This is a genomic window from Enterobacter cloacae complex sp. P43RS (assembly GCF_014930585.1).
GTDB classification, from domain to species: Bacteria; Pseudomonadota; Gammaproteobacteria; order Enterobacterales; family Enterobacteriaceae; genus Enterobacter; species Enterobacter bugandensis.
In genome coordinates this window covers 1-57671 of sequence record NZ_JADBRJ010000008.1, presented here as the reverse complement: position 1 = coordinate 57671, position 57671 = coordinate 1, and the positions used below count along the sequence as shown (strand labels likewise).

Here is a 57671-nt window from a genome sequence, read left to right as displayed (position 1 = left end):
AGAACGCGCAGATCGGGGCTCATCATCTCTACCGGACGGGCCGTTACGCCAAGACCCGCTTTCACGGCGGCACGCACCGCGGGCAGCGTGGACGCTACATAGGCCAGACGCCACGGAATGTTGGCTTCATTTAACGCCGTAAGCACCATATCCCGGAAAGGACTCGGATCGTCCAGTAAAACCAGCGGTACGGGTTCCCCTTTTTGCAACACGTATTCCGCTGCGCAATACCAGTGCGTTGGCGATGTGCGCAAGGTCAGACAATCAAACTGTCCGGGACGATGCGTCGTGACCACCAGGTCGACCTTGTTCTCATTTAACATCTCAACCATAAAGGCATTACGCTTTACGCTCACATCCAGCGCAAGCTTCGGATAAACCGAGCTAATTCGGTTGAGAAGAAACGGCAATATTGTATCCGCTGACTCATCAGATGCCCCTAAGGTTAACACCCCTTGAAGGTTGCTAAACATTAATGACATACATGCTTCATCATTAAAGCGAAGAATTTTCCTGGCATAACCCAGTAGCTGAATACCGTGTTCCGTTAAAAGCTTATTACGCCCGTGACGGGCAAAAAGCTCTTTCCCAACCAGTTGCTCCAGCCGCTGCATTTGCTGGCTAACGGCGGACTGAGTTCGGCAGACGGCGGCAGCAGCTGCTGCAAAAGTGTTGAGATCGGCGACCGCAACAAACGTTCTCAGCAGATCGAGGTCGAGATTCATTATCGGACGATTTGCATTTATCATATCTATTCACTTTCAGGTTGCTCGTGCGGAGCTGCCCGGGTTGAAGCTGTGTGTAACAGTTAAGCAATTCCTTCTGAAGGTTTTCCCTCGCATCCCGGCCCGGCAGACTGCCTGACAGATAGTTATTGTGCTGCTTTATATCAACAGTCAGAAAGCACGTTTCATGACGTTATTTTTATTCTCTTAAACGTTCAGGATATTTAGATGTTCGCAGGGTTATGTAAATTACATTAAAGGCGTAACACTTTTTCTGCCATCTTTTTCGCAGCGCTGTCAACGTAGCAGGAGATGTTTGACACATTCCAGCCAGAGATAACTCCAACAATAACAATCAATTAAATCGGAAAATCAGTTTCAAAAATGCAAAACCACTGCATCTTTCTACTGCTTTCCGTATAGACATCTTAACCCAAATCCACTTTATTTATAAGTCTTATTGCAATATTCAGGATTAAAGAGGTTTGTTAAGCTTCTAAACTAATTTTATTAGAATTAACTAAAGTTGCATTTTGTTGGTTAATAATAAATAAATTTTAATTTAGATTATGGTCATTCATTAATAACACTTAACATTAATTTCACATGATTAACTTTTAGCCGCTCCGGGCTATTACTGCAAGGTCCCTTCAACACTCAGGTTTTACGAAATGTCACCCAGCGTAACTTCTGCTTGTTGTCTGCGCGTTTTTTATTTTCCATCAGAACAATATACATAATTCACATAAATTCTTAGCACAATCAACCTTTATTTATGGTTTGTACATGATGTTAAGGCGGTGAAAGCGACAGTCAATAGTTAAAAAGATTCATCAAAATTTCGCTATGGGCACAAAATCTTCTTCTGCACACCCTTCAAAACGAAGCGTGGGGGGAGTACATTATTCCGTGCTGACTTCCACGGCAGGGAGTGGCAATAATAGCGAAAAGGTTAAAGGTTCATGTCCCCTATCGAAAAATCCAGCAAGCTAGATAACGTCTGTTATGACATCCGTGGCCCGGTTCTGAAAGAGGCAAAACGCCTTGAAGAAGAAGGCAACAAGGTTCTGAAGCTCAACATCGGCAACCCCGCGCCATTTGGTTTTGAAGCGCCGGATGAAATTCTGGTTGATGTGATCCGCAACCTGCCTACGGCACAAGGCTATTGTGACTCAAAGGGACTTTACTCCGCCCGTAAAGCCATTATGCAGCACTACCAGGCGCGCGGTATGCGTGACGTTACCGTCGAAGATATCTATATCGGCAACGGCGTCTCCGAACTTATCGTTCAGGCCATGCAGGCGCTGCTGAACAGCGGTGACGAAATGCTGGTTCCCGCGCCGGACTATCCGCTGTGGACCGCTGCCGTATCGCTCTCCAGCGGTAAAGCGGTACATTATCTTTGCGACGAATCCTCTGACTGGTTCCCGGATCTGGATGACATTCGCGCGAAAATCACGCCTCGCACGCGTGGGATTGTGATCATCAACCCGAACAACCCGACGGGCGCGGTCTATTCAAAAGAGCTGCTGATGGAGATCGTGGAGATCGCCCGCCAGCACAACCTGATCATCTTCGCTGACGAAATCTACGACAAGATCCTGTACGACGCGGCGCAGCACCACTCTATCGCCGCGCTGGCGCCCGACCTGCTGACCGTCACCTTTAACGGACTGTCTAAAACCTACCGCGTGGCCGGTTTCCGTCAGGGCTGGATGGTGCTGAACGGCCCGAAAAAGCACGCAAAAGGCTATATTGAAGGGCTTGAGATGCTGGCGTCGATGCGTCTTTGCGCCAACGTGCCTGCGCAGCACGCGATCCAGACGGCGCTGGGCGGCTACCAGAGCATCAGCGAGTTTATCGTCCCTGGCGGTCGCCTGTACGAACAGCGTAACCGCGCATGGGAACTGATCAACGATATCCCGGGCGTCTCCTGCGTGAAGCCGAACGGGGCGCTGTATATGTTCCCGAAAATTGACGCGAAGCGCTTCAATATCCACGACGATCAGAAAATGGTGCTCGATTTCCTGTTGCAGGAAAAAGTGCTGCTGGTTCAGGGGACGGCGTTTAACTGGCCGTGGCCGGACCACGTGCGTATCGTGACCCTCCCACGTGAAGACGATCTCGAAATGGCTATCAGCCGCTTCGGGCGATTCCTCTCTGGATACCATCAGTAATCTTAAAATCAGGCTACTTCGGTAGCCTGATTTGCATCTTCCCTCCCCTCCCCGCACAATGAAGTCCTGTCGCAGTGAAGACAAAAGGTAACCTATGAGTCAGAGCCATTTCTTTGCCCACCTCTCCCGCCTGAAACTGATCAACCGCTGGCCGCTGATGCGCAACGTGCGTACAGAGAACGTGTCTGAGCACAGCCTGCAGGTTGCTATGGTTGCTCATGCGCTGGCTGCCATTAAGAATCGCAAATTTAACGGGCAGGTGAATGCCGAGCGCATCGCTTTGCTGGCGATGTACCACGACGCATCAGAGGTGCTGACCGGCGACCTGCCTACCCCAGTGAAATATTTCAATTCTCAGATTGCTCAGGAATATAAGGCTATCGAGAAGATTGCCCAGCAAAAGCTTATCGAGATGGTACCCGAAGAGCTACGCGATATCTTTGAACCGCTCATCGACGAGCATCAGTATACGGAAGATGAAAAGTCGCTGGTCAAACAGGCCGACGCGCTGTGCGCCTATCTGAAGTGTCTGGAAGAGCTGTCTGCGGGCAATAATGAGTTTTTACTGGCGAAAACGCGTCTGGAAAAAACGCTGGAATCCCGCCGCAGCGAAGAGATGGACTACTTCATGCAGGTATTTGTGCCGAGTTTCCATCTATCGCTGGACGAGATTAGCCAGGATTCACCGTTGTAATTTTAGCCGGGTGGCGGCTTCGCCTTACCCGGCCTACGTTTCTGCGCTCACGCTAAAACGGGAATAAAACCGGAATTAACACCACGCACACCACCATCACCAGCACGGTGAACGGCACGCCCAGCTTCACGAAATCGCTGAACTTATAATTCCCCGGCCCCAGCACCAGCGTGTTCACCGGCGATGAAACCGGCGTCATAAACGCCGCGGATGCCGCCATCGCGACCATCATCGCAAACGGGTACGGCGACACGCCCATGGATTTCGCCATCGCCAGCGCAATGGGCGCCATCAGCACCGCCGTCGCGGTATTCGAGATAAATAACCCTATCGTGGCGCACATGACAAACAGACAGACCATCATCATGTACGGTCCATACCCGCCGCCCACGTCCATCAAGCCTTTTACGATCAGATCCACCCCGCCGGTTTTTTGCAGTGCCAGGGCAAAGGGCATCATCCCGACGATAAGAATAATGCTCGGCCAGTGAATGGCTTTATACGCGCTTTCGGCGTCAATGCAGCGGAATTTCCCCATCAGCAGGCAGGCGATAATGGCCGCGACCGGATTAGGAATTTCATCGGTCAGCATCAGCGCCACCATCAGCACCAGACAGAAAATCGCATGGGGCGCCTGGCTGTGCGCCGGGGAGGCATCGCTCTCCTCGACCGGCATGTTGAGCACCACAAAATCACGCCCTTTTTGCCCGAGCTGGCTTATCAGCTTCCAGTTGCCGACCACGAGGAAGATATCTCCCAGCAGGATAGGCTCATCGACGACGGCCCCTTCCATCGCCACGCCATCACGCTTCAGCCCCACTACGTTCAGGCCATAGCGGGTACGGAAACCCATTTCACGCACGGTTTTACCCAGCAGTTCCGATTCCGGTATCAGCGACACTTCGGCCATCCCCACATCCAGCGCCTGGTCGGAGAAATACTCGCCGCGTAGCACCATCGGCTCCAGCAGCTGCTCGCTACAGAACTCTCGCAGATCCACGTCCGCCGTTGACATATCAATCAGCAGGACATCACGCGCGCGGAACTCTGATACCCCGTTCACGTTAACGATCACCCGACGAAAACGACGCCAGCGCTCAACCCCGATCACGTTCGCGCCATAACGCTCGCGCAGCTTAAGGTCGTCGAGCCGCTGGCCGACCATCGGCGAGCCGGGGCGAATGGCCAGACGGCGCGCCCGCCCGGTGAGGCGGTACTCTTTGATCAGATCGCGGAAGGTACGTCGCTTCCACCCCTCTTTGTTCTTATCCTGTTTGTCGCCTTTGAGGGCAAAACGGGTCAGCAGCATGTAGACCACGCCCATCGCCAGAATCACCAGCCCAAGCGGGGTGACGCTGAAAAAGCTGAAGCCCTGAAACCCTTCACGAATCAGCTCGCTGTTGACAACCAGGTTCGGCGGCGTCGCCACCAGCGTCATCATTCCGCTGATCAAACCGGCAAAGCTCAGAGGCATCATCAGGCGCGACGGCGAGCTCTGCATCCGCATTGAAACGCTCAGCACCACCGGGATAAAAATAGCGACCACGCCCGTTGAGCTCATAAACGCCCCCAGCCCGGCGACCGTCAGCATCAGGTAGATCAGCATTTTGGTTTCACTGCTGCCGGCCACCTTAACCAGCCACGCGCCCATGATGGTCGCCACGCCGGTGCGAACAAGGCCGTCGCCGATGATAAACAGGGCAGCTATAAGGATAACGTTGGGGTCGCTGAACCCGGAGAAGGCTTCCGGTAGCGTGAGCGTGCCGCTCAGCACAAACGCGACGATGACAAACAGGGCGACGGCATCCATGCGCACCTTGCCTGTGGCGAAGAGAATAATGGCGATTAAAAGCAGGCTCAGAACCCAGATCAGTTCACCGTTCACAACCTATCCTTGTCAGTGGAAGATGAGAAATTTTGCCATAAAAAAGCCCCAGCAGCGTGGGGCTATATCATGGGATTACATTTTTAGCGAGACGGTTACAACTCCGTCGGGCGCTTTTGACACCGCCAGCGCCGTCAGAGAATGAATCACAAAGTCCGCCTCGTCCAGGCGTGGAGATCCCGCCGGAACGTTAACGGCAATGACGTGGCTCCCGGCGTTCAGCCCGGCCAGCACGCCAGCGGCCGCATCTTCCACCACCACACACTCTGCAGGCGCGAAGCCCAGCATTTCTGCACCAAGCAGAAACGCATCCGGCTCCGGCTTGCCGCGTTTAACGCGCTCAGCCGTAATGAACACCTCTGGCTTCGGTAAACCGGCCGCCTTATGGCGGGCATGTGCGACCGGAACAGAGCCGGAGGTGACGATAGCCCACGGGATCTGCGCTTCATTCAGATGCTCAAGCAGTTCGCGCGCCCCGGGCAGCGCGGTAATGCCCTCGGTGTCGGTGGCCTCAATCTGCTCCAGGTATTTGAACTCCGCCTGGATCTCTTCCTCAGAACGCCCCGCTAAAAAGTGCCGCAATGAGGTAATGGCCTGTTTGCCATGGATAAAATTCAGCACGTCCTGATGGTCGATGCCGTGCCGGTCGGCCCAGTGGCACCACGAGCGTTCCACCACCGGCAGCGAATCCACCAGCGTACCGTCCAGATCAAACAGAAAACCTTTACACTGCACACGCACCTCCGTCAGGCATTAATGATTTGTTGAATTTCGTTGCTGCTTAAATGGTACTGACGCGGGCAGGCGTGCCACGCGCTCAGCATACGTTGATATTTATCCCACATGGGGGTTTGGGCGTTGAAGCCGTGCGTTCCCGCATCAAAATGGGTATAGCGCCCTTCGGTGTTCACCATAAAGCGAACATAGCTCAGATATCGCGCTTCCGTCGCGGCATCAAAGCCTAAGAAGGTCACGCGACGTTCGTCAATGGTCTGCTGGTCTTTGAGGTTCGTCCAGGAGACGTGCAGAGCGTGATACATCTCCATAATGTCGATCACGATGCGGCAGGTTTCTTCTTTCAGCTCGCCAAACTCGCGGTCCAGTTCGCGCATTTGCAAACCAAAACCGCGTTCGACGATGGTTTGCAGGCGGCTGTAGCGCGCAGCGTTATCGGGATCAAGCATAGTCATCATCTTGTACTGGTTAGACAAAATCAGACGTTGAGCATGGGTCATTTCCATCTTTCGACTCCTGTAGCGCATTGCACTGTAAAAAAAAGACACGGTAACGGTGTGTTACTGTGCCTTCTTTTGTTAGTCGTTTCGATGATCAATCACAAGTCATCGAGGAATGTTTTATCCAGCTGCTTAAAAGCACGCTTTAACGTGTCCGCCAGCGCCTGGTAATCCGGCTTGCCTTCAACCGGGGCCAGCGCCTGCCCGGCCTCCTCCAGTTTTCCACGCACTTCATAAAACCAGTGTAAAATAGAAGGCGGAAGCGGCGTAATAGAGCGTTTGCCTAACCACCACAGCCCCTGCATCGGCAGGCTTAACGCGAAGAGCGCCGTTGCGACGGCAGGACCTAGCTGTCCACCGAGGGCGATTTGCCAGCACAGAGTAAAGATAGCGACCGGAGGCATAAAGCGAATCGCATAGCGCGTGGCGCGGATCGTGCGATTCTCAATAAACATTGGCGCAAGGCGCTTTTCCATTGGCCACGTCTTTGCGTAATGCTGTCCCCGACGAAACAGACTAAAAAAGCTCACGGACGGGATTTCGGGTGTCGACATGGCTGTACCTCAACTTCACATATAAAAATTAAAATTTTTGTGCAAAACCACAACAGGCTATGACAACGTTCAAAATATTTTGTCATCGCTACCCCGTATCGGGTATTCTGTGCCAGCCTGATAGGGCCGTAGACGAGAAGCGTTAACTCGTCAAATTATCGCATATTATGCCATTGTCTGAAAAATGTTCAAAATGGCTTAAAATCATAGGTATTTCTTCCATCCTGCCAGAATGTTCGTTTGGCATGATGTTAATCATAAACGTCTGGGTCAGCTTGCGTTACGCTTTTAGGCTCATTGACGTTTTTTTAGCCACGTATCAATTATAGGTACTTCCATGTCGAGTAAGTTAGTACTGGTTCTGAACTGCGGTAGCTCTTCACTGAAATTCGCCATCATCGATGCGCTCAACGGTGACGAGTACCTCTCTGGTTTGGCCGAATGTTTCCATCTGCCTGAAGCACGTATCAAGTGGAAGATGGACGGCAGCAAACAAGAAGCGGCTTTAGGTGCAGGCGCCGCTCACAGTGAAGCGCTGAACTTTATCGTTAACACTATTCTGGCACAAAAACCAGAACTGTCTGCTCAGCTGACTGCGATTGGTCACCGTATCGTCCACGGTGGCGAAAAATACACCAGCTCCGTTGTCATCGACGACTCTGTTATCCAGGGCATCAAAGACTCTGCCTCTTTTGCTCCGCTGCATAACCCGGCGCACCTGATCGGTATCGCTGAAGCGCTGAAGTCCTTCCCGAATCTGAAAGACAAAAACGTGGCCGTGTTTGACACCGCGTTCCATCAGACCATGCCGGAAGAGTCTTACCTCTATGCCCTGCCGTACAGCCTGTACAAAGAGCACGGCGTACGTCGCTACGGCGCGCACGGCACCAGCCACTTCTATGTGACTCAGGAAGCCGCAAAAGTCCTGAACAAGCCGGTTGAAGAAGTCAACATCATCACCTGCCACCTGGGTAACGGTGGTTCTGTTTCTGCTATCCGCAACGGTAAATGTGTTGATACCTCTATGGGTCTGACCCCGCTGGAAGGTCTGGTAATGGGTACCCGTTCCGGTGACATCGACCCGGCGATCATCTTCCACCTGCACGACACTCTGGGCATGAGCGTTGACGACATCAACAAAATGTTGACCAAAGAGTCTGGCCTACTGGGTCTGACCGAAGTCACCAGCGACTGCCGTTACGTTGAAGACAACTACGACAGCAAAGAAGACGCTAAGCGTGCAATGGACGTTTACTGCCACCGTCTGGCGAAGTACATCGGTTCTTACACCGCGCTGATGGACGGTCGTCTGGACGCGGTTATCTTCACCGGTGGCATCGGTGAGAACGCGGCAATGGTACGTGAACTGTCCCTGGGCAAACTGGGCGTTCTGGGCTTCGAAGTCGATCACGAGCGTAACCTGGCTGCCCGCTTCGGCAAGTCTGGCTTCATCAACAAAGAAGGCACCCGCCCGGCTATCGTTATCCCAACTAACGAAGAGCTGGTCATCGCGCAAGACGCGTGCCGCCTGACTGCCTGATTCCACACCGCCAGCAATGCTGGCGGTGCTGTTTTGTAACCCGCCCAACGCGGCGGTAACGAAAGAGGATAAACCGTGTCCCGTACTATTATGCTGATCCCTACCGGAACCAGCGTCGGCCTGACCAGCGTCAGCCTCGGCGTGATCCGCGCTATGGAACGCAAAGGCGTTCGTCTGAGCGTCTTTAAGCCTATTGCCCAGCCTCGTGCCGGTGGCGATGCGCCAGACCAGACCACCACCATCGTGCGTAAGAATTCCAATCTTCCTGCGGCTGAACCGCTGAAGATGAGCCACGTTGAGTCTCTGCTCTCCAGCAACCAGAAAGACGTGCTGATGGAAGAGATCATCGCCAACTACCACGCTAACGCGCAGGACGCGGAAGTGGTGCTGGTTGAAGGCCTGGTCCCGACCCGCAAACACCAGTTTGCCCAGTCCCTGAACTTTGAAATCGCGAAAACCCTGAACGCAGAGATCGTTTTCGTGATGTCTCAGGGGACTGATACCCCAGAGCAGCTGAAAGAGCGTATCGAACTGACGCGCAGCAGCTTCGGCGGCGCGAAAAACACCAGCATCACCGGCGTGATCGTTAACAAACTGAACGCACCGGTTGATGAACAGGGCCGTACGCGTCCTGACCTGTCCGAAATCTTCGACGACTCTTCCAAAGCGAAAGTCATCAAGGTTGATCCGGCAAAGCTGCAGGAATCCAGCCCGCTGCCTGTACTCGGCGCAGTGCCATGGAGCTTCGATCTGATTGCCACCCGTGCAATCGATATGGCGCGTCACCTGAACGCGACCATCGTTAACGAAGGCGATATCAACACCCGCCGCGTGAAGTCCGTGACCTTCTGTGCGCGCAGCATTCCGCACATGCTGGAGCACTTCCGCGCAGGTTCCCTGCTGGTGACCTCCGCAGACCGTCCGGACGTGCTGGTTGCTGCCTGCCTGGCGGCGATGAACGGCGTGGAAATCGGTGCAATTCTGCTGACCGGCGGCTACGAAATGGACGCGCGCATCAGCAAGCTGTGCGAACGTGCGTTCGCGACAGGCCTGCCAGTCTTCATGGTGAACACCAACACCTGGCAGACCTCTCTGAGCCTGCAAAGCTTCAACCTGGAAGTGCCGGTTGATGACCACGAGCGTATCGAGAAAGTGCAGGAATACGTTGCCGGCTACATCAATGCAGACTGGATCGAATCCCTGACGGCGACCTCCGAGCGCAGCCGTCGCCTGTCTCCTCCAGCCTTCCGCTACCAGCTGACCGAGCTGGCGCGCAAAGCGGGCAAACGCGTTGTTCTGCCAGAAGGCGACGAACCGCGTACCGTTAAAGCGGCGGCTATCTGTGCAGAGCGCGGCATCGCGACCTGTGTGCTGCTGGGTAACCCGGATGAGATCAACCGCGTGGCGGCCTCTCAGGGCGTTGAGCTGGGCGCTGGCATCGAAATCGTTGACCCTGAAGTGGTCCGCGAAAGCTACGTTGCCCGTCTGGTTGAGCTGCGTAAGAACAAGGGCATGACCGAAGCCGTTGCGCGTGAGCAGCTGGAAGACAACGTGGTGCTGGGCACGCTGATGCTGGAGCAGGACGAAGTTGACGGCCTGGTTTCCGGTGCGGTTCACACCACGGCGAACACCATCCGTCCACCGCTGCAGCTGATCAAAACTGCACCAGGCAGCTCTCTGGTTTCTTCCGTATTCTTCATGCTGCTGCCTGAACAGGTTTACGTTTACGGCGACTGCGCGATCAACCCGGATCCAACCGCAGAACAGCTGGCTGAGATCGCTATCCAGTCCGCAGACTCCGCCACCGCTTTCGGTATCGAGCCGCGCGTAGCGATGCTCTCCTACTCCACCGGCACCTCGGGTGCAGGTAGCGACGTAGAGAAAGTGCGTGAAGCGACCCGTATTGCGCAGGAAAAACGTCCTGATCTGATGATCGACGGCCCGCTGCAGTACGACGCCGCGGTCATGGCTGACGTTGCGAAATCCAAAGCGCCGAACTCACCGGTTGCCGGTCGCGCTACCGTGTTCATCTTCCCGGATCTGAACACCGGTAACACCACCTACAAAGCGGTACAGCGTTCTGCCGACCTGATCTCCATCGGGCCAATGCTGCAGGGCATGCGCAAACCTGTGAACGACCTGTCTCGTGGCGCACTGGTAGACGATATCGTTTACACCATCGCGCTGACGGCGATTCAGTCTTCGCAGCAACAGCAGTAATGTATTGCCGGATGGCGCTTCGCTTATCCGGCCTACAAAACCGTAGGCCCGGTAAGCGCTAGCGCCGCCGGGCAACAAAAAGGCGACCACCCGGTCGCCTTTTTTATTTACAGCAGCTCGCGCGCCGCCGATACAATGTCATGTGCCGTCAGGCCATACTCTTTCTGCAGGAAATCCTGCGTTCCCACCTGGCCGTAACGCTCCCTGACCCCGACCCGCCGCATCGGCACCGGGCAGGTTTCCACCAGCACTTCCGCCACCGCCGAGCCCAGCCCGTTGTGAATGCTGTGGTTTTCACAGGTCACGATGTGCCCGGTTTTCTCGGCGTAGTTTTTCACCAGCATCCGGTCGATGGGCTTCAGGGTAAACATGTCGATGACCGCCGCGCTTACCCCCTGCTGCTCAAGCTGGCGCGCCGCTTCCAGCGCTTCCGCTACCATAATGCCGTTGGCAATTAGGGTAATATCGGTTCCTTCACGCAGCACGTTGCCTTTGCCGATGGTGAAGGTTGAGCCCGGTGCATACACGCTCGGCGCCTGCTTGCGGATGGTCCGCACCCAGTAGAAGCCGTCGAGATCGATAAGCTGGCGCAGCACATCCTCGAACATCACCGCATCGGTGACTTCGAGCACCACCGAGTGCGCCAGACCGCGCACGATGCCCATATCCTCAAACGACATATGCGTTCCGCCGTTGTGGCAGGCCGTCACGCCCGCGTCTGAGGCAATTACCTTCACGTTGTTGCGCTGATAGTCCAGGGACATAAAGAGCTGGTCAAAACAGCGGCGGCTGGCAAAGGCGGTGAAGGTGTGAACGAACGGCTTGCGTCCGGTAAGGGAGAGCCCGGCGGCCGTGCCGATGACGTTAGCTTCCATAATGCCGCAGTTAATCACGTGCTGCGGATAATCGCGCGCTACGCCATCCATCGCCATTGAACTCATCAGGTCCGCTTCCAGGGCGATAATCTCGCTGCCGGCCTCAATCTGCTTTGCCACAAAGCCCGCGTAGACCTTGCGCATCTCAACGGCGTCTTTCTGTCCTGCCGGTGCAACCTTAATCATGTGAAGCCTCCAGTTGGCGAATCGTCTCATTGAGGGCCGCTTTGCTCTCCGCGGTTAATCGCAGGTGGTGCGAGTTGCTGAGCTGTTCCAGATACGGCACCCCCTGCCCTTTGATGCTGTCGAGGATCACCACCCGCGGACGCGCATCGGCCTCCGGTACCCTTGAAGTCACCTTCAGCAGTGCCGGAATGTCATCCCCTTTGACCGTCACCACATCAAAGCCAAAGGCGCGGAATTTGCCCTCAAGGTCGAAGGCACAGATGATTTCGTCCAGTTCGCCGTCGAGCTGCTGTTTGTTCCAGTCCACGAACACGGTCAGGTTGTTCAGACGATGGTGAGCGATAAACTGGAACGCTTCCCAGCACTGGCCTTCGTTCAGCTCGCCGTCGCCAACGATGCAGAAGACCCGATTCGGTCGCCCGGCCAGCCTGTGCGAGAGTGCCATACCGCCCGCAATGGAGATCCCCTGCCCCAGCGAGCCGGTGGTGGCATCCACGCCGCGCGTTTTCAGGCGGTCCGGGTGGCTGGGCAGACGCGTGCCGTTCTGGTTCAGCGTGCTCAGCTCTTCAACCGGGAAGTAGCCCTTAATCGCCAGGGTGCTGTAGAGCGCCGGGCCTGCATGACCTTTCGACAGCACAAAGTAATCGCGCTCAGGCCAGTCCGGATCCGCCGGGTCGATCTTCATCACGGCGCCGTACAGCACCGCCAGGGTTTCCACCACCGACATGCTGCCGCCGTAGTGCCCAAAGCCCAGCTGCGTCAGGGATTTGAGGGTTTCAAGACGGATCTGACGCGCCAGTTCGGTTATCTCGTTCTCATTCATGATTTGGCTCCGGTATTTTCCTGCGCGTTACTACCCGCAGGTTTGTTTTTCGCGAAGATGTTGTAGGCCACCAGCAGCGCGAACAGCGCCACAACCAGCCCGGTGATGGCAAGCGGTGACAGGAAGCGCGCCAGGTTGCCCAGCACAATCCCGACCGCGCCGAAGTCGGCGTCCGAGAAGGTGGTGTTAGCAAAGCCAATCGCACCCAGTACCGGCAGCAGCAGGACCGGGAGGAAAGTAATCAGCAGGCCGTTAGCAAAGGCGCCTATCATTGCCCCGCGGCGTCCACCGGTGGCGTTACCGAACACGCCTGCCGTTGCGCCGGTGAAGAAGTGCGGCACTACGCCCGGCAGGATCAGCACCCAGCTAAACTGACCGCAGATCAACAACCCCACAATTCCCCCGAGGAAGCTGAACAGGAAGCCAATCAGCACCGCGTTTGGCGCATACGGGTAGACCACCGGGCAGTCCAGCGCCGGACGCGCGTTCGGCACCAGTTTTTCTGAGAAGCCGGTAAAGGCCGGGACGATTTCCGCCAGAATCAGGCGCACGCCCTGCAGGATGATGAACACGCCCGCCGCGAAGGTGATCGCCATGATGATGGCGTAGACCAGGTAGTTTTGCCCGCCGCTGAAGGTGGCCTCGACGTACTCGCGTCCGGCGCTCACCGCCATGATCAGGTAGATAATCATCATGGTCAGGGAGATGGAGATCGAACTGTCGCGCAGGAAGCTGAGGTTTTTCGGCAGGTTCATCTCTTCGGTGGAGCGCGAGCCTTTACCGACCCTGCTGCCAATCCAGCCGGACAGCACGTAGCCCAGCGTACCGAAATGACCGAAGGCGATCTCATCGTTGCCGGTAATACGCTTCATATAGCGCTGCGCAATCGCCGGGAAGAAGGCCATAATCAGGCCGAGGATCAGCGAGCCGGTAAAGACCAGCCCCACCCCTTCAAAGCCTGCGACCGTCAGGATCACGCCAATCATGCACGCCATGTAGAAGGTGTGGTGCCCGGTCAGGAAGATGTACTTCAGGCGGGTAAAGCGCGCGACGACAATGTTCGCCACCATGCCGAAGGCCATGATCAGCGCGGTCGAGGCGCCGTATTTTTCCAGCGCGATCGACACAATCGCTTCATTGTTTGGAATAATGCCCTGGATATTAAAAGCGTGCTCAAACATGCCGCCTAACGGGTTTAACGACCCCACCAGCACCGTGGCGCCACCGCCCAGTACAATAAAGCCGAGAATCGTTTTAATTGTGCCTTTTACGACATCAGAAAACGCTTTTTTCTGCGCGACCAGACCAATTAACGCAATTAAACCCACCAGCACCGAAGGGACTTTTAAAATATCGACAACGAAATTCAGCGTTTCAAGGATAAACATATCCACCTCGCCTTATCAGGGTTATTGTCTGTCGAACCAGGCGCGCAGCTGCGCTTCGAGTTCGTTGATATCAATGATGTTGTTGATCACCACCAGCTGGCTTTCCGGCACGCTGGCGCTGGCCGCAATGTCTTTCGCCATCACGAACAGGTCCGCCGCGCCCGGCGTGGCGGAGGAGAGATCGGAGTGTTCAACCTCAGCCTCAATGTCCAGCTTTTTAAGCACTTTTTTAATGTTCATTTCGACCATAAAACTGCTGCCCAGGCCAGAACCGCAAATAGCCATGATTTTCATTGTTGTCCCCTTATTTTGAGTAGAGCACGCCCCATCACGCTGGCGCGTAATGTTGTGAATAATCGGATTAAAAAATTAAATCAGAAGCGGTTAATAATGGTTTTAATGTCCTCCAGGGTATTCGCCTGATGTAATTTCTCCATATCTTCGTCGCTGGAAAATAATTCAGCGAGCGCGGATATCATTTCGATATGGCTATGTTTATCCGGTGCCGCAAGCATAATAATCAGATCGACAGGGTCAAACTCTCCGGCACCAAAAGAGACGCCCTGTTTTAGTTTTAGTAATGACAAGCCCAGTCCTTTGGCGCCTTCCTCCGGCCGCGCATGCGGCATGGCTAGCCCTGGTGCCAGCACATAATAGGGTCCTAACGTATGGTGCTGCTGAATGATTGCCGTCACGTATTCCGGTGCAATCACCTGCAGATCCAGCAGCGGTTTCGCGCATATCTCCAGCGCCTGTGGCCAGCTTTCCACGCTATCCTGCAGCGTGATGGTTGTATCATATATCCAATTTTTGAGCATTTTCCCTCTCGCCAAACGCTAAAGATGGGCAAACTTTATTCAACCCATCAATCATTGACTGCGATCGCGATCACAAAGATAGCGCTACCAATTACCAACATGCAGAAATGTGATAGCGCTATCAAAATGTAATCATGGTGTGAAATCACAGCAAAAAAAGGGATTTAAGGCGTATACTGCCTGTCACCTGAAATGAAGGAAAAAAGAACGCGTCTGGTCAGCAGGAAGGTGTATGTCTTTAACCCGAAAACGGCGCAGTACCGGAAAAGTCACGCTCGCTGATGTCGCGCAGCTTGCCGGAGTCGGCACGATGACCGTCTCCCGTGCGCTCCGCACGCCCGAACAGGTTTCCGATAAACTGCGTGAAAAAATTGAAGCTGCGGTGCAGGAGCTGGGTTATATGCCCAATCTCGCCGCCAGCGCACTGGCATCCGCGTCCTCATGGACGATTGCGATGGTTGTTCCCAACCTTTCCGAAGCCGGTTGCTCTGAAATGTTTGCGGGCCTACAGCAGGTGCTGCAGCCCGCCGGATACCAGATCATGCTGGCAGAGTCCCAGCATCGGCTTGAGCAGGAAGAGAAGCTGCTTGAGACCCTGCTGGCGTCAAATATCGCCGCCGCGATTTTGCTCAGCGTCGAGCACACCGACACTGTTCGCCACTGGCTGAAAAACGCCTCGATTCCGGTAATGGAGATGGGTGCGATGCGCGCCGATCCGATCGATATGAATATCGGGATCGATAACGTGGCGGCCATGTACGAGCTGACGGAAATGGTGATTAGGCGCGGCTACCAGAATATCGGCCTGCTGTGCGCCAACCAGGAGCAGTGGATTTTCCAGCAGCATTTGCAGGGCTGGTACAAGGCGATGCTGCGCCATCATCTGTCGCCAAACCGGGTGATTAACGCGGCGATGCCGCCGAGCTTCTCGACCGGCGCGGCACAACTGCCAGAGTTCTTGCTGGCGTGGCCGGAGCTGGATGCGCTGGTGTGCGTATCAGACGAGCTGGCCTGCGGCGCGCTGTATGAGTGTCAGCGTCGACGCATTAAAGTGCCGGACGATCTGGCTGTCGTGGGCTTTGGCGATAGCGATGTGAGCCGCGTCTGCCAGCCGCCGCTGACGACGATGGCGGTACCGCATCGAAAGATTGGGATTGAGGCAGGTAAAGCGCTACTGGAACGTCTGAATGACGGAGACTGGCGCGACCAAAAAACCATCGCGTCCAGCCTGTGCCTGCGGGAAAGCTGTTAAGCTTACTCAGCCTCTTCCTCTTTTTCCGCTTTGTTTTCCGGCTTAGCGGATTCGTTTTTGGCGTTGCGGGTCATCCACAGCGCCAGCGCTTTTAACGAATCCGGCGTGAACTCATCGCAGCGGGCGGTAATCTCTTCCGGCGTCATCCAGCAGACTTCGCTCACTTCCTCTTCCTGCAGGGCGAAAGGCCCATGGGAAACGCAGCTAAACAGTCCACCCCAGACGCGGCAATGTTCGTCTTCGAAATAGAACTGCCCGTGCTCGGCAAACGGCACCCCGGCGATACCTAACTCTTCTTCCGCTTCACGACGTGCGGAATCCAGCAGCACTTCATCGGCCTGCACGACGCCGCCTGCGGTGGCATCAAGCATGCCCGGAAGAAAATCTTTGGTGTCCGTGCGGCGCTGGACCAGAATCTTGCCCATGCCGTCATGCACAACGATGTACGTTGCACGGTGACGCAGGCGCTCTGCACGCATTTGTTCGCGGCTCGCCTGCGCGATCACTTCATTTTCTTCGCTGACAATGTCAACCCATTCAGTACTTGCCAAATGATTCTGCTCCACCATCGGGAAACCTTCTCGTCTAAGCGCTCTTTCGGCGCGTTTGCAGTTGTGGTGTAACTTACGGATTAATCGCTACCTGCGCAATAACTTGCTGATCATTAAGTGCGATAACGCTCAGGGTATTTCCATCCAGCAGGCCATAGCTCGCAGGATATCCGCCTTTCGGAATGCTGACCGACCCCGGGTTAAAGTGATAAATCTCACCGCGTTTTTCAGCCACCGGAATATGAGTATGGCCGTAAACCAGGACATCGCCAGCCGCGAGCGCCGGGAGATTATCCGGGCCGAAAAGGTGTCCGTGGGTCAGAAACAGGCGGCTGTTTTCCAGCAGAACCTGTTGCCATGGCGCGGTAAGGGGAAAATGCAGCAGCATCTGGTCGACTTCGCTGTCGCAATTACCGCGAACGGCGATAATGCGCGAGGCAAACGGGTTAAGCTTTTCCGCCACCTGCGCCGGGGCATAGCCTTCCGGCAGCGCATTACGCGGACCATGATTTAAAACATCCCCCAGAATCACCAGCCATTGGGCCCCGCTTTGCGAAAACAGAGAAAGCACTCGCTCGGTCGCGGGCAGCGATCCATGGATATCTGACGCAAACATCAGTTTCATCCGTCACTCCCTGGTAAAAAAACTCCCCTTATCATACCTGAAGCGTCAGGGCTTATCAGCCCGCGCGCTTAGCGGAGAGTGCCACATAGCGCTGTACGGAGGCTCGCTGCCACTGGAACGCCGCATAGTCCACCAGCAGTTGAGGGACCTCATCGCCGTTGAGGATCAAACGGTTCAGCATCAGCGCCAGATCGGTATCGGCAATACACCATTCACCGAACAGGTTCGGGTTGCCGTGAGCGAGCAGCGAGGCTGCAGTTTCAATCAGCTTTTGCGCGCTGTCGACGCCTTCTGCGCTGAGCGCTGGCTTTTTCACACCGGCAAACACGACATCCGTGGAGCGCTCGACGCGAATCGGCACCAGGTCGCTACGCAGCCACGCCTGGATCTGCCTGGCGCGGGCGCGCTTTTGCAGATCGTGAGGATAGATGCGCTCCCATTCCGGCGGCGCAAAACGATCTTCCAGATATTCATCGATCGCCGAGGATTCGCTCAGTGCAAAACCATCCAGTTCCAGCACCGGCACGCGTCGCGTCAGGTCGTAACCCTGCCACTGGGGTTTGAGGTGTTCACCACCGTCGAGATCGACGGTCTTCAGCGTAAAAGAGAGCCCCTTTTCGGCCAGCGCGACGTAAACGCTCATAACATAGGGAGAAAAGAAATTTGCATCGGACCACAACGTAATTACGGGCTGGTTCATAACATCCTCATCGGCTGATCGGTTTTTACTCAACATATAATCTCTTTGCTTCGCTGTCACTTGATGAAAACTCACGATTTACAACAAGCACCTATACTCATTTGTCATGGCACCACTATTCGCATGGACAGGAGTTGAGAATGATTGACCTTTATTACGCCCCTACCCCAAACGGCCACAAGATCACCCTCTTTCTCGAAGAAGCCGAACTGGATTACAGAATCATCCGCGTGGATATCAGCAAAGGCGAACAGTTCAACCCTGTGTTTCTGGCTATCTCGCCCAACAATAAAATTCCGGCCATTATCGATAGTCAGCCGGCGGACGGAGGCAGGCCGTTAAGCCTGTTTGAATCCGGTGAAATTTTGCTTTATCTGGCAGAGAAAACCGGCAAGCTGCTGAGCGGTGAACTACGCGAGCGTCACCACACTCTGCAGTGGCTTTTCTGGCAGTCAAGCGGCTTTGGGCCGATGCTGGGGCAGAACCACCACTTCACCGCCTTCGCGCCACAGACCATTCCTTACGCCATTGAGCGATATCAGGTTGAAACCCAGCGTCTTTACGGCGTTCTGAACCAGCGGCTGGAGAAAACGCCGTGGCTTGGGGGCGACCATTACAGCATTGCCGATATCGCCTGCTGGCCGTGGGTAAATACGCATGATAAACACCGGATTGACTTAGCGTCTTACCCGGCGGTGAACAACTGGTTTGAGCGTATCCGGACCCGCCCGGCCACCGAACGCGCAATGCAAAAAATCCAGCAGGTTTAATCACCTATGAGGCTGGGTGGCTGAGAGGCTCTCATGTATTATGGGCGGGAAATACTGACACGGAGAAGACCTGCAATGTCACAGCCAGACGCTATTATTCGTATAAAAAATTTACGCTTGCGCACGTTCATTGGTATCAAAGAGGAAGAGATTGCCAACCGTCAGGATATTGTCATTAATGTGGTGATTCACTACCCGGCAGACAAAGCGCGGGCCAGCGAAGACATCAATGACGCGCTGAACTATCGCACGATCACTAAAAACATCATCCAGTACGTGGAAAACAACCGCTTCTCGCTGCTGGAGAAATTAACCCAGGATGTGCTCGATATCGCACGCGATCATCACTGGGTCACTTATGCTGAAGTAGAGATCGATAAACTTCACGCCCTGCGCTATGCCGACTCCGTCTCCATGACGTTAAGCTGGCGACGCCAGGCGTAAACCTGGAGGTTGTATGAAGATTCTGCTGACCGGCGGTACAGGCCTGATTGGGCGCCATCTCATTGCGCGTTTGCAGGCGCTGCATCACGACATTACCGTAGTGACCCGCAGCCCGGAGAAAGCGCGCCAGGTGCTGGGCGCGGGAGTCGATATCTGGAAAGGGCTGGTCGATCGGCAGAATCTGGACGGCTTCGACGCCGTCATCAACCTTGCGGGCGAACCCATCGCCGATAAGCGCTGGACCGAAGAGCAGAAACAGCGGTTGTGCAGCAGCCGCTGGAACATCACCGAGAAGCTGGTTGAGCTGATTCGCAACAGCCAGACCCCGCCGTCGGTGCTGATTTCAGGCTCTGCGACGGGCTATTACGGCGATCTCGGCGAAGTGGTGGTGACCGAGGAAGAGCCGCCCCACAACGAGTTCACCCATAAACTCTGCGCCCAGTGGGAGCGTATCGCCTGCGCGGCGCAAAGCGATAATACCCGCGTCTGCCTGCTGCGTACCGGCGTGGTGCTTGCGCCGAAAGGCGGCATTCTGGGTAAAATGCTTCCGCCCTTCAGGCTGGGGCTCGGCGGGCCGATCGGCAACGGGCGACAGTACCTGGCCTGGATCCATATCGACGATATGGTGAACGGCATTATCTGGCTGCTGGATAACGATCTGCGCGGGCCGTTTAACATGGTTGCGCCGTATCCGGTGCGAAATGAACAGTTTGCCCACGCGCTGGGGCATGCCCTGCATCGCCCGGCGATATTACGCGTGCCTGCGACGGCAATTCGCCTGTTGATGGGCGAAGCGTCCGTGCTGGTGCTGGGCGGTCAGCGCGCGCTGCCAAAACGGCTGGAAGCGGCCGGGTTTGCGTTTCGCTGGTATGACTTAGAAGAGGCGCTGGGGGATGTGGTACGCTGAATATGTTACAGTGATACGCCATGTTCCGATGAAATGGCGTAACAATGGCAACCATCACCACTCCCCGGCTTCATCTCACCCCTTTCGAACCCTCTGACTGGGCGTTCTTCCGCTCGCTGCGCGAAAACCGCGACATTATGCGCTATATGGCCGCGATTGCGCCTGAGAAAGAGACCCGACGCGTGTTTGCCGCACGCCTGATGGCGGAGCATGTCTTCGTGATCCGCTTTCTGAATGAAGATACGCCGCTGGGCGATATCGGCCTGCAAATCAGCCCTGAGAATCGTGAAGAGGCGGACATCGGCTACACGGTTGTGCCTGCCGCGCAGGGAAAAGGCATCGCCAGCGAGGCGCTGCGCGCGGTATGTGACTACGCGTTTAACCAGACCGGCGTGAAGGCGATTAACGCGTACGTGCTGGCGGACAACGGCGGGTCTGTGCGGGTGCTTGAGAAAGCCGGGTTTGTGCGCACGCAGGTGCTGGAAAAAGCGTATGAGATTGACGGCGTGCGGTATGACGACTGGGTGTATCGCCTGGAGTGTGGTGCGGCCTGAATGCCGTGCGGCACTGCGTTTGCCCGGCCTGGGGTTTTGTAGGCCCGGTAAGCGAAGCGTCACCGGGCGATTGGGCTGCACTGCGGGCTGATGCCCTCTTTATTTCAGAGATCCTTTAAGGAACTGCTGCAAACGCGGGCTCTGCGGGTTTGCCAGCACCTCGTCAGGGTGCCCCTGCTCTTCAATTTTCCCCTGATGCAGGAAAATCACGTGGTTCGAAACGTTACGGGCGAAGCCCATCTCGTGCGTCACCACCACCATCGTTTTGCCCTCTTCGGCCAGCTTCTGCATGATGCGCAGCACTTCGCCCACGAGTTCCGGGTCCAGCGCGGAGGTCGGTTCGTCGAACAGCAGCACTTCCGGCTCCATCGCCAGCGCGCGGGCGATAGAGACACGCTGCTGCTGGCCGCCGGAAAGGTGTACCGGATACTTCATCTGCTGGCGCTCGTCGATACCCACTTTCGCCAGGTATTTCACCGCGCGTTCCCGGGCTTCCTGCTTGCTTAAGCCGAGCACCTGAACCGGCGCTTCCATCACGTTCTCCAGCACCGTCATGTGGCTCCAGAGGTTGAAATGCTGGAACACCATCGTCAGGCGCGTACGCAGCAGGCGCAGCTGATGCTTATCCGCCACCTTCAGCTGGCCGTCTTTGTCACGCACCAGGTTGATGTTCTGCCCGCTCACCACAATCGAGCCTTCGCTCGGCTTTTCGAGGAAGTTAATGCAGCGCAGGAAGGTACTTTTACCCGAGCCGGATGAACCGATGATACTGATCACGTCGCCCGCGTTAGCCTGCAGCGACACCCCTTTCAGCACTTCATGTTCGCCGTAGCGTTTGTGCAAATCAATAACGTTTAATTTGTTCTCAGCCATCATCTTTCTCAGTGCGTCGAAGAAGGTTTTATATGCTGCAACCAGCGTTTTTCAGCCTTACGGAACAGGCTAATCAGAACATAAGAGATAATTAAATAGAGCACCGCCGCAATGCCAAACGCGGTAAACGGCTGATAGGTCGCGGAGTTGATATCGCGCGCGATTTTGAGCAGGTCCGGCACCGTGGCGGTAAAGGCGAGCGCGGTGGAGTGCAGCATCAAAATCACTTCGTTGCTGTAGGCCGGTAGCGCAATGCGCAGCGCCGACGGCAGAATAATGCAGCGGTAAAGCTTCACCGAGGAGAAGCCGTACGCGCGCGCCGCCTCGATCTCACCGTGCGGCACGGAACGAATGGCCCCGGCGAAAATCTCGGTGGTATAGGCGCAGGTGTTGAGCGTTAGCGCCAGCACCGTACAATTCAGGCCACTGCGGAAGAACGCATTCAGCATTTCCGTGCCTTTTACGATCTCCAGCGTATACATCCCCGAATAGAACACCAGCAGCTGCACGTACAGCGGCGTGCCGCGAAACACATAGGTAAACAGCCAAATCGGGAACTGAATAAATTTATTGTTCGACACGCGACCGATGGCGAGAAACACCGCCAGAATGCCGCCCATCACCACGGAAGAAATCAGCAGCCAGAGTGTGATCGCCACGCCGGTAAAGCGGTAGCCATCCGTCCACAGCAGGGATTTCCAGTATTCCTGAATAATCTCAATCACAGGTCAGCCCTCTTCACACCCACGGAGTAGCGACGCTCGAGCAGAAGCAGCACACCATTGGAGACGGTCGTAAAGACCAGATAGATCGCTCCGCAGACCACCGCAAAGTAGAACGGCTCCCAGGTGCTCTTGCCCGCCAGCTGAGTCGCTTTCACGACGTCTTCCAGACCGAGCAGCGAGACCAGCGCCGTCGCTTTGAGGATAACCTGCCAGTTGTTACCGATGCCCGGCAGCGCATAGCGCATCATGGCCGGGAACATAATCCGGCGAAACGTTTGTGAAGAGGTAAAACCAAATGCGGTTGCTGCTTCAATGTGTCCTCTGGGAACCGCCATGTAAGCGCCACGGAAGGTTTCCGTGAAGTAGGCACCGTAGATAAAACCGAGGGTGATAATACCGGCCACCATCGGGTCGATATCAATTTGTCCCATGCCCATCGCATCCGTCACGCTGTTCAGAGCAATCTGCAGGCCGTAAAAAATAAGCAGCATCAGCACCAGATCGGGTACGCCGCGAATGAGCGTGGTATAGCCTTCGAAAATGAGCGCCAGCGGTTTGTTAGCCGAAAGCTTCGCCCCTGCGCCCGCCAGACCTATCAGCACCGCCAGCACCACGGAGCTGATAGCCAGCTCAAGGGTGACAAGCGCGCCCTGTAAAATAACGCCAGAAAATCCGTACAGCATACCGCGAGCCCTGTCGTATCGTGAGTGGTAAACCGTGTCTTATCCCCTCCCCCAGCGGGAGGGGCCGCACGTTATTTGACGGAGCGATTAGCCGCCGTACACATTGAAATCGAAGTACTTTTTCGCCAGTTTGTCGTAGGTACCGTCAGCGCGCATTTCAGCAAACGCTTTGTTCAGCGCCTCACGCAGTTCGTTGTCTTCCTTACGCAGGCCCATACCGGTACCCACGCCAAAGAGCTTCTCGTCCTTAATGGACGGACCGCCGAACTTGTAATCTTTACCTACCGGCTGCTTCAGGAAACCTTCGCTTGCCGCGACTTCATCCTGGAATGCCGCATCAATACGGCCTGCCGTCAGGTCTGCGTAAATATTTTCCTGGCCCTGATAGGAGACGATTTCGATCCCCTTCGGCGCCCAGTGTTCGTTACCGTAGGTTTCCTGCGTGGTGCCCTGCAGCACGCCTACGCGTTTCCCCTTCAGCGACTCGAGGGTCGGTTGAATGTCAGAAGACTTAGCCACTACCAGACGTGAATCGGCCGCATAGAGCTTGTCGGTGAAGGCAATCTCCTGCTGACGTTTCTCGGTGATGGAAAGCGAGGACATAATCACGTCTATTTTTTTAGCTTTCAGTGAAGGGATCAGCGCATCCAGCGGGTTCTCTACATAAGTACACTGTGCTTTGATGCGTTTGCACAGCTCATTGGCCAGATCGATGTCAAAACCCACCAGTTCACCCTTTGAATTCTTCGATTCAAACGGCGCGTAGGTGGGATCGGTGCCAATACGAATTTTCTGCGGAATGGCTGCGAAGGCCGCGGTGGCGCTGGAAAAGGCCAGTACCAGAGATAATGACAACACGAGTTTTTTCATATTTGTCCTCAACAAACTGTCTTCATACGGTTTTTTTACGACGACGGGGTGGGGTTAATGTGCCATTAATCCACGCTGTCAGGCAAAGAATAATGCCTTTCAGACGGGAATTTTTGCATTATAAATGCTTAAGTATGCACGTAGCGACCCAATATGGTGCACAAATTGCACCATATTGAATCATCCACACTCGCGACGCACCACGCTGGTGCGTTAGTCACCGTAGACGTTGAAGTCGAAGTATTTCTTCGCCAGTTTGTCGTAGGTACCGTCTTTGCGCAGCTCCGTGAATGCTTTGTCAAAGGCGGCTTTCAGCTCTTTATCGTCCTTACGCAGGCCGATGCCGGTGCCGTCACCAAAGTATTTTTTGTCTTTCACGGACGGGCCCGCAAAGGCGTAATCTTTACCAGCCGGCTGCTTCAGGAAGCCTTCGCTCGCCGCGACTTCATCCTGGAACGCGGCATCCAGACGGCCTGCCGCCAGGTCAGAGTAGATCAGATCCTGGTTCTGGTAAGCCACCACGTCGACGCCCTTCTCGCGCCAGTTGGCATTCGCGTAACCTTCCTGGGTCGAGCCCTGGAGCACGCCCACATGCTTGCCTTTCAGCGAGTCGATGGTCGGCTGGATCGGGGAACCTTTCGCGGCAATCAGACGCGAATCCGCAGCGTAGAGCTTGTCAGAGAAGGCAATCTCCTGCTGGCGTTTTTCGGTGATGGAGAGAGAAGAGATAATGGCGTCGATTTTCTTTGCCTTCAGCGACGGGATTAACGCGTCGAAGTCGCTGCCCACCCATGTGCATTTCACTTCCATACGTTTGCACATTTCATTTCCCAAATCGATATCAAACCCCACGAAATCGCCTTTCGCATCCTTGGAAGAGAATGGCGCGTAGGTTGCGTCTGTACCGATACGAACCGTCTGTGGAAGCGCTGCGTAGCTACCTGCCGCCGCACTTAACCCCACCAGCAAAGACAGAGCCAGAACCGTCTTCTTCATACATTTACCCTCAAGTACCGTGATTTTATTATGTATTGTGTTGTGTGTTGTGTTGCAGGCTTCTCTTGCAGGTCTTATGCCACATTGCCGTCTGGTCAAAAGTTCGACGTTAAATATGTTAATAAAACGTTGCGATATTGCCTTAATGGTGAAAGATAGCAGGTCTGCCGAACGAACCGGAAAGAGAAAAAGGGAAAAAGCGAATTAAATGTCGAGGATATGATCGCCGTTGCATAATTGCCCTGAAACAGGGCAACGTCTTTTTTCATGCACAGCATTTGTGCACAGAATCAGGCTCCCTGCCAGCGGGTGAAGAGGTCTTCGGGCAGGTCGATGTCAAACTGATCCAGCACGCGATTGACGGTCTGATTGATCACATCGTCCAGCGACTGTGGTCTGTGGTAGAACGCCGGCACCGGCGGCATGATCACTGCGCCCAGCTCGGCGGCCTGGGTCATGAGGCGCAGATGGCCCAGGTGCAGCGGCGTTTCCCGCACGCAGAGCACCAGCGGGCGGCGCTCCTTCAGCACCACGTCCGCCGCGCGCGTTACCAGCGTGTCGGTATAGCTGTTCACAATCCCGGAGAGCGTTTTGATTGAACAGGGCAGGATCACCATACCGGCGGTTTTAAACGAGCCTGAGGAGATGCTGGCGGCGATATCGCGGGCATCGTGAACCACGTCCGCCATCGCCTGGACATCGCGCAGGGAGAGATCCGTTTCAAGGGAGAGGGTTTGCCGCGCCGCCTGGCTCATCACCAGATGCGTTTCCACTTCTGCCACGTTACGCAAAACCTGTAGCAGGCGTACGCCGTAAATCGCGCCGCTGGCACCGCTGATGCCTATTATGAGTCGTTTCATGATTTCGCCCTTGCTGAATTCTGGGCTGACTGTGCAGGATTTTGCGGGGAGTTGCAAGTGAGGGCGAGCGCCCTCACCTGCGCAGAGATTAACCTTCGTTGTGCATCTCTAAGCTTTCGAGATCGTTTTGCAGCTGAACGGCTTTCGCATCGTCGTTGCGCAGCGAATCAAGGTAGTCGAGGTACTGCTGGTCAACGTCTTTCGTCACGTAGACGCCATTGAACACGGAGCATTCGAACTGCTGAATCTCCGGATTCTCGGCGCGCACCGCGTCGATGAGATCGTTCAGATCCTGGAAAATAAGGCCGTCGGCACCGATGATCTGGCGAATCTCATCCACTTCACGGCCGTGAGCAATCAGCTCGTTGGCGGTTGGCATATCAATGCCGTACACGTTCGGGAAGCGAATCTCCGGCGCGGCAGACGCCAGGTAGACTTTCTTCGCACCCGCTTCGCGCGCCATCTCGATAATCTGCTCAGAGGTGGTGCCGCGAACGATGGAGTCATCCACCAGCAGAACGTTTTTGTCGCGGAATTCCGCGCGGTTGGCGTTCAGCTTGCGGCGAACGGACTTACGGCGCAGGTGCTGGCCCGGCATGATAAACGTGCGGCCAACGTAGCGGTTCTTCACGAAGCCCTGACGGTACGGCTTGTCCAGAATGCGGGCGATCTCCAGGGCGATATCGCAGGAGGTTTCCGGGATAGGAATCACCACGTCAATGTCGAGATCGTCCCACTCGCGGGCAATCTTCTCGCCGAGCTTCGTGCCCATATTGACGCGCGCGCTGTAGACGGAGATCTTGTCGATGAACGAATCCGGACGGGCAAAATAGACGTATTCAAACAGGCACGGGTTGCTGACCGGGTTGTCGGCACACTGACGGGTGAACAGCTGGCCCTTCTCGGTGATATACACCGCTTCGCCCGGCGCAACGTCGCGCAGAAATTCGAAGCCCAGGGTATCCAGCGCCACGCTCTCAGAGGCAACCATATATTCGGTACGGCCATCGCCGAGGTCGCGCTTGCCCAGCACCAGCGGACGAATGCCGTTTGGATCGCGGAAGGCGACCATGCCGTGACCGATGATCATCGCCACGCAGGCGTACGCACCGCGGATCTGGCGGTTTGTCGCGGCAATGGCAGCGAAGATATTGTCTGCTTCCAGCGGGTAGTGACGGAAGTTATCCAGCTCGCTGGCGAACACATTGAGCAGGATTTCTGAATCAGAGGTGGTGTTAATGTGGCGACGTTTCTCTTCGAACAGCTTCTTACGCAGCTCATGAGCGTTGGTCAGGTTGCCGTTATGGGCAAGCGTGATGCCATACGGTGAGTTGACGTAGAAAGGCTGTGCCTCAGAGGCGCTGGAACTGCCAGCAGTAGGATAACGAACGTGACCGATCCCCATATTACCTTGCAGACGCTGCATATGGCGGGCTTCAAACACATCGTTTACCAGGCCATTGGCCTTACGTAAACGGAAGCAGTTGTTTGCATCAATGGTGATGATACCCGCAGCATCCTGCCCACGGTGCTGAAGCACCGTTAACGCGTCATAAATCGACTGGTTTACCGGCATGAAACCGGCGATACCGACAATACCGCACATTCGTCTTTTCCTCGTTAAGCCACATCTCAGGGTTTATGCCCTGGGCAAAAAACTCGACGAGCTTTGCAGATAGTCAAAGAACCATCTGATGATGAAGCTGAACTCTGGAATGAGCTGCGATTTTTGCCAGTCTTCGCTTTTGGAGAACCCGGTGAAGGTATCCAGGAAGAACAGGATCGCGGCCACAATCAGCACGCCTCGTAATGCCCCGAAACAGATCCCGAGTACCCTGTCCGTTCCTGACAGACCGGTTTTCTCGACCAGCTGACCTATCACGTAATTCACGATAGCGCCGACAATCAGCGTCGCGATAAACAGCACCGCGATGGCGATTCCATTTCGGACCAGTTCATCTTCAAAGCCCGTGAACCAGACAGACAGGTAAGTGTAGTAATGACTGGCAACAAAGAAAGCACAACCCCAGGTTACCAGCGATAACGCTTCACGAACAAAGCCACGGATCAGGCTAACCAGACAGGAAAAACCAATCACCGCAATGATGGCGTAATCAATCCAGACCATATGTGTCCCACGATTAAACGCCCTGTCATCCAGTTCGGGGCGAATTCTAACAGAAAAAGAAAACGTTTGCGTAGGGATTTCCTTCCCGCGCGTAAATAAAAAAGGCGCTGAAAAAATGTTCAACGCCGTGGCTTATCGCCTCTCTCTAAAGGAGCAGGTCGTACTTAGTTCGCGCTGTAGCTCATCACCACACCACTCAGCCCGGAGATCTGCTTCAGCTCGCCCAGCGACCCTTTCAGCTTGTCTTTCGACGCCTCCGGCCCCACGAGGATACGGGTGATTTTACCCTGCACCGGCGTGGAAGGTGAAGTGTAAACGCGATAGCCCGCACTGCGCAGTTTACCCACAACCTCGTTGACTTTATCGGCGTTTTTCAGCGCCCCCAGCTGCACAACGTAGGCTTTGCCGGTCGGCGCTGCGTCTTGCTTCGCAGGTGGTGGAGTTTCAGACGCTGCAGCCAGCTGCTCTGCTGCTTTATCTCGCTGTTGCTGAGGCTTCGGCTGCGGTTTCTCTACCGGCTTCGGTTTTTCGACAGGCTTAGGCTTCTCTACCGGTACCGGATCGATCTCGATGTTGTTATTCGCCGCCAGACGCGACGGGTCGAGTGACGGTGCAGCGGCATCGCCCGCGCGAACTTCTTCCGCCGCCCCTTCAGGCGGCTGAGCAGGCAGCGCCTGAGTCGCCGCAGGCAGCATATCCGGCTCATCGCGGTCGCCCGGCTTCGGCACCAGCGGAATGGCTGCAAACTCGTCCTGATAATGTTTTTTCTGCCCGTCGAGCAGCCCGGGAAGAATAATCACCCCGAGCGCGACCAGCACAATGGTTCCTGTTAAACGGTTCTGAAACTTACTCGCCACCGGTTCTCCCCGCGTCCATCACTTCCATGACATGTGCCACCGTGTGGAAAGAGCCACACACCAGCACGGTATCTTCTGGTTTAGCATCCGCCATCGCGGCATGCCAGGCCTGCGCCACGCTACTGTAGATTGCACCTTTGCCGAGATGTTCCATTAACTGCTCAGCTGTCGCACCGCGCGGCCCCTCCAGAGGAGCACAATACCAGCTATCGACCACACTCTCCATGCAGGCCAGCGTGCCGCCGATATCTTTATCATGAAGCATACCGATAACCGCCAGCACGCGCCCGGTTTTTGGTAACGATTTGAGACGTCCTGCGAGATACGCCGCCGCATGCGGGTTGTGCGCCACATCCAGAATCAGACGCGGTGACTCGCTGACTATCTGGAAACGACCCGGCAGCAGCGCATTCTGAATGCCGTCACGGATCGCCTGCTCACTTACAGCTAATCCGCTGGCGCGCAGTGCCGCCAGCGCGGTTGCCGCGTTCGGCTGCGGTACCTGCGGCAGCGGCAGATTCTCCAGCACGCCCTGCGCATCGCTGAAGCGCCAGCCGTTGCCCTGCACCTCATACTGCCAGTCAACGCCTCGGCGCAACAGATGTGCGCCCTTCTCTTTCGCCACGTCGGCAATGGTATGCGGCATGTCCGGCTCGCCCACCACGGCGGGCTTATTCGCCCGGAAAATACCGGCCTTTTCGCGGCCAATGCTTTCACGGTCCGGGCCCAGCCAGTCGGTATGATCCAGCGCGATGCTGGTGACCACCGCCACGTCCGCATCCACCATATTGGTGGCATCCAGACGCCCGCCCAGCCCCACTTCCAGGATCACCACGTCCAGCTGCGCCTGTTTGAACAGCCACAGCGCCGACAGGGTGCCGTATTCAAAATAGGTTAATGAGGTTTCCCCGCGCGCCGCTTCGATAGCCGCGAACGACGCCGTATGGGCAGATTCCGCCAGCTCGGTGTTCTGCACCCGCACGCGCTCGGTATAGCGCACCAGATGCGGTGAGCTGTAAACGCCAACCTTGTACCCCGCCGCCATCAGGACTGACTCCAGCGTGCGGCAGGTCGTCCCTTTACCGTTAGTACCTGCAACGGTGAACACGAACGGAGCCGGTTTCAGCACGTCGAGACGCGCGGCAACCTGGCTTACGCGCTCAAGGCCCATATCGATGGTTTTACTGTGCAGGTTTTCCAGATAAGAAAGCCACGCGGCCAGGGGCGACGTGGCTTGGGGAATGCTTTTATTTTCCATAATGCCCGGTTGTCATTAACAGGTTATAAAGCAAAAGGGCAGCGCCATCTGGCCCTGCCCTTTTCAGTTATCAGGCCTCGGGTTCCTGATCCGGTACCACCACGCCTTCGCGCGGCTCATCCGGGTTAGGCGCTGGCAGATTCATCAGCTTCGCCAGAATGCTGGCCAGTTTCAGGCGCATTTCCGGACGGCGGACGATCATATCGATAGCGCCTTTCTCAATGAGGAACTCACTGCGCTGGAAGCCCGGCGGCAGTTTTTCACGAACGGTCTGCTCGATGACGCGAGGACCGGCAAAGCCGATCAGCGCTTTTGGCTCAGCGATGTTCAGGTCACCCAGCATCGCGAAGCTTGCGGAGACGCCACCCATGGTTGGGTCGGTCAGCACGGAGATGTACGGCAGACCGCGCTCCTGCATTTTCGCCAGCGCCGCAGAGGTTTTCGCCATCTGCATCAGGGACATCAGCGCTTCCTGCATACGCGCACCACCGGAGGCGGAGAAGCAGATCAGCGGACAGTTGTCTTCCAGCGCCTGCTCAACGGCACGCACGAAACGCGCGCCGACCACGGAGCCCATTGAGCCGCCCATAAAGGAGAACTCAAACGCAGCGGCAACCACCGGCATCTCGTGCAGGGTGCCCTTCATGACGATCAGCGCGTCTTTCTCGCCGGTCTCTTTCTGTGCAGAGGCCAGACGATCTTTGTATTTTTTGGAGTCGCGGAACTTGAGCACATCTTTTGGCTCCAGTTCGCTGCCCAGTTCTACCAGAGAACCTTCGTCCAGCAGGCTATGCAGGCGGTTGCGCGCCGACATACGCATGTGGTGGTCACACTTAGGACACACCTCGAGATTGCGTTCCAGCTCTGCGCGATACAGAACCTGGCCGCAGCTATCACACTTCGTCCATACCCCTTCAGGAATGCTCGCTTTGCGCGTCGGGGTAATGTTGCTTTTAATTCGTTCAATCCAGCTCATTGATAACCTTTCTGCCTGAACCTGGTCGTATGCCAGTTTTGCTATAAGAGGCGAATAATGCCATTTTTGCCTCCAACAGACCATGAATGTTGCACATTAAAACATAACAGCCCGAAACTTTGGATAAAAAAGTGGTCGAACCGCCAGCGTGCATTTACTTCGCTTGCTTTGCTGCCGCGCGTTTGTGACGAATGATTTCGATAACACCCGGCAGAACGGAAAGCACAATAATCGCTACAATCAGTAACTTAAGGTTTTCCTGAACCACTGGCAAGTCGCCAAACAGATAGCCTGCATAGGTAAAGAGCAACACCCAAAGCAGTGCGCCCACCACGTTATACATTGCAAAATGACGATAGGACATATGGCCCATTCCCGCCACAAACGGCGCAAATGTGCGCACAATAGGCACAAAACGCGCAAGGATAATGGTTTTTCCGCCATGACGTTCATAGAAGGCATGGGTCTTGTCTAAATAGCTGCGGCGGAAAATTTTCGAGTCCGGATTACTGAACAACCGCTCACCGAACACCCGGCCAATCGTATAGTTGACCGCATCCCCGACAATCGCGGCAATCACCATCAACACCACCATCAGATGCACGTTCAAATCATTGGTGGGCAGCGCCGACAACGCACCGGCCACAAACAGCAGCGAGTCTCCCGGCAGGAACGGGGTAACGACCAGACCGGTTTCACAGAACAGAATCAGGAACAGAATGGCGTAAACCCAGACGCCGTACTGCGCGACCAGCTCCGCCAGGTGAACATCAATATGCAGAATGAAATCAATCAGAAAACGTATTACGTCCATATTGTCTAAGCCTTAATTGCACCTTTGTTTAGTCCGCTAAAAACAGCGGGCCCATTGGCGGTTTTGGCAGGTCAAACCGATCCGGATAGTCTACCGAGACCAGATAAAGCCCTTCCGCTTTCGCCGTTGCTGCCGCAAGCGTTCTGTCCTTCGCTGCCAGCAGTTCTGCAATCCAGCTCTCCGGCTGGTGTCCGGCGCCCACTTCCATCAGGCTGCCTACAATATTCCGCACCATATGATGTACAAAGGCATTGGCTTTGATATCCACCACCACATACGCGCCATAACGACTGACGTTAATGTGCATGACATTACGCCACGGCGTACGGGACTGACACTGCACCGCACGAAACGACGTAAAGTCATTTTCACCAATCAGACACTGCGCCGCGCGATGCATGCGTTCTGCATCGAGCGGTTCATAAAAATGCGTCACGCCCTGGCTTAATACCGCCGGGCGCAGACGCTGGTTGTAGATGACATAGCGATAGCGACGCGCCGTTGCGCTGAAGCGCGCGTGAAAATCATCCGGCACAGCTTTCACCCAACGCACCGCGATGTCACCAGGTAAATTCGCATTTACACCCAGCGTCCAGGCGGCATCCTTACGCACGGCGGTGGTTTCAAAGTGAACCACCTGCCCCGTGCCATGAACACCCGCGTCCGTACGCCCCGCGCACAGGACGTTAATCGGCTCGTTTGCCACCTGAGAGAGCGCTTTCTCCAGCTTTTCCTGAACGCTGCGCACCTCATTCTGACGCTGCCAGCCATAATATTTACTGCCATCGTACTCAATACCGAGGGCAATCTTATGAACCGGCTTTTGATCCACTTCGGACATCAGTACAGATACTCCTGCACCAGCTTCTCGGCGATCTTGACCGCCATCAGCGCGCCGCCAAAGCGAACGTTATCGGCAACGGACCAGAACTGGACCTGCTCCGGCATACCGTAGTCGTTACGCACGCAGCCAACGGAAAGATGCGCGCTGCCGGTGGCGTCGCCCACCTGGGTCGGGAACTCGCTCTCTTCGGAAAGGACGATATCTTCACCGCGGCCAAACGCATCGCGGGCCTCTTCTGCCGCCAGCGGACGCAGCGCTTCAAAGCCGACCATCTGCGCGTGGCCGTAGAAGACCGGGGACTGTACGACGCTGGCGGAAATCATCAGCCCCTCGTCCTGCAGAATCTTGCGCGCTTCGTCGACGAGACGACGCTCTTCGCGCACGGAACCTTCACGATCCGGCAGCAGCGGCAGCATGTTGAACGCCAGCTGGCGGCCAAAGAAATCATCTTCGTCGATCGGGATGCCATTCAGCAGCTTCGCACTCTGCCCGGCCAGCGCGTCAACGGCCTTTTTACCGTTCGCCGACGCGGACAGCAGGCTGGTGACGGTAATGCGCGACAGGCCGCCGTCGTCAATCAGCGGCTTCAGCGCGGTCAGCAGCTGGCTGGTCAGGCTGTTCGGTACCGCGATAACGTTACGGTTGCGGTAGTCAGCCAGCACAAACGGATTGACGTCCGGGACCACCAGCGGCACGTCCGGCTCCAGGGAGAACAGACCGCTCAGGTCGATCACCAGGCAGCCCGAATTGGTCGCCTCTTCAATATAAGACGCCGTGGCTTCAGCACCTGCGGCAAAAAACGCCAACTGCGCCTGGGTCCAGTCAAACGCGGCCGCATCCTGAACCATCACGGATTTACCGCCAAAGCGCAGATGTTCGCCCGCGCTGTCGGTGCGCGCCAGCGCATAGATATCTCCCACCGGGAACTGACGCTCGGCAAGAGTTTCGAGCAGGGCTTCGCCCACGGCACCCGTGGCACCTAAAATGGCAATATTCCAGCCTTCAGACATGGTGGTTTACTCCAGAAATAAAAAAGCGTCCCTGTCGGCGTATCCGACAGGGAGCATTAAGAAGACATTAATGCGCCGGGTGATGAACGGCGTTAAAACCCAGTTTCTTGAGCAACGTCGCAGCCGCTGCGTCGTCGCACATCACATACAGGGAAGACCACTCGCGGCGCTCAACGTAGTTCTTGCGCAGCTTATCAAATTCACCCGGGATCCCCGCCACCTTACGCAGCAGCGCATCGTCGCGGCGCACATCATACACCAAATGCACCAGCCTTTTCAGCGTTGCCTGATCGAGCGGGCCATGCAGGGTAATGCGGCCAAATTCAGGCGCGGGGAGTAAAGTATCAAGCGCCACCTGCTGCGGATGGCCGATAAAGGCGTTGTAGGCTTCAAACACCTGCGTCGTGCCGCGCGCTTTGCCTTCAAGCGTATAGCCCGCGATATGCGCGGTGGCAACGTCAACCTTGTTCAGCAGCTCAACGTTGAGATCCGGCTCCGGCTCCCAGACGTCCAGCACCACGCTGAGATCGTGTCCTTCATTCAGACATTTCAGCAGCGCGGCATTATCCACCACCGGGCCACGGCAGGCATTAATCAGAATAGTGCCAGCCTTCAGACGGCGAATCAGCGCCTCGTCCGCCAGATGCAGGGACTTATACGGCCCCTCTTTAAACAGCGGCGTGTGGAACGTCAGCACATCGCACTGTTCAACCAGCTCATCCAGCGCGCGGAAATCCTCGTCGTCACCGTTGTCTTTACGCGGCGGATCGCACAGCAGCGTGCGGATACCTAACGCTTCAAGGCGCTTTTGCAGACGCCCGCCGACGTTACCCACGCCGACAATCCCCACGGTGCGGTCTTTCAGCGCAAAACCATCGCGCTCGGCCAGCATCAGCAGCGAGGAGAAAACGTATTCCACGACGGCAATGGCGTTACAGCCCGGCGCGGCGGAAAAACCGATTCCGGCCTGCTTCAGCCACTGATCATCCACATGATCGGTCCCTGCCGTTGCGGTTCCGACAAACTTAATCGCTTTACCGGCAAGCAACGCCTCATTTACTTTGGTCACCGAGCGCACCATCAGCGCGTCTGCGTCATCCAGTTCGTTAACCGGGATCGGGCGACCAGGGACAGCCTTAACGTCGCCGAGGCGGCTAAACAGCTCGCGGGCGTAAGGCATATTTTCATCAACGAGGATTTTCACGTCTGAGTACCTGTTTGAGAGGAAGAAAACCTGCCAAGTGTGCCATAATCTGGCCGCCAGGCATATACGTATGCCGGGTTTACGCTGAGTTTTGACTTTAAGGATTTTTGACGATGCAGCCCATTTCAGGTACGCCGCCACGCCCTCCGGGTGAAGGCCCTGTCACGCCAAACGTTGCCGGTGAACAGCCACTATCCACGCAACAGCGCACCGTGCTGGAGCGACTGATCACGCGCCTGATAGCGCTGACTTCGCAGCAAAACGCGGAAGTCTGGGCCGGGGTAAAGCATGATTTAGGCGTGAGGAACGACGCACCGCTGCAGTCGCGCCATTTCCCTGCCGCCGAGCAAAATCTCAACCAGCGTATTACGACCGCGCAGCAGAACCACACCACGCGTCAGATTGTCACGCAGTTGACCGAGCTGCTGGGCCAGGGAAATAACCGTCAGGCTGTCAGTGACTTTATCCGTCAGCAGTATGGCCAGACCGCCCTGAGCCAGCTGACGCCAGACCAGCTTAAAACCGTGCTGACGCTGTTGCAGAACAATCAGTTGTCTATTCCGCAGCCTCAGGTGCGCCCCTCAACCGAGCGCCCGCTGCAGCCTGCCGAGCACAACACGCTGAACCAGATGGTGACCAAACTGGCCGCCGCCACCGGCGAGTCGACGAAGCTTATCTGGCAATCCATGCTGGAACTGTCCGGCGTGAAGGCGGGCGAGCTGATTCCGGCCAAACAGTTTACCCATCTGGTGACCTGGCTCCAGGCGCGCCAGACGCTCAGCACCCAGAGCGCCCCTACCCTGCATACCGTTCAGGCGGCGCTTAAACAGCCGCTGGAACCGCACGAGTTCGAGGTGATTAGGGATTACGCCCAGCAGAACTGGCAGGCCACGCCGCAAACGGTACTGACCACCGCGCAGGTGCAGGATGTGCTGAATCAGATCTTTGTTCGCCGCGCCGAGCGGGAAGGCGGCGTGCCGGAGGTAAGAAACGTTCAGCCGATCTACAGCCCGCTGTTTGCGCCCGTTGTGGAGACGTTCAGAACGCTCTCTGCCCGCCCGGGATTAATGTTGATTGCATTATTGATTGCGCTGGCGATTTTCTGGCTGGTTGCCTGAGGATTTGCCCGGTGGCGCTACGCATACCGGGCCTACAACGGCTCGAACCGTAGGCCGGGTAAGGCGCAGCCGCCACCCGGCGACAACTGTTAATTTCTGCGAAACGCCACCAGCGTCACCACGATCCCCACCACCGCAGAAACCGCGCCCGCCAGGAAGACGGACGGGTAGCCAAACGAAGTGGCTAACAGACCCGCCAGCGGCCCGGTTACGCCGTATGAGATATCCTGAAACGCCGCATAGCCGCCCAGCGCCGTACCGCGGACCTGCGGCGCCACGCGCTTCACCACCTCAACGCCCAGCGCCGGGAAGATCAGCGAGCAGCCGCAGCCGGTTAACGCCGCACCAAGCAGCGCAACGGAGGCGACCGGCGCCTGCCAGAGCAACACCAGCCCAACGGTTTCAATCACCAGCGATGCCACCGCCACCTTCACGCCGCCAAAGCGATCCGGCATCCAGCCGAACAGGACACGCATCAGGACAAACGCGCCGCCAAAGGCCGTCAGCGTAAAGCCCGCCATTGCCCAGCCGCGGCTCATGAAATAGAGGGAGACGAAGGTGCCAATCACCGCGAAGCCTACTCCCTGAAGCGCCAGCCCCAGCCCTGGCTGCCAGATTTGCCCCACCACACTCCACAGCGAAGGACGTTCGCCTTTATGGGCGGGTACCTTGCGTACCGAACCGTTAAAAGCCCACGCCAGCAGCGGTAATACCATGGTGGTTGCTGCCAGTACCGCAAAACCAAACTGGCTGTGGATCAGCAAACCCAGCGGCGCGCCTGCAGCCAGTGCGCCATAAATCGCCATCCCGTTCCATGACATCACTTTGCCGGAGCGCGCAGGCCCCACCAGCCCCATCCCCCAGGTCAGGGTACCGGTCAGCAGCTGGCTTTCACCGAAGCCAAGGATTAAACGGCCCACCACCAGTAGCGCAAATTTATACGCGGCGTCGACCGGCAGGAGAGCGGCCAGCAGCCACGCGCCCCCCGCCAGACTGCAGGCAAACATGCCCTGCAGCGCCGAGCGTTTTGCACCGTGCTGATCGGCCAGCCGTCCTGCGTAGCCGCGGGTTAATACCGTGGCTAAAAACTGAATGCCCACAGCAATGCCGACCATGGTGTTGCCATAGCCGAGTTCCTGATGAACGAACAGTGGGATCACCGGCAGCGGCAGGCCAACGGTCATGTAGGTCAGGAATACCGCAAAGGCGATGCGGAAAAGAGAAAGGTTCCCGGAAGGAGTGCCCTTCTCGGGGGTAACAGCCTTCATGCATAACTCCGTGTTCAGGCATAAAAAAAGGGAGCCTTCCGGCTCCCTTCTATTATACATTCAAACGCTTATGCTTTCAGCTTGCGCATAACCAGTGTGGCGTTGGTGCCGCCGAAGCCGAAGCTGTTGGACATCACGGTGGTCAGCGTCGCTTCCGTTGGTTTGGTCACGATGTTCAGGCCAGCCGCCTGCTCGTCCATCTCGTCGATGTTGATGCTTGGGGCGATAAAGCCGTTTTCCAGCATCAGCAGAGAGTAGATCGCTTCCTGCACGCCCGCCGCACCCAGAGAGTGACCGGTCATGGCTTTGGTGGCAGAGATAGCCGGGCTGTTGTCGCCGAACACTTCGCGGATCGCACCCAGCTCTTTCACGTCACCTACCGGAGTAGAGGTACCGTGGGAGTTCAGGTAGTCGATTGGGGTATCAACGCCGTGCATCGCCATCTTCATGCAGCGCACCGCGCCTTCGCCGGACGGAGCAACCATGTCGGCGCCGTCGGACGTTGCGCCGTAGCCCACGATCTCAGCATAGATGTGCGCGCCACGTGCCAGCGCGTGCTCCAGCTCTTCAACCACAACCATACCGCCGCCGCCCGCGATGACGAAACCGTCACGGTGCGCGTCATAAGTACGGGAGGCTTTGTCTGGGGTTTCGTTGTACTTGGTGGACAGTGCGCCCATCGCGTCGAACTCACAGGCCATTTCCCAGCCCAGCTCTTCGCCGCCGCCAGCAAATACGATGTCCTGTTTACCCAGCTGGATCTGCTCAACAGCGTTACCGATACAGTGTGCGGAAGTCGCACACGCGGAGCTGATGGAGTAGTTCACACCGTGGATTTTGAACGGGGTCGCCAGGCACGCGGAAACCGCAGAACCCATGGCTTTAGTCACCACGTACGGACCTACCGCTTTCAGACCACGCGGGCTGCGCATGGCGTCAGCACCGAATACCTGCGCTTTAGAGGAACCGCCGGAACCGGCAATCAGGCCCACGCGCGGGTTGTTCTGATAAACCTCTTCGCTCAGGCCGGAATCTTTGATCGCTTCCTGCATGGAGAGATAAGCATAAATAGAGGCATCGTTCATGAAACGAACCACTTTGCGGTCAATCAAACCGGTGGTGTCCAGTTTGACGTTACCCCATACGTGGCTACGCATACCTGAATCTTTAAACTCTTCAGAGAAAGTGATCCCGGAGCGTCCTTCACGCAGAGATGCCAGGACTTCCTGCTGGTTATTACCGATGCTGGAAACAATGCCCAGGCCAGTAATCACTGCACGTTTCATTCAATACCTCTGTAAGTCGCACTATAAAAAGTTTCGAGTCGCACAATAGCGTACACTTGTACGCCGAACAAGTCCGATCAGACATTTTCTGCGGAAATTTGCACCGATGGACTCACATCGTTAAGATCGTGCCACTGCCTGTCAGACGAGTAACTTACGTGAAACAAAACGCTATACAACCCGCCAACCTCGAATTCAACGCTGAGGGTACACCTGTTTCCCGAGATTTTGATGACGTCTACTTTTCTAATGATAACGGACTCGAAGAAACCCGCTATGTTTTCCTCGAGGGAAACCAGCTCAGCGCCCGCTTCCCTGCGCACCCGCGCAGTCTGTTCGTTGTTGCGGAAAGCGGATTCGGCACCGGGCTCAATTTTTTAACACTCTGGCAGGCGTTTGACCAGTTTCACGCTGCGCACCCTGAGGCTACGCTACAAAGATTACATTTCATCAGTTTCGAAAAATTTCCGCTTACCGCGCACGATCTGCGGCTCGCCCACCAGCGCTGGCCGGAGCTTGCAGCCTGGGCGGAGCAGCTTCAGGCGCAGTGGCCGCCGCATATCGGCGGCTGCCACCGTCTGATTCTGGACGGCGGACGAGTGACGCTGGATTTATGGCTGGGCGACATTAACGACCTGACCGATACGCTCGACGACGCGATGAACCAGACGGTGGACGCGTGGTTCCTTGACGGCTTTGCGCCCGCCAAGAACCCGGACATGTGGAGCCAGCATCTGTTTAGCGCGATGGCCCGGCTGGCGCGTCCCGGCGCAACGCTCGCCACCTTTACCTCGGCCGGCTTTGTTCGCCGCGGCCTGCAGGACGCGGGCTTTACCATGCAGAAGACCAAAGGCTTTGGCCGCAAGCGCGACATGCTGGTCGGCACGATGGAACGGGCGCTGGACATTCCCGCTCGGGCTCCCTGGTTTGCGCGCAGCGCCAGCGCATCGCGCGAAGTGGCGATCGTTGGCGGAGGGATCGCCAGCGCCCTGCTCTCTCTCGCGCTGCTGCACCGGGGCTGGCAGGTGACGCTCTACTGCGCTGACGAGGCACCAGCCAGCGGCGCGTCCGGCAACCGCCAGGGCGCGCTTTACCCGCTTTTAAGCGCGCACGACCCGGCCCTGTTCCAGTTTTTCCCGGCGGCCTTTACCTTCGCCCGTCGCCTGTACGACGCGCTGCCAGTGGCATTCGACCACGACTGGTGTGGCGTGACGCAGCTCGGCTGGGATGAAAAGAGCCAGCAAAAAATCGCCCAGATGCTGTCGCTGGGTCTGCCGGAGGAGATTGCCCGCGCGGTCAGTGCGCAAGAGGTGGCAGACATGGCGGGCGTGGAAACCGGCTGTGGCGGCATTCAATATCCGCTCGGCGGCTGGCTGTGCCCGGCTGAACTGACCGCGGCGGCGATTAGCCTGGCGCAGTCACGCGGGCTGAGGGTGCATTATGCTCATAAGGTTGAATCGCTTAGCCGGTCAGAACGGTGGACTCTGCATTTTGCTGATGGCAAAGCGGCACACCATGCCAGCGTTGTGCTGGCAAACGGACATAACATCAGCCAGTTTATCCAGACCGAGACGTTGCCGGTTTATCCGGTCGGCGGCCAGGTAAGCCATATTCCGACCGCGCCCGAACTGAGCAAGCTGCGCCAGGTGCTGTGCTATGACGGCTATCTGACGCCACAAAATCCGTCTAACGGACATCACTGCATCGGCGCCAGCTACCATCGTGGCGAAGCGGATATGCGCTACAGCGAAGCGGATCAGCAGCAAAACCGCCAGCGCCTGATTGACTGCTTCCCGGACGCGGCGTGGGCGAAAGAGGTTGACGTGAGCGAGGGCGAAGCGCGCTGCGGCGTGCGCTGCGCGACCCGCGATCACCTGCCGATGGCGGGAAACGTGCCGGACTATGAAGCCACGCTTGAACTCTATCAGGATCTGGCAGAAAACAAGGAAACGGCGGTAAGTGCCCCGGTTTATCCGGAACTGTTCATGCTGGGCGGATTAGGATCACGAGGATTGTGCTCCGCGCCGCTGCTGGCAGAGGTGCTGGCTGCGCAAATGAGCGATGAGCCGGTTCCTCTGGACAGGGTTACGCTCGCGGGGCTGAATCCGAACCGGTTGTGGGTAAGGAAACTGCTGAAGGGGAAAATGGTTAAGTAGGGTGCGGTCTGGTGCCCTCACCCCGGCCCTCTCCCACAGGGAGAGGGAGATGACGCATTTACTTAGCGTTTAGCCTGCTGGAATAAATTGTCCCACATCCCCAGCACCAGAGACTGGTCGCGCGGAGAGAGCTCCCCAGCCAGAATGGCTTTTTCCAGGCTGCGCGTGACTTCAGCGTGAACGGCGTCGGCAGAGTGATCGTCACCTGCTTCCAGCTCGGCTACCGCCAGCGTCAGGTGACCACGCAGATAACCGCTGGCGAACAGCTCATCATCACTGGCGTGTTCCACCATGTCATCAATTAACGCCAGAATGCGTGATTCAAATTCTGCGATCATCTTCTTTCCTCTGTTAAAGATCTTCCGGCCAAGGGAAGCATTCCGCCGTGATCTCCGGCGTGTGGTAATAATTCTGTAAAGCCTCGATCAGGCGCGCCGGACGTTCCGGGATGCCTTTCTCAAGATACTCCATCACCTGCGCATGCACACGGCGCTGGAAGACGATACGGTCTGGCTCAAAGTCACCTTCAAGGTTGTCACAGCTCACGTTGAACGGGAAACCCGCCGCCACGCAGAACAGCCATTCCAGCGCCTGCGGCTTCACTTCCACGTCCTCAAACTGGCCCTGGGTGGCGGCGTCGCGCCCGTCCGGACAGTACCAGTAACCGAAGTCCACCAGCTCGCGACGCGCTTTCCCCGCGATGCACCAGTGCGAAATCTCGTGCAAACCGCTGGCGTAAAAGCCGTGGGCAAAGACGATGCGGTTGTACGGAACCTCTGCATCAGCAGGAAGATAGATCGGTTCGTCGTCGCCTTTAATCAGACGGGTATTAAAATCATCAGCAAAACAGCTATCGAAGATCTCAATCAGCTGTTCGTATTTATGCGTACTGTTCATTAGTTCATCCCCAACCAGGTGAGGATCTCCTGTCCATGGCTGTCATAAAGAAGTTTGGCGCTCATCACCGCCGAGACGACAACAATCATCGGGCGGATCAGCTTTTGCCCTTTGCTTAATACCAGACGCGAGCCTGCGCGCGCGCCCAAAAACTGCCCTGCCATCATCACAAACCCGGTTGCCCAGATAACCTTGCCGCCAATGATAAACAGCAGCAGGCCGCCGACGTTCGAGGTCGCATTCAGCACCTTGGCGTGGGCGGTGGATTTGGCGAGGTTAAAGCCGGCCAGCGTCACGAACGCCAGCGCGTAAAACGAGCCTGCCCCCGGGCCAAAGAAGCCGTCGTAAAAGCCGACGCAGCCACCGGCAATCAGCGCAAACGGCAGGCCGTGCAGCCGCCGCGCCCGGTCTTCCTCGCCGAGCTTAGGCATCAGCAGGAAATAGAGACCGATGCAGATAACCAGAATCGGCAGGATCTGGCGCAAAATATCAGACTGCACGTGCTGCACCAGCAGCGCGCCCGACGTTGAGCCGATAAAGGTCATCAGGATATTGAGCTTTTGATCGGCGAGATTCACCACCTTGCGGCGGATAAAATAGAGCGACGCCGAAAGCGAGCCGCCGCAGGCCTGCAGCTTATTGGTGGCAAGCGCCTGCGCCGGGCTCATGCCTGCCGCCAGCAGCGCGGGCACGGTTAACAGCCCGCCGCCGCCCGCAAGGGCATCGATAAAACCGGCCAGCATGGCCACGAAGAACAGCACCACCAGCAGCAGCGGTGACACCATAAACAGATCGACGAAATTATCCATTAAAGTACATGCTCATCCAGTAGCGCCTGGCAGGAAGGCGGCAACGGAGGCGGTGTCTTCTTCTCAGGCTTAGAGGTTCCAGGTTTTGCCGGCTCAAACCAGCTTTGCAGTTCGTAACCACAGCCATCGCCTGGCGGCGGTAGCGGCTGATCTTCACATTCCAGGCTGTTCGCCGGGCAACGCAGACGCACGTGCATATGCGCCCGGTGCTGGAACCACGGGCGCACTTTGCGCAGCCAGTCGCGATCCGTCCCCGCATCCAGGCAAAGCTGCTGCTTGATCGCCGGGTTGACGAAAATCCGCGTGACGTCGTTATCTTTCGCCGCCAGCTTGATCAGGCTCGAAATATCCCGTGACCACAGTGATGGCACCACGCTTTTGCCGTCGCGCGACACCAGATCCAGCGCCTGCGGCTTCAGCAGCTGCGCAGACGTCCAGCGCGTTTTCGGCAGCTGCAGGAAGATGTCGACATCCAGTCCGGTCTGGTGGCTGGCGTGCCCGCCGTTAAAGCGGCCACCGGCAGGCATCCCCATATCGCCAATCAGCATCGTCCCCAGCCCCAGGTTATGCACCTGGTTCCCCAGTCGCTGAATGAACAGCACCAGATCAGGGTGGCCGAAGTAACGACGCTGGTCGGTACGCATCACCTGATAGGTATCTGATTGCAGCGGCAGCTCCTGCGCGCCCACGATACAGCCGTTAGAGAAGGCGCCGATGGACTGCGCGCTTCCCGCCACCGGATGGGTGATTTTTTGCCACGGCGTGGCGGCCAGACTGGCTCCACTGGCCAGCAGCGCCAGCAGAGCAATTGCGGTTTTTTTCATGTTTACCAGCGTGGAATGGTGGTCGTCACGTCCGCGTTCTGCGCGCGCTGGCGCAGGAAGTGATCCATCAGCACGATCGCCAGCATCGCTTCCGCGATCGGCACCGCGCGGATCCCCACGCACGGATCGTGACGACCTTTGGTGATCATCTCAACTTCTTCGCCTGAGCGGTTAATCGTGTGGCCCGGCACGGTGATGCTTGAGGTCGGCTTCAGCGCGATGTTGGCAATAATCTGCTGTCCACTGCTGATACCGCCGAGAATGCCGCCCGCATGGTTGCTCTGGAAGCCCGCTTTCGTGATTTCGTCGCGGTTCTGGCTGCCGCGAAGCGCCACCACGTCGAAGCCGTCGCCAATCTCGACGCCCTTCACCGCGTTGATGCTCATCAGCGCGTGGGCGATATCGGCGTCGAGACGGTCAAATACCGGCTCGCCCCAGCCAGCCGGAACGCCATCTGCCACCACGGTGACTTTCGCGCCAATGGAGTCGCCCTCTTTTTTCAGGCCGCGCATCAGTTCGTCCAGGGCGTCAAGCTTATCCGCATCGGCGCAGAAGAACGGGTTTTGCTCGACCTGATCCCAGTCTTTGATCGCCAGCGGAATGTCGCCCATCTGGGTCAGACAGCCGCGAATGACGATGCCAAATTTCTGCTGCAAATACTTTTTAGCAATCGCGCCAGCGGCCACGCGCATCGCGGTTTCACGCGCGGAAGAGCGTCCGCCGCCGCGATAGTCGCGAAAGCCGTACTTTTGCTCGTAGGTGTAGTCGGCATGGCCCGGGCGGAACACGTCCTTGATAGCACCGTAGTCCTGAGAGCGCTGATCGGTGTTTTCAATCAGCAGACCAATGCTGGTGCCGGTGGTGCGGCCTTCAAAAACGCCGGAGAGAATTTTGACCTGGTCCGGCTCGCGACGCTGCGTGGTGTAGCGAGAGGTGCCCGGACGACGGCGGTCAAGGTCGTGCTGTAAATCTGCTTCGGTCAGTTCGATGCCTGGCGGTACGCCATCAACGATACAGCCCAGCGCCAGCCCGTGCGACTCGCCAAAGGTGGTCACGCGGAATAACTGTCCAATACTGTTTCCTGCCATCACGGCTCCGATGTTGTTGTTTGTGTTTGAGCGTTGTGAAACGGGCCGAAGCCCGCTGGATTAATCTTTATAGATGCTGAAATGCTCGCGCGCGTCGAGCAGCTGCGCTTTGGTCAGCATAAAGACGCCGTCACCGCCGTTGTCGAACTCAAGCCAGGTGAACGGCACATCCGGGTACTGCTCTATCAGATGTACCATGCTGTTGCCCACTTCACAAATCAGAACGCCGTCATCGGTCAGGTAATCCGGCGCGCAGGCCAGAATGCGGCGGGTCAGCTTCAGGCCGTCCGAGCCTGACGCCAGGCCCAGCTCCGGCTCGTGACGATATTCGTTCGGCAGATCGGACATGTCTTCTGCATCGACGTACGGCGGGTTAGTGACGATCAGATCGTACTGCAGCGTCGGCAGGTCGCGGAACAGGTCAGAGCGGATTGGCGTGACGTGATGGATCAGGCCGTGCTCTTCAATGTTGTGTTCGGTCACGGCCAGCGCGTCGGTGGAGATATCGACGGCGTCCACTTCCGCTTCAGGGAAAGCGTAGGCGCAGGCAATAGCGATGCAGCCGCTGCCGGTGCACATATCGAGAATGTGCTGCGGCTGATGGTTAATCAGGCCTTCAAAGTGGTTGTTGATTAGCTCACCAATCGGCGAGCGCGGTACCAGCACGCGTTCATCAACGTAAAACTCGTGGCCGCAGAACCAGGCTTTGTTGGTCAGGTAAGCCACCGGAATGCGCTCGTTTACGCGACGGATCACGCGCTCAACGATGCGGTGTTTTTCGCTGGAGGTCAGGCGCGCGGTGCGCATGTCTTCCGGAATGTCCAGCGGCAGGTAAAGAGACGGCAGCACCAGCTGAACGGCCTCGTCCCACGGGTTATCGGTACCGTGACCGTACCAGATATTAGCGGCGCTGAAGCGGCTAACCGACCAGCGCAACATGTCCTGTATGGTATGCAGCTCGTTTACTGCTTCATCGACAAATATTTTATCCACTCTTTCCTCCAGGGCATGCTCGCATAATTTTCGGCGGCTAGTTTGCCATGAAGACGGCGATAAATCAGCAATGACGCGTACCGCTTGAGGTTAAAAAATGCGTTTAGTCGGGTACACTATCGGAAATACGAGATGAGAATGACGAATGAAAAAGAAAACATCGCTCAGCGAGGAGGATCAGGCTCTCTTCCGCCAGCTGATGACCGGGACGCGTAAAATCGCGCAGGACACGATTGTCCACCGTCCGCAGCGTAAAAAAATCAGCGAAGTCCCGGTCAAACGGCTGCTCCAGGAGCAGGCGGATAACAGCCACTATTTTTCAGATGAATTTCAGCCTCTGCTCAATACGCAAGGGGCTGTGAAGTACGTGCGCGAAGACGTCAGCCATTTTGAGCTGAAAAAGTTACGACGCGGAGATTATTCGCCGGAGCTGTTTCTCGATCTGCACGGCTTAACCCAGATGCAGGCGAAACAGGAGCTGGGGGCGTTGATTGCCGCCTGTCGCCGCGAACATGTTTTTTGCGCCTGCGTGATGCACGGCCACGGTAAACACATTCTGAAGCAACAGACGCCGCTGTGGCTGGCTCAGCACCCGCACGTGATGGCGTTTCATCAGGCACCGAAAGAGTACGGCGGCGATGCCGCATTGCTGGTGTTGATTGAAGTTGAGGAGTGGCAGCCGCCAGAATTGCCCTGACAGAAGGGCGGGAAACACGTAGTACCCCGCCCTGTCACACGTCACGTCAGATGGCTTTTGCCATCTTCAGGTTGCACGGGCTCATTTGCCAGTTGAAGACCCCTTTGCCGGTTTCGTCGAGAGTGACGTTGGCAATGGCGGAAGTGGTGAACATTGGCGGCGTTTCGCCCGGGCACAGCTCAGATACCAGATAGCCGACCAGCGGCAGGTGGGAAATGACCAGTGCGGAAGCGACACCTTCATTGCACAGCGCCTGAAGGTAAGCGCTGACAAGACCGACATCGCCGCATGGCGTCAGCTCAGGGAGAACGTCCACGCTGGATGGCAGGTTCATACACTCCCCTACCACGTCCAGCGTCTGTTCTGCACGCAGGAACGGACTCACCAGAACGCGTTCAATGTCCACTTTTTGACCTTTAAGCCACGTCGCCATTTGACGGGATTCGTCACAGCCACAGACGGTTAAAGGACGTACTGAGTCACTGGCGGCATCGAGTGCCGCGTCGCCGTGACGCATGATAAAAACTTGCATATTGCACCGCTTTTGTTAACCAGAATCACCGGCGTTAACTACCCGCGATTAATGCTCTGAGGTAGAAAACCCGATGGCCGGGCATTGTGCCTGATCCATTCGGTGAATGAAACGCTGTTTTTTACCTCAATGGCGTAAGTATAGTCAATCTCTGTTTACAAAATCGCCAGAACAGGTTCATTCACCTCAGGATTTACCCTTCTTTGACTTCAGTTTACGAAATCAGTTTCCCTTGCAGGCCAGAATGTCTGGCCCCGCTCCGCCATCTGCAATAATTCGTCACACGGTGTGAACCGCGGACCGTATTGCGAGGCCAGACGTTGCAAAATGACAACCACTTCACCCGCACCGAGCGTATCCATGTAACGGAACGGGCCGCCAAGGAACGGCGGGAAACCAATACCAAATACCGCGCCGATGTCGCCATCGCGTGCGCTCTTGATCACCTGTTCACCAAAGCAGCGCGCCGCTTCATTGAGCATCATCATCACGCAACGTTCTGCGCACTGAACGGCAGACAGTCTTCCCTGACCGGTGGCCGAAATAAGCCCATAAACCGAAGGGTCGACCTGTTTCTTGCTTTTACGCCCTTTCGCGCCGTAAAGATAGAAACCGCGTTCATTTTTTCTGCCTTTGCGATCGTCCTTCAAAATTGCAGAAACAATGTTTGCAGGCGGGGTAAAACGATCGCCATAAGCCGCTTCCAGCACAGGTATAATTTTAGTGCCGGTGTCTATTCCCACCTCATCCAAAAGTTGGATTGGACCGACGGGGAAGCCAAACTTTACGAGCGCCTCGTCGACGTGCTCGATTTTCTCCCCTTCCGTCAGCAGCCGCATCGCTTCGTTGATATAGGGTGCCAGAATACGGTTGACGTAGAAGCCAGCCTTGTCCGCGACCACAATCGGGGTTTTACCCTGTTTTTTCGCCAGCTTCACCACGGTGGCGATGGTCTGCGGGCTGGTCGTGGCGTGCGGGATCACCTCCACCAGCGGCATTTTTTCGACCGGACTGAAAAAGTGCAGACCAATGACCTGCTCCGGACGAGCAGCTTTCGCCGCGATATCGCCAATCGGTAAAGACGAGGTGTTTGAGGCAAAAATAGTGTGCGGCGCGCAATGCTGCTCTACGTCAGCCACCATCTGCTGCTTAAGCGCCAGGTCTTCGAATACGGCTTCAATCACCAGGTCCCGGTGTGCAAAACCGCTGTAATCCGTCGTGCCGGAGATCGTCGCCAGGGTTTTATCACGCTCGCTTGCCTTGATATGGCGGCGTTTGACCTTCCGATCAAGGTTCTGCCAGCTGTACTGCAGCGCGTGGTTGATGCCCTTTGCGCTGATGTCTTTGATACGCACGGGCAATTTGCCTTTGCTGGCGGTAACAAACGCGATTCCGCCGCCCATCAGCCCACCGCCCAGCACGCCAACGGCGCGCAGCGGAGCAGGCTCTGCCTCGCTGCCCGGATCTTTTTTCACCTCAGTACTGGCGAAGAAGATGCTGCGCAGCGCCTGCGACTGCGGCGTCATCGCCAGTTCACCAAAGGCTTTGGCCTCAGCGGCATAGCCGCTGCTGCTGCCCTGCGACAACCCGGTTTCCATCACTTCCAGAATGCGCTTTGCCGCCGGATAGTTGCCTTTGGTTTTTTGCTCGGTTTTTTTGCCTACCATGTTGAACAGGAGCGCGCGCCCCAGTGGCCCTGCCAGCACGCGCTCGCGTACAGGGAGAGGACGTTTTGTCTGACGTCCCTTCAGCGCCAGCTCAACGGCAGCGTCCAGTAAAATGGTGTGCGGAACGACGTCGTCAACCAACCCCACTTTCAGTGCCTGACGGGGGCGTAGCTGCTTGCCGGTTAAGATCATCTCCAGGGCGGTGCTAACCCCAACCAGACGCGGCAGACGCTGTGTTCCACCCGATCCCGGCAGCAGGCCTAACTGCACTTCTGGCAACCCTAAAACGGTTTTCGGATCGTCAGTGCAGATACGGCTGTGACAGGCCAGCGCCAGCTCCAGCCCGCCGCCCAGGCAGGCACCGTGGATCGCGGCAATAACCGGAATCGGCAGAGCGTTGATTTCAGCCATCACCTGCTGTCCCTGACGCGCCAGATCTTCAGCTTCCTGCGCGCTTTTCGCTCGGGCGATCATATTGATATCGGCCCCGGCAATAAAGTTATCCGGCTTAGCCGAGATAAAGACCAGACCACGAATCGCTTTATTTTCGCGGATCTGCTTGAGCATGGCGCGAACCTGAGTGCCGAATTCAGCCTTCAGGGTATTCATCTTTTCATCAGGCACATCAATAGTGATAACCGCGACGTTATCGAGGCGAACCGTCAGATTAAATGCAGATGGCATATCCATTATTCAGCCTCCAGAACCATTGCTGCACCAAGGCCGCCCGCCGCGCAGGCGGTGACGAGACCAAACCCGCCGCCGCGGCGACGGAGTTCGTGTAGTGTCTGGGTGATCATTCGCGCGCCCGTGGCCGCAAACGGATGGCCGTAGGCGATCGACCCACCCAACACGTTGAATTTGCTCTGATCCACTTCGCCGGTGGCATGGGCGCGGCCCAGCACGTCGCGTGCAAAACGCTCGCTTGCCAGCAGCTGCACGTTTGCCAGGGTTTGCGCGGCAAAGGCTTCGTGCATATCAATCAGGGTTAAATCCGCCAGCGTTAGCCCCGCGCGATCCAGCGCCAGCGGCGTGGACCACGCCGGACCTAACAGCATGTCCTGCCAGACATCAATGGCGGTAAAGGCATAGCTGCGCAAATAGCCCAGCGGCGTGATGCCCAGCTCTTTTGCACGCGACTCCGTCATCAGGATCACCGCAGCAGCACCATCGGTCAGTGGCGTACTGTTGGCCGCCGTCACGGTGCCGTGCTTGCGGTCAAACGCCGGGCGCAGTTTGGCGTAATCCGCCAGCGTCGAGGTGCCACGAATATTGTTGTCTTCAGTAAGAGGCTCTCGATAGGGAGGCGTGTAGGCGGTCATGACCTCGTCGGTGAGTTTGCCCTCCGACCAGGCTTTCGCTGCCAGCTGATGCGAGCGATGCGCCAGCGCATCCTGCTGCTCGCGGGTGATGCCGTAGGTTTTTGCCATCTGCTCGGCGGTATCGCCCATTCGCAGGCCAGTCGAGTATTCCGCGACGGCAGGTGGCACGGGCATGAGATCGCGCAGGCGTAAACGCGAGAAGAGTTTGAGCTTCGCACCGGTGGTGCGGGCTTTATTAGCATCCACCAGAATGCGGGCCAGCTTTTTACTGACGCCAATCGGCAGTACGGAGGAAGAATCGGCGCCACCTGCGATCCCGGCGCGAATGGTGCCCGCCATCAGACTTTCCGCCACGTTTGCTACCGCCTGGAAGCTGGTCGCGCACGCGCGGCTAACGCTGTAGGCATCGGTATGAACGTTCATGCCGGTACCGAGAACAATCTCACGCGCAATGTTAGGGGCTTCAGGCATCTGCACCACCTGGCCGAAGACCAGTTGTTCGATGACCTCAGGCGGAATTTCGCTGCGAGCCAGCATCTCCCCCACTACCATTTTCCCCAGATCGACAGCCGGTATACCGTGAAACGCCGTCGCCTGACGCGCAAACGGCGTACGCAGACCGCTGACAATGGCAATGCGGTCACCTTGTCGGGTGATTAGCGGTAATGCCTGACTCATAACCTTCCCCTGTGAAAAATTTTACATGACTATAAAGTGGTCTGACCTGATAACAGTCTTAACCATTTTTTTACATTCAGCCAATCGGGGAAGCATAAAAATGCGAGGTAAAACACAGAGAAGAAAAAGAAAATGCCCCTGCATGGCAGAGGCAATTGTGCGGTTTGCTGCCGGGTGGCGACGGTGCCTTACCCGGCCTACACGATCCTAGGCCCGTGCAAGCGAAGCGCCGCCGGGCAAAAAGGATTAACGCAGACCGAGCTGGAAAATCAGCGTTTCAGCTTCGCAGGCAAACACAAAGTCGATATCCAGCTTCACGCCGCCGTCCACTTCCGTGAAGGTAGATTTGATTTCACACGGATCGGACTCCACATCACGCGCGCGCTTGCTCAGCGCGGCCAGCGTTTCTTCGGCTTCGGCGCGGTTGGTGAACACACGGCTGTAAGACGCGGTGCAATCGGTGTTGTCCATGATGGTGCCAACATCCATACAGCAGCAAACCGGGGTTTCATCAGCACTGCATTTACTCATAGCTCAATTTCCTCTGTATTCGCGCAGCGCGCGAGATAAACACGATGCTGATATTTTACGCCCCAGCGCTGGCTCTCTCCAGCCGTTAATGGCGCAAAATCGGATAAGTGACCGATATCACACTAAAAAATGATCTAAAACAAAAACCACCCTTTTGGGTGAGCCGCGATGGTCACAATTTTGCCAACCAGATCTCGTTTCAAGAAACATGTTTGAAAATATTAATAAACAAACTTGCAACATTCAGGCTGGTCGGACCTATACTCTGGCCACTGGTCTGATTTGTCTGTCATACCTCAGACCCTACACTTCGCGCTCCTGTTACGGTATGTAACAATTATTGAATAAAAATAACTCAATGAGGTTATGGTCATGAGCCAGAAAACCCTGTTCAACAAGACTGCGCTGGCAGTCGCAGTGGCAATCGTCTCTACTTCCGCCTGGTCAGCGGGCTTTCAGCTAAACGAATTTTCTTCCTCTGGCCTTGGCCGCGCGTATTCAGGGGAAGGTGCAATCGCTGATGATGCGGGTAACGCAAGCCGTAACCCTGCATTAATCATGATGTTCGATCGCCCGACCTTCTCTGCTGGTGCGGTGTATATCGATCCTGATGTCAACATTTCCGGCACGTCACCTTCTGGTGCGAGCCTGAAAGCAGATAACATTGCGCCAACGGCGTGGGTACCTAACCTGCACTTCGTTGCACCAATCAATGAACAATTTGGCTGGGGCGCATCCGTCACGTCTAACTATGGCCTTGCTACCGAGTTCAATAACAACTACCCGGCAGGCGAATACGGCGGTAAAACAGACCTGACAACGCTAAACCTGAACCTGAGCGGTGCTTATCGTCTGAACGACAGCTGGAGCTTCGGTCTGGGCTTTGATGCCGTCTACGCCGATGCAAAAATTGAGCGTTACGCCGGTGAACAAACGGCTCGCCTGCCGAAAAACAGCAACAAAATTGCCAGCCTGAAGGGCGATGAGTGGGGCTATGGCTGGAACGCCGGTATTCTGTACGAGCTGGACAAAAACAACCGCTGGGGCCTGACCTATCGTTCCGAAGTAAAAATTGACTTCGACGGTGATTACAAGAGCGGCATCCTGACGCCGGTCAACAGCCTGGTCCCTGGTGCGGGTACCACTATCCCGTGGGGGACTTCCGGTCAAACTGTCCCTGGCTCACTGTCACTGCATCTGCCAGAAATGTGGGAAGTCTCGGGTTACAACCGCGTAGCGCCACAGTGGGCTATTCACTATAGCCTGGCCTATACCAGCTGGAGCCAGTTCCAGGAGCTGAAAGCGACCGGCACCAACGGTCAAACGCTGTTCTATAAGGACGAGAGCTTCCACGACGCCTATCGCATTGCGTTGGGTACCACCTATTATATGGATGATAACTGGACATTCCGTACCGGTATCGCATTCGATGACAGCCCGGTACCGGCTGATAAGCGCTCCATTTCCATTCCGGATCAGGACCGCTTCTGGGTGAGTGCTGGTGCAACCTACGCGTTCAACGAGAATGCTTCTGTCGATGCGGGCGTATCTTATATGCATGGCCAGAAAGTGACCTTCAAGGAAGGCCCGTACGAATTTACCTCTGAAGGTAAAGCCTGGCTGTTCGGTACTAACTTCAACTACGCGTTCTAATCGCGCAGGGATCAAAAAAGGTGAGCGTTGCTCACCTTTTTTATTTATTCCGAATCAATATCTTTGAGTTCGTTTTCAATTGCCTTCGCGTTTGGATTATCTTCCGGCTTCAGCTTGCCGCCGTTGGCGATAAAGTCATGATTCTGGAAGTACGCTTCACGCACCATAATGTACGGATCGGACGACTGGCGCAGCAGACCGTCTGAATCAAGCAGTTGCGCACGGGTTTCAATCCCTTCCACCGTCCATTTACCCACCGACAGCGGCCAGGTCAGCCACGACAGAACCGGATACAGCGTATCGACCATATCGCCGCCATCATCACGCACGGTGAAGCTGCCATAGAACGGCAGATGGACGTAAGGACCGTAACCGACACCATAATGCCCCAGCGTACTGCCGAAACGGTGCGGCTGTTCACGCTGCAGTTTCGGGTTTGCCATACCTGCAACATCGATAAAACCACCCATACCCAGCAGGGAGTTCAGGAAGAAGCGCGTAAAGTGCACCATCCCCTGATACGGATCGCCCTGCAGGAAATAGTTGACCATCACCGCAGGCTCTTCGAGGTTGCTGGTAAAATTGCTTAACCCATTACGCGCGGGCTGTGGAACATAATCGCGCCATGCTACTGCCACCGGGCGAACCACATACGGGTCCAGCACGTTGTAGTTGAAGCTATACATAGAGCGGTTAAATCCTTCGAGAGGATCGGAGCGTCCCGTTTGCTCCCCGGAGCTGGCGCAGCCCACAAGCATCGTCGCGCCCAGCGCAAGCGCCGACAGCCGAAGTTTCATAAATATCTCCCTGTTCAGTATGGCTATCGTTGATTGCCATCCGTAACGGAGCATCTGGCGCTCCGTCTGAAAACGTGCAAGTGATTGTAACAGCACGTTTACCGATGTCTATGAGTACAGTTACGGGCAGTAATCACCATGACTCTGATCTCAGCATAGCCTGACTTTTGGAATTCGTTTCGCTGGCAATTTTATAATGTCTTTGAACAAGATGTATCACCTTTGTTGTCATTCCCGCCAATTTAAGAGCATCCCCACAGGCATCCCGATAAAAGCCGCTACGCTTAAAAGAAAGATCAACCTCCGGGAGCAGATATGAAAGAAGTGGGTGAAGACAAAATTGGCGAAAGTAATGAGGAACATGAAATTGAAAGCGAGGAGAAAGCGCGCGGTGAGGAGATAGAGATTGATGAGGATCGCCTCCCCTCCCGCGCGATGGCAATTCACGAACATATACGCCAGGACGGCGAAAAGGAGATGGAGCGCGATGCCATGGCCCTCTTCTGGTCAGCAATCGCGGCTGGACTGTCAATGGGCGCCTCGCTGCTTGCTAAAGGGATATTTCATGTGCAGCTGGAGGGCGTTCCTGGCGGATTTTTACTGGAGAACCTCGGCTACACCTTCGGCTTTATTATCGTCATCATGGCCCGCCAGCAGCTATTTACGGAGAACACGGTGACCGCCGTACTGCCGGTGATGCAAAACCCCACCCTCGGCAATTTTGGTTTATTGATGAGGCTCTGGAGCGTGGTTCTGCTGGGAAATATCATCGGCACGGGCATCGCGGCCTGGGCATTTGAATATATGCCGATATTTGATGAACCCACCCGGGACGCGTTTGTGAAGATCGGTATGGATGTGATGAAAAACACGCCGGTCGAAATGTTTTCTAATGCCATCATCTCTGGGTGGATTATCGCCACAATGGTGTGGATGTTCCCTTCTGCCGGTAGCGCTAAAATCGTGGTGATCATACTGATGACCTGGCTGATTGCGCTGGCGGATACCACGCATATCGTGGTCGGTACCGTTGAGATACTTTACCTGGTCTTTAATGGCACGCTTCACTGGAGCGATTTTTTCTGGCCGTTCGCCATTCCGACGCTGGCGGGGAATATCTGCGGTGGAACGTTTATCTTCGCGCTGTTAAGCCATGCCCAAATCCGTAACGACATGTCGAATAAACGCAAAGCCGAGCTTAAGGCGCAGGCAGAAAAGGATAAAGCAGCAAAAAAATCAACCTGAATGGTGACTCTTTGAGCAGTCAGGCGGCAACGCGCTTAACGCAAAGTGTAAATAACGCTATACTCGTGCCGCCTCGTCCCCTTAGTTAAATGGATATAACGAGCCCCTCCTAAGGGCTAGTTGCAGGTTCGATTCCTGCAGGGGACGCCAGAACCCTGTCTACCGAAGTATATCAAAGTCTATTTTTCTCAATTATTTCAATGAAGTAAACTTTAACCATGGTCTATCAAGGACTGTTGGGATATACGGACATCCAGCTTGTTTTGTTGGTATAACTGTTGGTATTGTAAGTTCGATAATGCAGATACCATCATCAGGAGGTCACAATGGCACTAACTGAGGTAAAAGTCAGAAATGCGAAACCTACTGAAAAGCCCGTCAAGTTAACAGATGGGGATGGTATGCATCTCCTGGTTCACCCTACGGGTTCAAAATACTGGCGGCTTCAATATCGCTTTTCTGGTAAGCAAAAAATGTTGGCGCTTGGTGTTTATCCCGAAGTGTCTTTAGCAGAAGCTCGTCGTAGAAGAGAAGAAGCAAGACAACTCATTGCCAAAAATGTTGACCCTGGCGAAAAGCGAAAAAAAGAAAAGATTGAAGAGAAAGGCTTACTCATTTTTGAAACTGTTGCCAGAGACTGGCACTCAAGCAACAGAACCTGGTCAGACAGTCACAGAACTACCGTATTAAACAGCCTGATCACTCATGTGTTTCCTGTTATCGGTAAGCGGAACATTACTGAGCTTAAAACTCGTGATTTACTTGTTCCTCTGAAAAAAGCAGAGGAAACTGGACATCTTGAACTTGCTGCCCGTTTACAACAAAGAATCACTGCCATCATGCGGTATGCTGTTCACAATGCTTTGATTGACCAAAACCCAGCTTACGACCTCGCAGGCGCTGTAACCACGGCCAAGAGTAATCACCGTCCTGCCCTTCCCCTCGAACAACTTCCTGAGCTCCTCAAACGGATTGATGCCTATAAAGGAAAAGGTATCACTCAAATAGCAGTTCAATTAACTCTACTGACTTTCATCCGTTCAAGCGAACTTAGATTCGCTCGTTGGTCAGAGGTGAATTTCAAAAACTACTTATGGACAATCCCTGCAGAAAGACAAGGATTGGAGGGCGTAAAGTATTCAAATAGGGGCTCAAAAATGAAAACCCCTCATCTTGTGCCGCTAAGTAAGCAGGCTGTTGTATTATTTAAAAGGCTCCAAGTTATAAGTGGAGAAAAGGATCTTATGTTCATTGGTTTTAGTCGCGATGACAAACCAATCAGCGAAAACACTGTTAACAAGGCTCTTCGCACCATGGGTTACGACACGAAGGCTGAAGTTTGTGGTCACGGTTTTAGAACTATGGCTTGTAGTGCATTAATTGAATCTGGGTTATGGTCAAGAGACGCCGTAGAACGTCAAATGAGCCACCAAGAGCGAAACTCGGTTCGGGCAGCATATATCCACAAAGCGGAACATCTCGAAGAAAGAAAGCTCATGTTACAATGGTGGGCTGACTACCTTGATGCCAACAGAAAAGAACACATTACACCGTTTGAATTCGCCCAGAGAATAAAGAAAATGAATTAGTATAGTAGCTCTCTATTTTTTGCACGCTAAAAAGCAACATAAACACTAAGCAAAGAAGCTTTGCGAGTCTTGGATTCAATGAAAGCCATCAGCGGGCGTAGAGAGTGGGTTTTCCCCAGTATCAAAGCTCCACTCAATCACATGCATGAACAAACAGCCAATGCGGCCATAATCCGTATGGGCTTCGGAGGTGAGCTTGTAGCTCACGGTATGCGATCCATTGCTAGAACGGCTGCTGAGGAGTCTGGCAAGTTTAGGACTGATGTCTTAGAAGCCGCCCTTGCCCACTCGAAGAAAGATGAAATAATTGCAGCCTACAATCGTGCAGAGTATCTCACTGAACGGGTGGTTCTCATGCAATGGTGGAGTGACTATGTTTCGTCTCAAAAATGCAAAGTTATTGCCGCATAACTCTCCCATGATGGGTTAACTATCTTGATTTAGTTAAAGAATTAATAATCACACCATTAACCTATGTGGACTAAGCATAGCCATTTACAAATGGGGACCTTGAGTCCACATAACGAAAGCTGTCGGTCATATCAGCTAAATAATTCACATCTCCTCTCGATTATCATACACCTCGAAGATTTACCAAATTCGCGCTAATCGATGATAAAAGAGTTGAATTTGATTAAAAATTGATCAACTTTATACTCTACATTGTATTTAATCATCCATGAGGTTTAGTGCATGGCTAGCGAAAATGATAAAAATCATAAAGTTAGAGTCGCACAGTACTTGAGGATGTCTACCGACCATCAGCAATATTCTTTACATAATCAGTCCGAATACATCAAAGATTATGCTGAAAAGAACAATATGGAAATCGCTTATACCTACGATGATGCAGGTAAGAGCGGAGTCAGTATCGTAGGCAGGCATTCTTTGCAGCAGTTACTTAGTGATGTAGAACAAAAGAAAATAGATATACAGGCTGTATTATTTTATGATGTGAGCCGTTTTGGTCGTTTTCAAAACAGTGATGAAGCTGCATATTATTCCTTTCTATTTGAGAGAAACGGTGTAGACCTTATATACTGTTCTGAACCTATACCCACTAAAGATTTCCCTTTAGAGTCTTCTGTAATACTGAATATAAAAAGATCTAGTGCTGCATATCACAGCAGGAATTTATCAGAAAAGGTATTTATAGGACAAGTAAATTTAATAAAGCTTGGTTATCATCAAGGCGGCATGGCTGGTTATGGGCTGAGACGTCTTTTAGTAGATGAAAATGGCATAGCTAAAGAAATATTGAGTTTCCGCAAAAGAAAGAGTATTCAAACAGATAGAGTAATATTAATTCCGGGCCCCAAAAATGAGATAAAAATTGTAAATAGAATCTATGATCTCTTTATAGATTATAACGTACCAGAATTCATTATTGCTGAGAGATTAAATGAACAGAATATACCTGCAGAAAATGGAACATTATGGACTCGTGCAAAAATACATCAAATCTTGACAAATGAAAAATATATTGGAAACAACATATAT

57 protein-coding genes, 1 tRNA gene and 1 pseudogene (1 of these 59 running past the window's edge) are annotated in these 57671 nt (G+C 55.4%); 18 read left to right on the top strand and 41 right to left on the bottom strand.

The window, feature by feature from the left end; translation table 11 throughout:
* Nucleotides 1-749: the 5' portion of a transcriptional regulator LrhA gene (gene lrhA, locus IM294_RS16650; protein WP_028013934.1), read on the bottom strand. The gene continues 190 nt to the left of window position 1, outside the view; 749 of the gene's 939 nt are visible here — the first part of the coding sequence; the start codon lies at nt 747-749; its stop codon lies off the left edge, out of view.
* Between the two features lie 938 nt (nt 750-1687).
* Here lrhA and alaA point away from each other — a divergent pair.
* Nucleotides 1688-2902, top strand: coding sequence for an alanine transaminase AlaA (alaA, locus tag IM294_RS16645; protein WP_003861471.1), 1215 nt, complete (start codon nt 1688-1690; stop codon nt 2900-2902).
* 94 nt (nt 2903-2996) lie between these two features.
* Nucleotides 2997-3596, top strand: coding sequence for a 5'-deoxynucleotidase (yfbR, locus tag IM294_RS16640; protein WP_028013935.1), 600 nt, complete (start codon nt 2997-2999; stop codon nt 3594-3596).
* Nucleotides 3597-3648: 52 nt separating this feature from the next.
* Here yfbR and IM294_RS16635 read toward each other — a convergent pair whose 3' ends face one another.
* From IM294_RS16635 to yfbV, 4 genes are all read right to left on the bottom strand, one after another.
* Entirely contained in the window at nt 3649-5481 is a 1833-nt protein-coding gene (locus tag IM294_RS16635) for an SLC13 family permease (protein WP_028013936.1), read from the bottom strand.
* A gap of 75 nt (nt 5482-5556) precedes the next feature.
* Nucleotides 5557-6216 (bottom strand): sugar phosphatase, encoded by a 660-nt coding sequence (locus IM294_RS16630; RefSeq protein WP_041908926.1) that lies wholly within the window; start codon nt 6214-6216, stop codon nt 5557-5559.
* Between the two features lie 11 nt (nt 6217-6227).
* Nucleotides 6228-6722, bottom strand: a complete 495-nt coding sequence (locus tag IM294_RS16625; RefSeq protein ID WP_003861461.1) for a YfbU family protein — start codon at nt 6720-6722, stop codon at nt 6228-6230.
* A gap of 92 nt (nt 6723-6814) precedes the next feature.
* Nucleotides 6815-7270 carry a terminus macrodomain insulation protein YfbV gene (gene yfbV / locus IM294_RS16620; RefSeq protein ID WP_028013938.1) on the bottom strand — a complete coding sequence of 152 codons (456 nt, stop codon included), beginning with the start codon at nt 7268-7270 and terminating at the stop codon, nt 6815-6817.
* 337 nt (nt 7271-7607) lie between these two features.
* On the opposite strand from yfbV, the gene ackA reads away from it, so the two are divergent.
* Together ackA and pta are read left to right on the top strand one after the other, a co-directional pair.
* Nucleotides 7608-8810, top strand: coding sequence for an acetate kinase (gene ackA, locus IM294_RS16615; RefSeq protein ID WP_041908924.1), 1203 nt, complete (start codon nt 7608-7610; stop codon nt 8808-8810).
* A 75-nt stretch (nt 8811-8885) separates the two neighbouring features.
* Nucleotides 8886-11030, top strand: a complete 2145-nt coding sequence (pta, locus tag IM294_RS16610) for a phosphate acetyltransferase (RefSeq protein ID WP_126818182.1) — start codon at nt 8886-8888, stop codon at nt 11028-11030.
* A 107-nt stretch (nt 11031-11137) separates the two neighbouring features.
* On the opposite strand, the gene IM294_RS16605 is transcribed toward pta, so the two are convergent.
* The 5 genes from IM294_RS16605 to IM294_RS16585 form a co-directional block, all read right to left on the bottom strand.
* Entirely contained in the window at nt 11138-12091 is a 954-nt protein-coding gene (locus IM294_RS16605; RefSeq protein ID WP_126818181.1) for a transketolase family protein, read from the bottom strand.
* On the bottom strand, nt 12084-12914 hold the full coding sequence (locus IM294_RS16600; RefSeq protein ID WP_028013942.1) for a transketolase: 831 nt from the start codon (nt 12912-12914) through the stop codon (nt 12084-12086). Before IM294_RS16600 ends, IM294_RS16605 begins: the two co-directional genes overlap by 8 nt.
* Nucleotides 12911-14302 (bottom strand): PTS ascorbate transporter subunit IIC, encoded by a 1392-nt coding sequence (locus tag IM294_RS16595; RefSeq protein ID WP_045259690.1) that lies wholly within the window; start codon nt 14300-14302, stop codon nt 12911-12913. Before IM294_RS16595 ends, IM294_RS16600 begins: the two co-directional genes overlap by 4 nt.
* A 21-nt stretch (nt 14303-14323) precedes the next feature.
* Nucleotides 14324-14596 carry a PTS sugar transporter subunit IIB gene (locus tag IM294_RS16590; protein ID WP_041908914.1) on the bottom strand — a complete coding sequence of 91 codons (273 nt, stop codon included), beginning with the start codon at nt 14594-14596 and terminating at the stop codon, nt 14324-14326.
* Between the two features lie 80 nt (nt 14597-14676).
* A complete protein-coding gene (locus IM294_RS16585) occupies nt 14677-15120 on the bottom strand; it encodes a PTS sugar transporter subunit IIA (RefSeq protein WP_049137261.1) in 444 nt (147 codons plus the stop codon).
* 232 nt (nt 15121-15352) lie between these two features.
* On the opposite strand from IM294_RS16585, the gene IM294_RS16580 reads away from it, so the two are divergent.
* Entirely contained in the window at nt 15353-16372 is a 1020-nt protein-coding gene (locus IM294_RS16580; protein ID WP_028013946.1) for a LacI family DNA-binding transcriptional regulator, read from the top strand.
* A 2-nt stretch (nt 16373-16374) separates the two neighbouring features.
* Here IM294_RS16580 and yfcD read toward each other — a convergent pair whose 3' ends face one another.
* From yfcD to yfcF, 3 genes are read right to left on the bottom strand one after another with little or no spacing between them, the layout of a single operon-like run.
* On the bottom strand, nt 16375-16941 hold the full coding sequence (gene yfcD / locus IM294_RS16575; protein ID WP_006811396.1) for an NUDIX hydrolase YfcD: 567 nt from the start codon (nt 16939-16941) through the stop codon (nt 16375-16377).
* A 55-nt stretch (nt 16942-16996) separates the two neighbouring features.
* Nucleotides 16997-17548, bottom strand: a complete 552-nt coding sequence (yfcE, locus tag IM294_RS16570; RefSeq protein WP_028013947.1) for a phosphodiesterase — start codon at nt 17546-17548, stop codon at nt 16997-16999.
* 55 nt (nt 17549-17603) lie between these two features.
* A complete protein-coding gene (gene yfcF, locus IM294_RS16565; RefSeq protein ID WP_047367994.1) occupies nt 17604-18248 on the bottom strand; it encodes a glutathione transferase in 645 nt (214 codons plus the stop codon).
* Nucleotides 18249-18388: 140 nt separating this feature from the next.
* Between yfcF and yfcG the strand changes: the two genes are divergently transcribed.
* The 4 genes from yfcG to IM294_RS16545 all read left to right on the top strand — a co-directional run bounded on the left by yfcG (nt 18389) and on the right by IM294_RS16545 (nt 20923).
* Nucleotides 18389-19018, top strand: a complete 630-nt coding sequence (gene yfcG, locus IM294_RS16560; RefSeq protein WP_028013949.1) for a GSH-dependent disulfide bond oxidoreductase — start codon at nt 18389-18391, stop codon at nt 19016-19018.
* 75 nt (nt 19019-19093) lie between these two features.
* Nucleotides 19094-19462: a dihydroneopterin triphosphate 2'-epimerase gene (gene folX, locus IM294_RS16555; protein ID WP_028013950.1), complete on the top strand. Its 369-nt coding sequence runs from the start codon at nt 19094-19096 to the stop codon at nt 19460-19462.
* A gap of 13 nt (nt 19463-19475) precedes the next feature.
* Nucleotides 19476-20369 carry a TIGR01777 family oxidoreductase gene (locus tag IM294_RS16550; RefSeq protein WP_126818180.1) on the top strand — a complete coding sequence of 298 codons (894 nt, stop codon included), beginning with the start codon at nt 19476-19478 and terminating at the stop codon, nt 20367-20369.
* 44 nt (nt 20370-20413) lie between these two features.
* Nucleotides 20414-20923 (top strand): GNAT family N-acetyltransferase, encoded by a 510-nt coding sequence (locus IM294_RS16545; protein WP_047367996.1) that lies wholly within the window; start codon nt 20414-20416, stop codon nt 20921-20923.
* A 99-nt stretch (nt 20924-21022) separates the two neighbouring features.
* Here the strand turns inward: IM294_RS16545 and hisP are convergent, their stop codons facing one another.
* The 15 genes from hisP to pdxB form a co-directional block, all read right to left on the bottom strand.
* Nucleotides 21023-21796 carry a histidine ABC transporter ATP-binding protein HisP gene (hisP, locus tag IM294_RS16540; RefSeq protein ID WP_010433274.1) on the bottom strand — a complete coding sequence of 258 codons (774 nt, stop codon included), beginning with the start codon at nt 21794-21796 and terminating at the stop codon, nt 21023-21025.
* Between the two features lie 8 nt (nt 21797-21804).
* On the bottom strand, nt 21805-22521 hold the full coding sequence (locus tag IM294_RS16535; protein WP_028013953.1) for an ABC transporter permease: 717 nt from the start codon (nt 22519-22521) through the stop codon (nt 21805-21807).
* Nucleotides 22518-23204 carry a histidine ABC transporter permease HisQ gene (locus tag IM294_RS16530; protein ID WP_028013954.1) on the bottom strand — a complete coding sequence of 229 codons (687 nt, stop codon included), beginning with the start codon at nt 23202-23204 and terminating at the stop codon, nt 22518-22520. Before IM294_RS16530 ends, IM294_RS16535 begins: the two co-directional genes overlap by 4 nt.
* Nucleotides 23205-23291: 87 nt before the next feature.
* Complete coding sequence (hisJ, locus tag IM294_RS16525; protein WP_047367997.1) at nt 23292-24074, bottom strand: histidine ABC transporter substrate-binding protein HisJ; 783 nt, start codon at nt 24072-24074, stop codon at nt 23292-23294.
* Nucleotides 24075-24287: 213 nt separating this feature from the next.
* Nucleotides 24288-25070, bottom strand: a complete 783-nt coding sequence (gene argT / locus IM294_RS16520; protein WP_028013956.1) for a lysine/arginine/ornithine ABC transporter substrate-binding protein ArgT — start codon at nt 25068-25070, stop codon at nt 24288-24290.
* A gap of 290 nt (nt 25071-25360) precedes the next feature.
* On the bottom strand, nt 25361-25930 hold the full coding sequence (locus IM294_RS16515) for a UbiX family flavin prenyltransferase (RefSeq protein ID WP_028013957.1): 570 nt from the start codon (nt 25928-25930) through the stop codon (nt 25361-25363).
* 88 nt (nt 25931-26018) lie between these two features.
* On the bottom strand, nt 26019-27536 hold the full coding sequence (purF, locus tag IM294_RS16510; protein ID WP_014884664.1) for an amidophosphoribosyltransferase: 1518 nt from the start codon (nt 27534-27536) through the stop codon (nt 26019-26021).
* 33 nt (nt 27537-27569) lie between these two features.
* On the bottom strand, nt 27570-28058 hold the full coding sequence (gene cvpA, locus IM294_RS16505; protein WP_000262116.1) for a colicin V production protein: 489 nt from the start codon (nt 28056-28058) through the stop codon (nt 27570-27572).
* A 164-nt stretch (nt 28059-28222) separates the two neighbouring features.
* Entirely contained in the window at nt 28223-28915 is a 693-nt protein-coding gene (gene dedD / locus IM294_RS16500) for a cell division protein DedD (RefSeq protein WP_045259684.1), read from the bottom strand.
* Nucleotides 28905-30173 carry a bifunctional tetrahydrofolate synthase/dihydrofolate synthase gene (gene folC / locus IM294_RS16495; RefSeq protein WP_028013959.1) on the bottom strand — a complete coding sequence of 423 codons (1269 nt, stop codon included), beginning with the start codon at nt 30171-30173 and terminating at the stop codon, nt 28905-28907. The genes dedD and folC overlap by 11 nt, the downstream gene beginning before the upstream one ends.
* 70 nt (nt 30174-30243) lie before the next feature.
* Nucleotides 30244-31149: an acetyl-CoA carboxylase, carboxyltransferase subunit beta gene (gene accD, locus IM294_RS16490; protein ID WP_003861408.1), complete on the bottom strand. Its 906-nt coding sequence runs from the start codon at nt 31147-31149 to the stop codon at nt 30244-30246.
* A 154-nt stretch (nt 31150-31303) separates the two neighbouring features.
* Nucleotides 31304-31963, bottom strand: coding sequence for a DedA family protein (locus tag IM294_RS16485; protein ID WP_008502599.1), 660 nt, complete (start codon nt 31961-31963; stop codon nt 31304-31306).
* A 28-nt stretch (nt 31964-31991) separates the two neighbouring features.
* On the bottom strand, nt 31992-32804 hold the full coding sequence (gene truA, locus IM294_RS16480; RefSeq protein WP_028013961.1) for a tRNA pseudouridine(38-40) synthase TruA: 813 nt from the start codon (nt 32802-32804) through the stop codon (nt 31992-31994).
* A complete protein-coding gene (locus tag IM294_RS16475; protein WP_028013962.1) occupies nt 32804-33817 on the bottom strand; it encodes an aspartate-semialdehyde dehydrogenase in 1014 nt (337 codons plus the stop codon). Before IM294_RS16475 ends, truA begins: the two co-directional genes overlap by 1 nt.
* Before the next feature lie 67 nt (nt 33818-33884).
* The gene (gene pdxB, locus IM294_RS16470) at nt 33885-35021 is read right to left on the bottom strand and encodes a 4-phosphoerythronate dehydrogenase PdxB (RefSeq protein ID WP_126818179.1); all 1137 of its coding nucleotides are present in this window, start codon (nt 35019-35021) and stop codon (nt 33885-33887) included.
* A 113-nt stretch (nt 35022-35134) separates the two neighbouring features.
* Between pdxB and flk the strand changes: the two genes are divergently transcribed.
* Nucleotides 35135-36139, top strand: a complete 1005-nt coding sequence (gene flk, locus IM294_RS16465) for a flagella biosynthesis regulator Flk (protein WP_028013964.1) — start codon at nt 35135-35137, stop codon at nt 36137-36139.
* Nucleotides 36140-36228: 89 nt separating this feature from the next.
* On the opposite strand, the gene IM294_RS16460 is transcribed toward flk, so the two are convergent.
* The gene (locus IM294_RS16460; protein ID WP_126818178.1) at nt 36229-37407 is read right to left on the bottom strand and encodes an MFS transporter; all 1179 of its coding nucleotides are present in this window, start codon (nt 37405-37407) and stop codon (nt 36229-36231) included.
* Between the two features lie 68 nt (nt 37408-37475).
* Nucleotides 37476-38693, bottom strand: a complete 1218-nt coding sequence (gene fabB, locus IM294_RS16455; protein ID WP_023336433.1) for a beta-ketoacyl-ACP synthase I — start codon at nt 38691-38693, stop codon at nt 37476-37478.
* 158 nt (nt 38694-38851) lie between these two features.
* Here fabB and mnmC point away from each other — a divergent pair, with 158 nt between their 5' ends.
* A complete protein-coding gene (gene mnmC / locus IM294_RS16450) occupies nt 38852-40849 on the top strand; it encodes a bifunctional tRNA (5-methylaminomethyl-2-thiouridine)(34)-methyltransferase MnmD/FAD-dependent 5-carboxymethylaminomethyl-2-thiouridine(34) oxidoreductase MnmC (RefSeq protein ID WP_126818177.1) in 1998 nt (665 codons plus the stop codon).
* A gap of 62 nt (nt 40850-40911) precedes the next feature.
* On the opposite strand, the gene IM294_RS16445 is transcribed toward mnmC, so the two are convergent.
* The 6 genes from IM294_RS16445 to prmB are packed head-to-tail and all read right to left on the bottom strand — an operon-like array spanning nt 40912 to nt 45460.
* Nucleotides 40912-41187 (bottom strand): YfcL family protein, encoded by a 276-nt coding sequence (locus IM294_RS16445; RefSeq protein ID WP_028013966.1) that lies wholly within the window; start codon nt 41185-41187, stop codon nt 40912-40914.
* A 13-nt stretch (nt 41188-41200) separates the two neighbouring features.
* Nucleotides 41201-41746 carry an elongation factor P hydroxylase gene (locus IM294_RS16440; protein WP_045259677.1) on the bottom strand — a complete coding sequence of 182 codons (546 nt, stop codon included), beginning with the start codon at nt 41744-41746 and terminating at the stop codon, nt 41201-41203.
* A complete protein-coding gene (locus tag IM294_RS16435) occupies nt 41746-42555 on the bottom strand; it encodes a sulfite exporter TauE/SafE family protein (protein ID WP_041908882.1) in 810 nt (269 codons plus the stop codon). The genes IM294_RS16440 and IM294_RS16435 overlap by 1 nt, the downstream gene beginning before the upstream one ends.
* Nucleotides 42555-43379: a penicillin-insensitive murein endopeptidase gene (gene mepA / locus IM294_RS16430; protein ID WP_041908880.1), complete on the bottom strand. Its 825-nt coding sequence runs from the start codon at nt 43377-43379 to the stop codon at nt 42555-42557. Before mepA ends, IM294_RS16435 begins: the two co-directional genes overlap by 1 nt.
* 2 nt (nt 43380-43381) lie before the next feature.
* Nucleotides 43382-44467 (bottom strand): chorismate synthase, encoded by a 1086-nt coding sequence (gene aroC / locus IM294_RS16425; RefSeq protein WP_028013970.1) that lies wholly within the window; start codon nt 44465-44467, stop codon nt 43382-43384.
* A 60-nt stretch (nt 44468-44527) separates the two neighbouring features.
* On the bottom strand, nt 44528-45460 hold the full coding sequence (gene prmB / locus IM294_RS16420) for a 50S ribosomal protein L3 N(5)-glutamine methyltransferase (protein WP_023312578.1): 933 nt from the start codon (nt 45458-45460) through the stop codon (nt 44528-44530).
* 145 nt (nt 45461-45605) lie between these two features.
* Here prmB and smrB point away from each other — a divergent pair, with 145 nt between their 5' ends.
* Nucleotides 45606-46157, top strand: a complete 552-nt coding sequence (smrB, locus tag IM294_RS16415) for an endonuclease SmrB (RefSeq protein WP_008502613.1) — start codon at nt 45606-45608, stop codon at nt 46155-46157.
* A 46-nt stretch (nt 46158-46203) separates the two neighbouring features.
* Here smrB and sixA read toward each other — a convergent pair whose 3' ends face one another.
* The 4 genes from sixA to IM294_RS16395 all read right to left on the bottom strand — a co-directional run bounded on the left by sixA (nt 46204) and on the right by IM294_RS16395 (nt 50887).
* Nucleotides 46204-46689 carry a phosphohistidine phosphatase SixA gene (gene sixA / locus IM294_RS16410; protein WP_003861375.1) on the bottom strand — a complete coding sequence of 162 codons (486 nt, stop codon included), beginning with the start codon at nt 46687-46689 and terminating at the stop codon, nt 46204-46206.
* A 209-nt stretch (nt 46690-46898) separates the two neighbouring features.
* On the bottom strand, nt 46899-49046 hold the full coding sequence (gene fadJ, locus IM294_RS16405) for a fatty acid oxidation complex subunit alpha FadJ (RefSeq protein ID WP_047364131.1): 2148 nt from the start codon (nt 49044-49046) through the stop codon (nt 46899-46901).
* Nucleotides 49046-50356 (bottom strand): acetyl-CoA C-acyltransferase FadI, encoded by a 1311-nt coding sequence (gene fadI / locus IM294_RS16400; protein ID WP_041908875.1) that lies wholly within the window; start codon nt 50354-50356, stop codon nt 49046-49048. The genes fadJ and fadI overlap by 1 nt, the downstream gene beginning before the upstream one ends.
* Before the next feature lie 246 nt (nt 50357-50602).
* On the bottom strand, nt 50603-50887 hold the full coding sequence (locus tag IM294_RS16395) for a YfcZ/YiiS family protein (protein ID WP_028013973.1): 285 nt from the start codon (nt 50885-50887) through the stop codon (nt 50603-50605).
* A gap of 372 nt (nt 50888-51259) precedes the next feature.
* On the opposite strand from IM294_RS16395, the gene fadL reads away from it, so the two are divergent.
* Nucleotides 51260-52540, top strand: a complete 1281-nt coding sequence (gene fadL, locus IM294_RS16390; protein ID WP_041908871.1) for a long-chain fatty acid transporter FadL — start codon at nt 51260-51262, stop codon at nt 52538-52540.
* Between the two features lie 44 nt (nt 52541-52584).
* Here fadL and mlaA read toward each other — a convergent pair whose 3' ends face one another.
* Nucleotides 52585-53337 (bottom strand): phospholipid-binding lipoprotein MlaA, encoded by a 753-nt coding sequence (mlaA, locus tag IM294_RS16385; RefSeq protein WP_041908870.1) that lies wholly within the window; start codon nt 53335-53337, stop codon nt 52585-52587.
* 315 nt (nt 53338-53652) lie between these two features.
* Between mlaA and IM294_RS16380 the strand changes: the two genes are divergently transcribed.
* The 5 genes and pseudogenes from IM294_RS16380 to IM294_RS16360 all read left to right on the top strand — a co-directional run.
* A complete protein-coding gene (locus IM294_RS16380; protein WP_041908869.1) occupies nt 53653-54582 on the top strand; it encodes a formate/nitrite transporter family protein in 930 nt (309 codons plus the stop codon).
* Between the two features lie 75 nt (nt 54583-54657).
* Nucleotides 54658-54732, top strand: a tRNA-Arg gene (locus IM294_RS16375).
* 176 nt (nt 54733-54908) lie between these two features.
* Nucleotides 54909-56171 (top strand): integrase arm-type DNA-binding domain-containing protein, encoded by a 1263-nt coding sequence (locus tag IM294_RS16370; protein ID WP_193360365.1) that lies wholly within the window; start codon nt 54909-54911, stop codon nt 56169-56171.
* A gap of 45 nt (nt 56172-56216) precedes the next feature.
* Nucleotides 56217-56582 (top strand): annotated as a pseudogene (locus tag IM294_RS16365) (integrase); the annotation flags it as partial.
* Nucleotides 56583-56864: 282 nt separating this feature from the next.
* Nucleotides 56865-57671 (top strand): recombinase family protein (locus IM294_RS16360; RefSeq protein ID WP_139982036.1); only part of this gene is annotated, 807 nt, incomplete at its 3' end.

Coding starts and splice junctions, on each gene's coding strand:
- IM294_RS16370 (WP_193360365.1), top strand. CDS start 54,909: ATGGCACTAACTGAGGTAAAAGTCAGAAATGCGAAACCTACTGAAAAG.
- yfcF (WP_047367994.1), bottom strand. CDS start 18,248: ATGAACCAGCCCGTAATTACGTTGTGGTCCGATGCAAATTTCTTTTCT.
- yfbV (WP_028013938.1), bottom strand. CDS start 7,270: ATGTCGACACCCGAAATCCCGTCCGTGAGCTTTTTTAGTCTGTTTCGT.
- IM294_RS16475 (WP_028013962.1), bottom strand. CDS start 33,817: ATGTCTGAAGGCTGGAATATTGCCATTTTAGGTGCCACGGGTGCCGTG.
- fadI (WP_041908875.1), bottom strand. CDS start 50,356: ATGAGTCAGGCATTACCGCTAATCACCCGACAAGGTGACCGCATTGCC.
- IM294_RS16600 (WP_028013942.1), bottom strand. CDS start 12,914: ATGAATGAGAACGAGATAACCGAACTGGCGCGTCAGATCCGTCTTGAA.
- IM294_RS16605 (WP_126818181.1), bottom strand. CDS start 12,091: ATGATTAAGGTTGCACCGGCAGGACAGAAAGACGCCGTTGAGATGCGC.
- IM294_RS16625 (WP_003861461.1), bottom strand. CDS start 6,722: ATGGAAATGACCCATGCTCAACGTCTGATTTTGTCTAACCAGTACAAG.
- IM294_RS16585 (WP_049137261.1), bottom strand. CDS start 15,120: ATGCTCAAAAATTGGATATATGATACAACCATCACGCTGCAGGATAGC.
- IM294_RS16515 (WP_028013957.1), bottom strand. CDS start 25,930: ATGAAACGACTCATAATAGGCATCAGCGGTGCCAGCGGCGCGATTTAC.
- IM294_RS16545 (WP_047367996.1), top strand. CDS start 20,414: ATGGCAACCATCACCACTCCCCGGCTTCATCTCACCCCTTTCGAACCC.
- IM294_RS16460 (WP_126818178.1), bottom strand. CDS start 37,407: ATGAAGGCTGTTACCCCCGAGAAGGGCACTCCTTCCGGGAACCTTTCT.
- alaA (WP_003861471.1), top strand. CDS start 1,688: ATGTCCCCTATCGAAAAATCCAGCAAGCTAGATAACGTCTGTTATGAC.
- IM294_RS16590 (WP_041908914.1), bottom strand. CDS start 14,596: ATGAAAATCATGGCTATTTGCGGTTCTGGCCTGGGCAGCAGTTTTATG.
- flk (WP_028013964.1), top strand. CDS start 35,135: ATGCAGCCCATTTCAGGTACGCCGCCACGCCCTCCGGGTGAAGGCCCT.
- mepA (WP_041908880.1), bottom strand. CDS start 43,379: ATGAAAAAAACCGCAATTGCTCTGCTGGCGCTGCTGGCCAGTGGAGCC.
- IM294_RS16445 (WP_028013966.1), bottom strand. CDS start 41,187: ATGATCGCAGAATTTGAATCACGCATTCTGGCGTTAATTGATGACATG.
- purF (WP_014884664.1), bottom strand. CDS start 27,536: ATGTGCGGTATTGTCGGTATCGCCGGTTTCATGCCGGTAAACCAGTCG.
- IM294_RS16440 (WP_045259677.1), bottom strand. CDS start 41,746: ATGAACAGTACGCATAAATACGAACAGCTGATTGAGATCTTCGATAGC.
- IM294_RS16395 (WP_028013973.1), bottom strand. CDS start 50,887: ATGAGTAAATGCAGTGCTGATGAAACCCCGGTTTGCTGCTGTATGGAT.
- hisJ (WP_047367997.1), bottom strand. CDS start 24,074: ATGAAAAAACTCGTGTTGTCATTATCTCTGGTACTGGCCTTTTCCAGC.
- yfcE (WP_028013947.1), bottom strand. CDS start 17,548: ATGAAACTGATGTTTGCGTCAGATATCCATGGATCGCTGCCCGCGACC.
- cvpA (WP_000262116.1), bottom strand. CDS start 28,058: ATGGTCTGGATTGATTACGCCATCATTGCGGTGATTGGTTTTTCCTGT.
- aroC (WP_028013970.1), bottom strand. CDS start 44,467: ATGGCAGGAAACAGTATTGGACAGTTATTCCGCGTGACCACCTTTGGC.
- argT (WP_028013956.1), bottom strand. CDS start 25,070: ATGAAGAAGACGGTTCTGGCTCTGTCTTTGCTGGTGGGGTTAAGTGCG.
- IM294_RS16580 (WP_028013946.1), top strand. CDS start 15,353: ATGTCTTTAACCCGAAAACGGCGCAGTACCGGAAAAGTCACGCTCGCT.
- IM294_RS16380 (WP_041908869.1), top strand. CDS start 53,653: ATGAAAGAAGTGGGTGAAGACAAAATTGGCGAAAGTAATGAGGAACAT.
- fadL (WP_041908871.1), top strand. CDS start 51,260: ATGAGCCAGAAAACCCTGTTCAACAAGACTGCGCTGGCAGTCGCAGTG.
- IM294_RS16595 (WP_045259690.1), bottom strand. CDS start 14,302: ATGTTTATCCTTGAAACGCTGAATTTCGTTGTCGATATTTTAAAAGTC.
- sixA (WP_003861375.1), bottom strand. CDS start 46,689: ATGCAAGTTTTTATCATGCGTCACGGCGACGCGGCACTCGATGCCGCC.
- yfcD (WP_006811396.1), bottom strand. CDS start 16,941: ATGGTGGAGCAGAATCATTTGGCAAGTACTGAATGGGTTGACATTGTC.
- smrB (WP_008502613.1), top strand. CDS start 45,606: ATGAAAAAGAAAACATCGCTCAGCGAGGAGGATCAGGCTCTCTTCCGC.
- folC (WP_028013959.1), bottom strand. CDS start 30,173: ATGGAAAATAAAAGCATTCCCCAAGCCACGTCGCCCCTGGCCGCGTGG.
- IM294_RS16485 (WP_008502599.1), bottom strand. CDS start 31,963: ATGGACGTAATACGTTTTCTGATTGATTTCATTCTGCATATTGATGTT.
- ackA (WP_041908924.1), top strand. CDS start 7,608: ATGTCGAGTAAGTTAGTACTGGTTCTGAACTGCGGTAGCTCTTCACTG.
- IM294_RS16530 (WP_028013954.1), bottom strand. CDS start 23,204: ATGCTGTACGGATTTTCTGGCGTTATTTTACAGGGCGCGCTTGTCACC.
- yfcG (WP_028013949.1), top strand. CDS start 18,389: ATGATTGACCTTTATTACGCCCCTACCCCAAACGGCCACAAGATCACC.
- folX (WP_028013950.1), top strand. CDS start 19,094: ATGTCACAGCCAGACGCTATTATTCGTATAAAAAATTTACGCTTGCGC.
- IM294_RS16550 (WP_126818180.1), top strand. CDS start 19,476: ATGAAGATTCTGCTGACCGGCGGTACAGGCCTGATTGGGCGCCATCTC.
- truA (WP_028013961.1), bottom strand. CDS start 32,804: ATGTCCGAAGTGGATCAAAAGCCGGTTCATAAGATTGCCCTCGGTATT.
- fadJ (WP_047364131.1), bottom strand. CDS start 49,046: ATGGATATGCCATCTGCATTTAATCTGACGGTTCGCCTCGATAACGTC.
- accD (WP_003861408.1), bottom strand. CDS start 31,149: ATGAGCTGGATTGAACGAATTAAAAGCAACATTACCCCGACGCGCAAA.
- yfbR (WP_028013935.1), top strand. CDS start 2,997: ATGAGTCAGAGCCATTTCTTTGCCCACCTCTCCCGCCTGAAACTGATC.
- IM294_RS16435 (WP_041908882.1), bottom strand. CDS start 42,555: ATGGATAATTTCGTCGATCTGTTTATGGTGTCACCGCTGCTGCTGGTG.
- hisP (WP_010433274.1), bottom strand. CDS start 21,796: ATGGCTGAGAACAAATTAAACGTTATTGATTTGCACAAACGCTACGGC.
- mlaA (WP_041908870.1), bottom strand. CDS start 53,337: ATGAAACTTCGGCTGTCGGCGCTTGCGCTGGGCGCGACGATGCTTGTG.
- fabB (WP_023336433.1), bottom strand. CDS start 38,693: ATGAAACGTGCAGTGATTACTGGCCTGGGCATTGTTTCCAGCATCGGT.